A 57,671-nucleotide genomic window follows, 5' to 3' on the forward strand; every position below is an offset into this window, starting at 1 on the left:
TCATATTGCGCAGATGCGCGAGGTTGAAGGGCGTTTCCCGCACCATCAGCACGAGGCGGCGGCGCTCCTTCAGGGTGACGTCGGCGGCGCGCGCGATCAGGTTGTCCGAGAGCCCGTGAGCGACGCTCGCGAGCGTCTTCATCGAGCAGGGCGCGACGATCATGCCCGCCGTGGCGAAAGAACCGCTGGCGATGTTCGCGCCGATCTCACGCACGCTGTGATACTGATCGGCCAGTGCCTGAACGTCCGAGCGCTCCATGCCGAGTTCGTGACGCAGCGTCAGCCAGCCCGCGCTCGACACCATCAGATGGGTTTCCACGCCGCCCATCGCGCGCAGGCGTTCGAGCAGGCGCACGCCATACACCGCACCGGTCGCGCCCGTAATGGCGACGACCAGACGTGCAGGCGTTCGGGAGGCTCCCGTCGAAACCGTCATCGACCGCGGATCGGCGAAACCGGTGAAATCGGCGAAATGGGAAATCAGGCGAGTTCGGCGAGAACCTGCTTGAGTTCGCCGCTCTGGTACATCTCCATCATGATGTCCGAGCCGCCGATGAATTCGCCGTTGATGTAGAGCTGCGGAATGGTCGGCCAGTTGGCGAATTCCTTCACGCCCTGACGAATTTCGTCGTCTGCCAGCACGTCGACCGTGAACAGGTCGCCCACTTCGCATGCCTTCAGGATCTGCACGGCACGGCCCGAGAAGCCGCACATCGGGAATTGCGCGTTGCCCTTCATGAAAAGGACGACGGGATGTTCGGAGACGATTTGCTGGATACGTTGCTGGGTAGTCATGATCGGAAGCCCGTGGGGATGCCGGAAAGTCGGCGTATCCGGCATTTTAGCGGTTTTCGGGCGGGTCCGTCGGACGCCGCTCGGCCGCCCGCCGGACACCGTCCATCCGACGCTCAGATGCGCCGGCCGCCCGTGGTGCGCTCGATCCCGGCGAGATCGCGCTCGGACACCACATCTGCGAAGCCCACCGCCGTGCAAAGCGCGCGGACGTCCGCCGCCTGGTGGTAGCCGTGCTCGCACAGCAGCCAGCTATCGGGCAGCAGCCGCGACGGCGCGCCAGCGACGATGACGCGCAGCGCGGCCAGACCATCGGCATGATCGGTGAGGGCGTCGACCGGTTCGAAGCGCAGGTCGCCCTGTGAGAGATGTTCGTCGCCCGACACGATGTAGGGCGGGTTGGAGACGATGATGTCGAACGGTGCACACCTGGCGCCATCTGCGGGCAGGGCGGCGTACCAGTCGCTTTCGAGAAACTCGACGCGCGTCTCCAGCCCGAGCTGCCGGGCGTTCTGCCGGGCGACATCGAGGGCATCGGTCGAGCGGTCGACGGCGGTGACTTGTGCGTCCGCACGGCTATGCGCAATGGCCAATGCGATCGCGCCGCTGCCGGTCCCCAGATCGAGCACGCGCGGTGCGCGGCGCGACTCGATGCGCGCGAGCGCCAGTTCCACGAGCAGTTCCGTTTCCGGCCGGGGGATGAGCACGGACGGACTCACCGTCAGCGTCAGCCCGAAGAATTCCCGTGTGCCGGTGAGGTACGCGATGGGTTCGCCTGCCACGCGACGCTTATGCAGCGCCCGGTAGACGGCGACCGTCTCGGGGGCGAGCGGCTCGCGGTCGCGGGTGATCAGTTGGGTGCGGGTCCAGCCGAGCACGTGGGAGAGCAGAATGCGCGACTCCGCCGGAGGAAGCCCCGGCTCACGCAGCAGCGACGCGACCGTGGCAACGCCGGTCTGACCGTTCCCGCCAACGTCTGCGTCGGTCCCTTCAGCCGCGCCCGACGTCATCAGGCCGCCTCACCCAGCGACGCCAGCAATTCCGCCTGATGCTCGGTCACCAGCGCGTTGATCATCTCGTCGAGATCCCCGTCCATGATGTATTCGAGCTTGTAGAGCGTGAGGTTGATACGGTGATCCGTCATCCGCCCTTGCGGGAAGTTGTACGTGCGAATGCGCTCTGAACGGTCGCCCGAGCCGATCAGGCTCTTGCGCGTGGCCGCTTCCTTGGCTTGCTGGGCGCGGAGCTGGGCGTCCTTGATACGCGCCGCCAGCACCTTGAGCGCCTTGTCCTTGTTGCGATGCTGCGAGCGGTCGTCCTGACATTCCACGACGATGCCCGTGGGCAAGTGCGTGATGCGCACGGCCGAGTCCGTCTTGTTGACGTGCTGGCCGCCCGCCCCCGACGCGCGGAACGTGTCGATGCGGATGTCTGCCGGGTTGATTTCGACGTCGGCGACATCGTCGGCTTCCGGCATCACGGCCACGGTACAGGCGGACGTATGGATACGCCCCTGCGTTTCCGTGGCGGGCACGCGCTGCACGCGATGACCACCCGATTCAAACTTCAGGCGGGAATATGCACCCTGACCGATCAGCCGGACGATCACTTCCTTGTAACCGCCCAGATCCGACTCGCTGGCCGACATGATCTCCACCTGCCAGCGCTGGCGCTCCGCGTAGCGCGTGTACATGCGCAGCAGATCGCCCGCGAACAGTGCCGATTCGTCGCCGCCGGTGCCGGCACGGATTTCCAGATAGATGTTGCGATCGTCGTTCGGGTCGCGCGGCAGCAGCATGCGCTGCAATGTGCCTTCCATGTCGTCCATGCGGGCGCGGGCATTCGTGGCCTCGTCTTCGGCGAACTCGCGCATTTCCGGATCGGCCGCCATTTCCTGCGCCGCCGTGACGTCGTTCTGCGCCTGACGATACTGCTGATATTGCGCGACGACCGGCGCCAGCTCGGCGTGTTCGCGCGTGAGCTTGCGGTAGTTGTCCAGGTCGCGGGTAACGTCGCCCTGGCTCAATAGGCCATCAAGCTCGACCAGACGTTGCGTCAATTGGTCGAGCTTGGCTTGCATGCTCGCTTTCATCTATTTGTCGGCGGATCCCGAGGTGCGGAACAGTTCGGGAATGAGGTGAATGATTTGCTCGCGCGAATCGCCGCGCGCCGTATTCAGCGCGTGGGTCGGGCCGTGCAGGAATTTCTTGGTGAGGGACTGGGACAGGGCTTCGAGCACGGCGGCAGGGTCGTCGCCACGCGCGAGCATGCGCTGGGCACGCTCAAGTTCGGCCACGCGCATGGCCTCGGCGGTGCCGTGGATATCGCGAATGACCGGCACGACGCTGCGGGCGTCGAGCCATTGCATGAAGTGCTGCACGCGCGTCTCGATGATCGCCTCGGCCTGTGCGACGGCTGCCTGACGCAGGGCATTGCCCTCGCGCACGACAGCGCCGAGATCGTCGACGGTGTACAGGAAGACGTCGGCCAGACGACCGACTTCCGGTTCGATGTCGCGCGGCACGGCCAGATCGACCATGAACATCGGCTTGTGCTTGCGCGCCTTGATGGCACGCTCGACGGCGCCCAGACCGATCAGCGGCAGCGTACTCGCCGTGCACGACACGACGATGTCGAACTCATGCAGACGTTGCGGCAACTCCGACAGGCGGATCGCCGTGCCGCCCAGACGCTCGGCAAGCTTCTCACCGCGCTCGGCCGTCCGGTTGGCGATGTAGAGGGCTTTCGGATTCTGTGCAGCGAAGTGCGTGGCGCACAGGTCGATCATCTCGCCTGCGCCGATGAACAGCACCTTTTGCGTGCTGATGCTTTCGAAAATGCGTTGTGCCAGACGTACCGCCGCGGCGGCCATCGATACCGAATGCGCGCCGATCTCGGTCTGGCCGCGTACTTCCTTGGCGACCGCGAACGTGCGCTGGAAAAGCTGATTCAGATAGGTGCCCAGGGCGCCGGCCTCGGCGGCGGTGCGCACGGCATCCTTCAACTGTCCGAGGATCTGCGTTTCGCCGAGCACCATCGAGTCCAGACCGCTCGCCACGCGGAAGGCGTGACGCACGGCGTCGGACTGGGGCAGGGCGTACAGATGGGGGGCGAGATCGCTGGCCGGAATGTTGTGGAACTGCGAGAGCCAGTGCACTGCGCGCTCACGCGCAGCGGCATCGTCGGTCACGCAGTAGATCTCGGTGCGATTGCACGTCGACAGAATGGCGGCCTCGGGGGCGCTCAACTTGCCGTTGCCGGTCCACAGACTCTTCAGGCCCGCCAGCGCCGGCTCGATGCGCTCGAACGGAAACGCCACCCGTTCGCGCAGCGAGACGGGCGCCGTATGGTGGTTCAGGCCGAGAGCGAGCAGTTGCATGATGTGGGGGATCTGATAGCCCCTGATTATAGCGCGTCGACGCGATGCCGGTTTCATCGGCGCCGCGTACCCGCGCGTTGGGACAGCTTGCCCAATCATCGCGCAGCCGTCCGCTTTTGACAAATAGTCATCCCTTATACCGGGGATAGCGAGACGCAGTGACCGGCGCGGCGGACGCACATTCTCCCTGGCATCTCAGGGAGACGGCGGCGGCACAGGCCCGGCGCGACAGGGGCTGGGGATTGGGTGTGGACTGCCGGAAATCGGGGCTATACTGCGTTCGGGTTCCCGTCCTTGGAGGTACGTCATGGGCATCATCGGCACCATCGTCGTCGGTCTGATCGTCGGTCTCATCGCGCGCGCCCTGCATCCCGGGCGGGACAGCATGGGCATCATCATGACCATCATCCTCGGCATTGCCGGCGCGCTGCTCGCCAAATATGTCGGCCAGTTCCTCCACCTGTACACCGAAGGCGAGTCGGCCGGCTGGATTGCCTCGATCATCGGCGCGATCGTGCTGCTGGCGATCTACGGGGTCATCAAACGCAATCGCGGTACGGCTTAGCACGTGCCGGCGGCCCATCGTCAGCCGTTGGTTGACGAGCCGTCGGTAAATCCGCCTGCAAGACTGCGACGATCGGCCGCAAGACCGTATCGGATTTCGGGACATTGAACGTCGCGCTGGTGCAACGCCGGCGCGATACATCGTGGTGTCCCCGGTTTTCATCGCCTCAAAACCTTCCAAAACCTGGAAGGCCTCAGGGTTTTGTTCGGCGAAAGTCACGCCCGGCAAGGCTTCGTTGAAGACCGTGATGGCCGACGGTGAGCGTCATACGCGTTTGGCCGCATTCGGCTATGCTTGACGCCATCGCCAGGCCCAAGTCGTCTTGACTACGCGTGCGGTGCCGCCGCCACGTTCGATCCCCGTCTTCCGCCATCTGGTGTGGCTGTTGCACCCGACAGGGTCGCAGCACCCCTCTCTTAAGTTGTTAAGCACCCCCACTTCAGAAAACACATGTCTGCGACACGCAATTCCATGCGGCCATTGATCGTGGCTTCCGTCATGGCGGCAACGTCTATGGTGGCCATCGAAGCGACGATCATCTCGACGGCCATGCCGCAAATCGTCGCCCAACTGGGCGGCCTGAATCTCTACAGCTGGGTCTTTTCCGCGTTTCTGCTCGCGCAGACGGCGATGACCGTAGTGTTCGGCAAGCTTGCCGACATCTATGGCCGCAAGCCCGTCATCCTCGTCGGCATTGCCGTCTTCCTGATCGCCTCGATCGGCGGCGGGCTCGCGTGGTCCATGCCGGCCATGATCGTCTTCCGTCTGTTGCAGGGCGTGGGGGCGGCATGTATCCAGCCGGTCAGTCTGGTGATCATTGCCGATCACTACCCGATCAGCGAGCGTGGCAAGGTGCAGGGCTATCTGGCGAGCGTGTGGGCCATTTCGGCCGTGCTCGGCCCGATGCTCGGCGGTCTCATCATTCGCGATCTGTCTTGGTCGTGGATCTTCTGGATCAATATTCCGATCGGCCTGCTGGCCGCTGCGGGTTTCATCGCCTACTTGCATGAAGAGGCGCCGCGTCAGCGTCCGAGCATCGACGTGATGGGCGCGGTGTACTTCACCATCGCGGTGGCCGGGCTGATGATCGCGCTGACCGATGCGAACTCGCTCACCGACACTCATGTCTGGGGTGGTGTGCTCGCCTGCGCACTCGCGTGCGTGTTGTTCGTCTGGCAGGAGCGCCGTGCCAAGGATCCGATGATCTCGTTTGCGCTGTGGAGCCGCCGTCCCATTGCCGCCGCCAATGCCGCGACGCTACTCTCGGGCATGGTGCTCATGGGGCTGACGACGTTCCTGCCGATGTATGCGCAGGGTGTGCTGCGTCAGACGCCGGTCGTCGCCGGTATGGCGCTCACCATGATCATGGTCGGCTGGCCGATTGGCGCGACGCTCGCCGCCAAGACGTTCACACGATTCGGCCTGCGCCGCATTCTTGTGGGCGGGAGTCTGATCATGCCGGTGGGCGGTATCGTCTTCGCCTTGCTCGGGCCGAGCAGTTCGCCGCTGCTCGCGGGCTTCGGCTCCTTGCTGATGGGCTTCTCGATGGGCACTGGCAGCGTGAGTGCGCTCGTGCTGATTCAGGAAATCGTCGATCCGTCGCAACGCGGCAGCGCCACGGCATCGAACATCTTCTCGCGTAACCTCGGCAGCACGCTGGGGGCGACGCTCTTCGGCGCGGTGCTCAACTTCGGCCTCACGCATTCGAGCGGTCTCGCGCCGGTCACGTCCGACCAACTGCGTCACGTGCTCGAAGATCGCGGCGTGTCGACGATTGCCGATCAGGCGATTCGCGCGGTGCTGCAACATTCGCTGCACCTGACGTTCCTGTCGATCCTGGCAATCTCCATCGGCGTCGTGCTGCTGCTTCTGCTGGTGCCGACCAACGCCGTGGACTCGCGTACGATCAAGCGCGACAAGGCGGAGTTCGTGCCCGGCGGGCATTGATCGATGCGTCGATGAAGTCTCCGCGGCGCGCGCGTTCACGCCGCCGACGGGCAACGTTGCTGTCGAAGCAGCCGGTTGGGTATCCCAACCGGCTGTTTTCATTTCGGTTCGTTCCGGTTCGTTTTGGGGCGCTGCAAAGCGATGCGCGCGTCACGCGCGCACCGCCGTCACACTCAACGCGACGTCGCCGGTACCAGATGCAGCCGGGACTCCGTGGCCGCTTCCACCGCCGCCCGGGAGTAGGGCAGCGTGAAGTATTCGCCGTCGAGCCATTTCTGCGCCAGATCGCGATAGTGCGGACTGTCGGGATTGCCCGATTCGCCCGGGAGGTTCATCGCGCGGGTGTTGTCCCAGTTGCCCACGTCGACCACGATGCGGAACGACGGGCCATTCGTCTGACGGAAATCGCTCACGCGATAGGTCGACTGGTTCGGTGTGAACGGGCTGCCGCCTTTCGGGAGCGGTCCGACATTGAGCTTGGCGCGCATCTCGGCGTCGACAGCATCGGCTAGCGGGTGAGCGTTCAGGTTGGTCTGGAGCTTGCCCCATTGCCATGCGCCGGGGTCGGCCCCCTGCAACTTGACCATCTCGCCCCACGCTTCGCCCAGACTCGACAGCAGCACGGCGTCGCGCTTAGCGTTGGCGTTCTCGCCGAAACGCGCCGCAGGCTGTTCCAGTGCATCGAGCATAGGGGCCGGATCCGGCGCACCGAACGTGTCTGCTGCCGATTTGGGTAGCACGGCGTTCTTGTAGGCGCGTCCGAGATGGCGGCTGAACCAGACTTCCTCCAGCGCGGCTTGCGCCGAGTCGGCCCCCATGTGGGCGTCCCAACCCTTGAGGAGCCTGAGCGCAGCCGACGTCTGCGGATCGTCGCTCGACAGCGGTGCGAGGAGCGCCATCAGACGCCGCGCCGGTATCGACACGATGTCGTTCTGCAAGCGCTCCGAATCCTCCAGCGAGACCTTGTCCTTCGCCTTCAACACCTCGTCGATGCGGGCGTGACGCGAGCCGTTGGTCCACTCGAAGCCGAGCTTGCGTTGGGCGTACGGATAGCCCGCCGGCATGTTCATTTCGTTGGACGTCGTGAAGTAGCCACTCGGCGGGTTGTACGCCGAGGGCAACTGATCGCGACGCCAGAAGCCGGCCCACTCATAGCGTCCGTCGCCCGGTACCGGCATCAGACCGTCCCAGTTCGGACGGATCGGCGCCATGCCGCTCGGCACCCAGCCGATGTTGCCGGAAGCGTCCGCATAGACCTGATTGACGGTCGGGGCGCCCCACGTGTCGAGTGCCGTCTGAAATTGCGCGTAGGTTTTCGCGCGCATGTAGCGCATGGCGTCGAAGTACGGCGACATGCCCGGTTCCAGCCATGCCGTGCGCACTGCATAGGCGCGATGTTTGGCCGCGTCGACGTAGATCACCGGCCCATGCTTCGTAAATTTGAGATCGGTCTGCACCGGCGTGCCGTCGCGCACGTCGATCGTTTCGTGGACGGTTCGCATCGGCACCCATTTGCCCCGGTAGCGATACTGGTCGGGGTTAGCCGGATTCAGGTCGTAGACGTACAGGTCTTCCTGATCGATGTTGAAGATCGTGAGGCCGAAAGCGATGGTGCCGTTATGCCCGATGGCGACGCCCGGAATGGCAGGCTCACCCGCACCGATCAGGTTGAGCGTGGGCGTGCTGACCTGCACGATGTAGCGCAGGCTCGGTGCCGCGTAAGCGCGGTGCGGATCGTTGGCCATGATGGCGCGGCCCGTCGTCGACTTTTGCGGCGAGATGACCCAGTTGTTGCTGCCTTCGGCCGATTCGGTGGAGACATCGTAAGGGCCGTTCTCCGCCAGTTGCACGATGTCCGCGTTGGCGTGTTGCAGGGAGTCTTTTGTGATCTTCACGCCTTGCGTCGCGAGATCGAAGACCTTGAGCAGATCGTCCGGCAGGCAGGGATCGAGCCCGTCGGGCACCTGCGTCTTCCACGTCGGTTGCAGGCCTACGCGCACGCTATCCGCATCGAGCGACGCACGGCATACGACCTTGGCACGCGCCACCTCGCTTTTCAGGTTGCGGGTCAGGCCGTGGCTGCGAATGCGCACGATGTCTTCGGCCGACCACTTCGCGGGCCAGTAACCGACTTTGCGGAACTCGTACGGCATCTGATCGGGATGCCTTGCCAGCCAGTCGATGTAGGCGTTCACGCCCGCGGCGAACGCCTCGGCGGCGGGCTTCGCGTCGGGGCCGTACCGCCGCCATTCCGTGGCCATGTCGCCCCGGTAGACGAAGCGGCGCGCGGCATCGTCTTGCGCGACATACGCGCGTCCGAACACTTCGGATAACTGGCCGAGTCCCCGGCGTCGCCAGAGATCGATCTGGAACAGACGATCGCGCGCGGCGTTGAAGCCTTGCACGAAGAAGCCGTCGCGCTCGTTGGCGGCGAAAATGTGCGGCACGCCGTTGTGGTCGATGAGAATGTCGGCCGGTTGCGACAATCCTTCGACGGAGAGCGTTTGCGCGGCAGAGGCGGGCGCGGCGGACGAGGTTGAGGTGTTAGTCTCGGCAGCATGCAGTGAAGCACTCCACGTCGTAACGGCAAAAACCAGAACGCTGGCGGCGTGGATGGCATTGGGGCGGTGCATCGGCTTCCTCCTGTGGATTTCGGACGTCGTCTCTTGTCTTGCGCTTGTCTTGGGTCTGGTGCTCTCATCGCAAAGTACCTCGCAATCCTAGACGTCTTGCTCAGGCATGCAACCCATGCGCCGCGAAAATGGCATAAATTCTTATTCGTCCAGCGCTGACGGGGAGAGGCAACGATGCTGCACCGCACACGTTTTCCGGATATCGTTGCCGGTGCCCGTATCGTCAGGCGAACCCGTGAACTTGGGCCGATAGCCTCGATTTCTTAACCGATCCAATAACCGATCCCACAACCGACCCAATAACCTGCCTCGACTTCATTCGTCGCGGCCACCGAACCGATGCCGGATCTGCGTCAGACGTCCTCCTCCGATTCCACCACGCGCGCCCAACGCTGGCGCGCGTCGCCATATGTGCGCACGTTCGTCGTGCCGCTCATGCGTTTCGGGGTTTCCGGGGTGATCTCGACGGCGGTGCACGTGATCGTGGCGATCACGCTCATCGAGGCGTTCGGTGCGGGGTCGGTGCTGGCGAACGCGGTCGCCTTCTGCGTGGCGACACCGTGCTCTTACTTGCTCAACACGCTATGGAGTTTCTCGGCGCGCGTGCATCGCACGAGTCTCGCAAGGTTTCTGCCGGTGTCGATCTTCGGGCTGCTGCTCACGACGTTCGTCGCACGAACGGTCGAGCATCTGGGTGGCAACCATTGGATCGGGATCGCTGCGGTCGTGTTGATCGTGCCGCCGACGACTTTCCTGCTCCATCGCTACTGGACATATCGAGGCGTGTAAGCACACGCATGCCGGCCCGCGACGGAAGATGACTCACCTTGACGCTCGACTGGTAGCGGCGTCGCACCAGATAGAGCGGACGGCCCTTCGATTCGTAATAGATGCGACCGACGTATTCCCCGATCACCCCGATGCCCACGAGCTGAATCCCACCGAGGAAGAGAATGCCGACGAGCAGCGAGGCATAACCGGGCACGTCCACACCGTGAATGATGGTGCGTAGCGCAATGTAGCTGCCATAGGCGAGTGAGAGCAGCGCCAGCGAACCCCCGATGTAGGTCCAGCAGCGCAACGGCACCGTACTGAAGCTGGTAATGCCTTCGAGCGCGAAATTCCACAGCCGCCAGCCGGAGAACTTCGATTCCCCCGCGCTGCGCGGATCGCGCACGTACTCCACGATCTCCGTGTGGAATCCGACCCACGCAAACAGCCCTTTCATGAAGCGGCGGCGCTCGGGCAGTCGTTTGATCGCTGTCACGACGCGGCGGTCCATCAGCCGGAAATCGCCGACGTTCTCCGGCAGTTTCACCTCCGACAACCGGTTGTGAACGCGGTAGTACAGGCCTGCCGCCACCCGCTTGGCAACGCTGTCGCTCGCGCGATTGGTGCGTTTGGCGAGCACGACTTCCGCGCCGTCGCGCCAGCGTTCGATCATCACCGGGATGAGGGCGGGCGGATCCTGCAAGTCGGCGTCGATGGGAATGACGGCGTCGCCCTGCGCTTCGTCGATGCCTGCGCTCAAGGCGGCTTCCTTGCCGAAGTTGCGGGTGAAATCGATGATGCGGATGCGAGTGTCCTTGCGTCGCAACGCGAGCAGGACGTTCAGGGTGTCGTCCGTACTGCCGTCGTTCACGCAGACGATCTCGAAGCGCACGTTCGCCACGCTGTCGAGCACAGGCGCGATGGCGCGGTAGAACTTGTCGAGCGCCGGGGCTTCGTTGTGACATGGCACGACGAGCGAGATCAGCGGCGCGCGGTAAGCCGCAGGCGAGTCTGACGTATGTGACGAATGGGATGTGTCGGTACGAGCGGCGGCGCGGGGCATGGCGATTACCTCGTGAACGCAGGCGTGGTGACGGATTTGCGCGGTGTTGCGGCGAGGTCGCTGCGGTGCGCCTCGTTCGGTGTGTCGAAGACATCGGCCTCGGGCACATGTGCCAGTCGACGTCGGCGACGCCACAGCATGGCGAGCGTGCCCAGCGTGATGAACGGCAGAAACTGGAAGCCGATCTGCAACGAGCCGAGCAGGCCGAGCGCGGGGGTAATCCAGAGCAGCACGAGCCATTCGCGTTCACCGCGCAACCAGCCGCGCGCTGCGCCGTCGCGTACGTACCAGGCGATCACGAGCGCGAGGAGCGCGAGGTCGTAGTCGTAGAGGTATGGGCTGATGAGGGTCGTCGCGCAGACCAGCGTGGCCGCGCGTAACGCGAACACCCCCGGACGTCGCCAGAAGTCGATCAGCACGGCCAGTGCCCCTAACGCCACGATGCCGTGGACGACGGCAGAGACCTCCACGGAAGCACCAAGCATGCGGGCGGTGACGAAAAACGTCGGCACGCGGGCGATTTGTGCCGTGCCGTTGACGATGCTCTGCCGCGCGAATTCTGAGGCGTGCAGGAAGGTGACGTAGACGTCGATGCCAAAGACCACGGCGGCGAGTGCCGTCGTGCCGATGACCGTCACGATGCACGCGGCCAGCGCACGCCACTCGCGGGCGCAGAGAAACGCGAGCGGAAAGAGCAGGGCGACGTGCGGTTTGACGAAGAGCAGTCCGGCAAGCACGCCGGCCCAGACCGGCCGCTTGCGCAGCAGCACGAGCGAGAAGCCCGCGAGCGCCGTGGTATAGAGCGCGATCTGCCCCGCGATGACGACGAGCAGCACGCCGGGAAAACCGAGTATGGGCAGACGGGCATTGCGCCAGGGCGCGGTGCGTCGCAGTGCGGTGTAGTACAGGCCCAGCCCGATCAGTGCGTACAGCGTGTACGCATAGGTGAAGGAGAGCAGGGCAACGGGGGCGAGAAACACCATCATCACCGGCGGATACAACCACGGCAACACGCCGCCGATCTTGTCGGCCCACGGTTGCTCCGCGATTTGCACTTTCGACATCAGGTCGACGTTATAGGCGTCGAGCGGATGCCCTTGCAGTACGAAATGCGAGGCGCCCCAGAACGGCAGGAAGTCGAGCCCGATGGGGCTGATGGTCGGCGTGCCGGACAGCGCGTACCGGTAGCCCCAGATGAGCAGTACGGCGAAAGCCAGAACCAGGCCGACGCCGCTATAGAGACGAATGCGCGCCGGATCGTCGGACCAGTGGCGCCGCGTGGGCAGTGTGTCCGGAGTGATTTTGGTGACAGCCGACGACTTCGATGTCATGCAAGAACCTCCCCTTGGCTGCATGAAACGGCGTTGCCCGACTACGGTGACTGCATTTGGCGTGTGGTGTGTCGCGTCTGATGTCTTGTCTTGCTAACGATTGTCGCGTTACGCGGGCGATGGCCTCAAGCAGGGCATTCCCGATACGGTTTCATATTAGACGAGACGGTCCGCCAAAAGGTCAGGGATCGAACGCTGAAAGGTACGCCCGATGGTATCCCGCCCGGGATATCGCAAACCAGCGTTTGAAATGATGTCTCGGAACGCGGGGCAACCGTCGGGCGCCGAAAGCTTAGAAAAGCCGAAGCATTCCGGTGACATGCCACCAGAGCGCCGTGAGCGGCACGACGGTGAGCAGTGCCACGCATGCCGTGGCGAGGCAGTAGCGGGTGGCGTCCCGAATGCCGATGCCAGCGAGCGCCATGGCCAGCACGAGTGGCGGCGCCTGATATGGCAATGCGATGGTGGAGATGCCGATCGCCTGCGTCAACAAGACAGCCTTTACGCCGAGCGGCGCCCCGGCGGCGAGCGCGGGCACGAGCGGGGTGTAGAGCGCGGGTGCAGCGTTCGAGGTGACGAGGAACGTCAACGCCATCGACAGCGCGACGAGCACCAGATAGGCGGGCATCGTCGACATTTGCGCCAGATCGAGACGCGCGAGCAGCGGGCGCAGGGCGTTGGCCAATCCCGCATGATCGACGGCGGCTGTCAGTCCGATGATGGCCGCGACGAACCACAGCGGCGCGAGCTTGACCTGCTTGAGGAAGGCGTCCGGATTCACCAGGCGCAGTGGTCCGAGGCACAGCAACGCGATGCCCAGACCGACCCAGCCGGCCGCGACGTGGTGCCAGGGTTCCGTGAGCCAGAGCACGAGCATGAGCGAGAGGGCGGCGAGCAAGCGTTTTTCGTCCGCGCGCACCGGTGTCGCGGACATGGCGATGTCGGCTTTGTGAGCGATGTCGCGTGCTGCCAGCCGATCCGGGAAGAGCCACTTGGCGACGACGACGAGCACGATGCCGCGGACCACGGCGAGCGTGGGGACAAGTGCGACGGCGTATTCCCCGTAGCCGAGCCGCAGACCGAGCACGGTCTCGGCGGTGCCTGCCATCACGAGGTTCGGCAGGTTCGCCGGCAGGATGGCCGTCGACAGTTCGCAACTGGCCAGTGCGGTGGCGAGGATCAGGCCGTGACGGCCCGGACGTCCCTGCGTGAGACCGACGCGTTCGCAGAAGCTCAGGACGATGGGGGTGAGGATGGCGATCCGGCCGAGCGTGGAGGGCATCACGATGCCGAGGGCGAAAGCGATGGCGACGAAGCCGGCGAGGGCGAGGCCATAAGCGTGGCCGCAGTGATCGGCCAGCCGCGACGCCACGCGCTCGCCCAGTCCGGTGACGTTCAACGCCATGCCGATCACGGCCCCGCTGAAGACGAGCCAGAACGCGCTTGACGTGAAGCCGGAAAAGACGACATCGGCGCCGAGCGAGGTGCAGGTCGCGAGCAGGAACATCAGCAGCAAGGACACGAGGAAGTCCGGCAGCCAGCCCGTGGCCCAGTAACTCAGGCAAAGCAGAACGGCGACAGCGACGCTCAACGTGTCGCCTCGCAGCCCCGCCGTGTATAGGCCGAGGCCGGCGGTAGCGCTCAATCCCGCCAGCAACCCGTGTTGCCACAGGCAATCAACTCGGAATGCCTCTGCGCCAGACACCGGGGCGGGCGGCGCGATGGGTGACTCGGATGGCGATGCGGCGGGTGAGGGTGAGGCAGATGAAGGCGTGGAGTGGATTGGGGGCACTGGCGTCACCTCTCGTCAAATAATATATAATTTGACGAGATTATATATAGTTAACTCGAAGAGGTGGCCGATGCGTCAGGAATCCGGGACCGGAACGGCGGTGGAGCGGACATACGAAGCGCTGCGCGAGCAGATCGGGCGTGGCGAACTGAAGCCGGGCGAGGCCTTGCGTCAGGACCATCTCGCGGCAGCGTTGGGCGTGAGTCATGTGCCGGTGCGCGAGGCGTTGACGATGCTGGCGGCGGATGGGTTGGCTGTGAGCCGAACGAATCGCGGCACCGTGGTGACGGCGCTCACCGAGGACGACGCCATCGAGCTGGCGGATTACCGGGCGTTGCTGGAGGGGCGTTTGATGGCGCTGGCGTTGCCGAATCTGTCGCGCGCGGATCTTGCGCGTGCGCGGGCGGCGCTCGAAGCGCTGGAGGCGGCGACCGACCTGACGGACATCGTGACGCGCAACGCCGCTTTCCACGCCATGTTGTACGCGAAGGCGGAGCGTCCGTACTTCCAGCGTGCGGTCGCGACGGCGCGTCTGAACCTCGGGCGCTATCTGTTCCTGACGTGGCAAAAAGCGGACAACGCGACGCGCTCACACGACGAGCACCGTGAACTGCTGCGTCTGTGCGAAGCGGGCGACGACGCGGGCGCGGTCGCGCTGGTGGAGGCGCACAACCGGGCGACGGGTGAGCAGATCGCGCGGATCATTCGTGAGGGATGGGCGGGGTGAAGTGAAACCATTGGCCGACGTCGTTGCACGCCTGCGCAAGAAGCAAAAAGGCGGGGAGTAACTAAAGTTATCTACCGAGTCGTTGGGTCGCAGGTCATCGTCTACCTGATTGCCGATGGTCGGCGCGATATGCAAACCGTCCTCGAGAATCGGCTGCTGGCACGATGACTTGCTGCCTTGCCTAGCCCCAAAACAAAACACCCCGGCGCAGTGGCCGGGGTGTTTTGTTTACGGAGACCGTGTCAGACGTTGAACAGGAAGTTCATCACGTCGCCGTCGTGCACCACGTATTCCTTGCCTTCGGCGCGCATCTTGCCGGCTTCCTTCGCGCCCTGTTCACCCTTGTACTGGATGTAGTCGTCGAACGCGATGGTCTGCGCGCGGATGAAGCCGCGCTCGAAGTCCGTGTGGATCACGCCGGCCGCTTGCGGGGCGGTGTCGCCCACGTGGATCGTCCATGCGCGCACTTCCTTCACGCCTGCCGTGAAGTACGTCTGCAAGCCCAGCAGCTTGAAGCCCGCGCGAATCACGCGGTCCAGGCCCGGTTCGTCCATGCCCATGTCGGCCAGGAATTCCGCCTTGTCGGCATCTTCCATATCCGCAATTTCCGCCTCGATAGCCGCGCACACGGCCACGACCGGCGCATTCTCGGCTTCGGCGTACTTGCGAACGGCGTCCAGATGCGGGTTGTTCTCGAAACCGTCGTCCTTCACGTTCGCGACATACATCGTCGGCTTGGCCGTGATCAGGCAGAACGGCTTGATCAGTGCGAGTTCGTCTTCCGTCAGCTTGAGCGAGCGCACCGGACGCGCTTCGTTCAGCACCGGCACCACCTTCTCCAGCACCGCCACCAGCTTCGCCGCTTCCTTGTCGTTACCCGACTTGGCCGCCTTCGTGTAGCGTTGCAGCGCCTTCTCGACAGTGCCGAGGTCAGCCAGCGCCAGTTCGGTGTTGATCACCTCGATGTCCGAAATCGGATTCACCTTGCCGGCCACGTGGATGACGTTCTCATCTTCGAAGCAACGCACCACGTGCGTGATGGCGTCCGTTTCGCGGATGTTGGCGAGGAACTGGTTGCCGAGCCCTTCACCCTTCGAGGCACCGGCCACCAGACCGGCGATGTCCACGAATTCGACCGTTGCCGGCATGATGCGCTCAGGCTTGACGATCTCGGCCAGCTTGCCCAGACGCGGGTCCGGCACTTCCACCACGCCGACGTTCGGCTCGATGGTGCAGAACGGATAGTTCTCGGCAGCAATGCCCGCTTTGGTCAGCGCGTTGAAAAGGGTCGACTTGCCGACGTTGGGCAAACCGACGATGCCGCATTTGAGGCTCATGCTAAATCCTGTCTGGCTTGAAAAGTGCGCGCCGACAAATGCACCGTGGGCGCCCTCGAACGGGCCAGTGTTTGCGTCGCGGAAAGTCCGCTATTGTACCCGTTCTGCCCCCAACAGCGCCGTTATCGGTCTGTGGCGGGGCTGCCGTCGGCCAGTGAGCGGTCGGTGCATCGCCCGTCGGCCGGCACGGCTTCGAAGACCGGCATCGGCGCCACCGCCCGCGCGCCCGGTGCGTCTTAGCTCAACTGCTTCGCCGAAAAGGTGTCGCACTTGCGCATGTCGCCCGTTTGCAACCCCTGACGCAGCCAGTACACCCGCTGGGCGCTCGTGCCGTGCGTGAACGACTCCGGCACCACGCGGCCCTGCGACTGCTGCTGCAAGCGGTCGTCGCCAATGGCCGCCGCTGCCCGCAAGCCTTGCTCGATGTCCCCCGGCTCCAGCAACTGGTCGTTGGCCTTGGCCGCATTGTTCGCCCAGACCCCCGCGAAACAGTCGGCCTGCAACTCCAGCCGTACCGACAACGCATTGGCCTGCGCTTCGCTCACGCGGCGTCGCGTTTCGTCGAACTTCTGGGAAATGCCGAGCAGATTCTGGATGTGATGGCCCACTTCGTGTGCGATGACGTACGCCTGCGCGAAGTCGCCGCCTGCGCCGAAGCGTTGACGCAGTTCGTCGTAGAACTGGAGGTCGATGTACACCTTGCTGTCGCCCGGGCAGTAGAACGGGCCCATCGCGGTCTGTCCGGTGCCGCATGCCGTGGGCGTCGCGCCCGAGAACAGCACGAGTTTCGGCGCGACATACTGACGGTTGATTTGCTGCGGGAACACCGTCGTCCAGGTGCGCTCGATGTTGCCGAGCACCTTACGGGTAAAGACCGCGTTCGGATCGTTGGCGGGGGCGGCATTCGGGTTGGCTCGGGGCTGTTGCTGCGTCTGCCCCTGAATCATTTGCGAGCCCTGGATGATGACGCGCGGGTCGATCCCGAAGAAATACGAGGCGGCGAGCGCCACGACGATCGTGCCGATGCCGATGGTCGTACGTCCGCCAAATCCGCTGCCCCGGCGGTCTTCGACGTTCTGGCTGTCTTGTTCGTTATCGAGGCGCATGGCGGGCTCCCTGTCTGATGGTGCGTGATGTTGCGTGGTGGTGCTAGATGTTGCGACGACCGATATGCGCCGAAGTATAGCGCTCGCAAACGAAGTGCGACGCTGTGTCCCATGGGCACTCGTGGGGCAGGGCATCGCTCGTGCGGCCGCCGTGCGACAATACGCCATCTCGTTTTCTGAACCAGTCGGCTCGCGCGATTCAGGCGCTGGCGCTGCATTCGCCGCATGTCTCTAACGCATACCTCCAGCCAAACGCACGATGTCGTCGTCGTCGGTGGCGGTCTGGTCGGCAAGGCCGCCGCCTTGCTGCTCTCGCAGGCACGTCTGTCCGTCGCCTTGCTCGCTCAGCCCGCGGCATCGTCGCTGGCGTCGGGCGACCTGTGGGACGCCCGCATCTACTCCCTGTCTTCGAGCTCGCAGGCGCTTTTCGAACGCATGCGTGTGTGGCAGGCGGTCGATCCCGCGCGGGTGAATCCGTTCTACGACATGGAAGTGTTCGGCGACGAGCGCGGCAGTCTGCATTTCTCTGCGTATCAGGCGTCGGTGCCGCAACTGGCCTGGATCGCGGAATCGTCGAATCTCGAGCGCGCGCTCGACGCCGCGCTGCGCTTCTCCCCGCAAGTCCAATGGCTCGACGCCCGCGCCGAAGCGCTCGAAGTCGATGCCGCAGCCGCGTCGGTCCGTTTGTCGGACGGCAAGACGCTGCGCGCCTCGCTCGTCGTGGGCGCGGACGGCGCGAACTCCTGGGTGCGCAGCACCGCCGGGCTGGACGGCTCGGTGCGTCCGTACGAACAACTCGGCGTGGTGTGCAACTTCCGTGCGGAGCGTCCCCATCGCGACACGGCGTTCCAATGGTTCCATGACGGCGAGATCATCGCGCTCCTGCCGCTGCCCGATCAGCATGTCTCGCTCGTCTGGTCCGCCGCCAACGATCACGCGCAGCATCTGCTTGCGCTCGATCCCAAAGATCTCGCCGAACGCATCGGCACGTTCTCGCACGGTGAACTCGGACGCCTGACGCCGGTCTCAGCCCGTGCCCAGGGATTCCCGCTCGTGCTCGCGCAGGCCAAGCGCCTGATCGCGCAGCGCGTGGCGCTGGTCGGCGATGCGGCGCACGTGGTGCATCCGCTCGCCGGGCAAGGCATGAATCTCGGTCTTCGCGATGTGGCATCGCTCGGCGACGCGCTCGCCGGTCGCGAATCGTTCCGCGATTGCGGCGACGCTGCGGTACTGCGTCGCTACGAGCGTGCTCGCAAGGAAGATATCGGCAGCATGGCGTTCACGACGGACGGCCTGCACAAGCTGTTCGCCACGAGCAGCCCGCTCGCGAAGTTCGCTCGCAATGCGGGCCTCGACAGCGTGAACATGCTGCCCTTCGTCAAGAAATTCCTGATCGGCCGCGCCCTGGGCTGACCCCTTCGGGCGCAAACGCCGGCACCTCCGGTCCTGACCGGAACTGCCGGCCGCGCCTCTCGATCGACACACTTCTGGAGATTTTCGATGTTGCAACGTTTTCGCGCCGCGGCGCTCGCCGGACTGGCCCTCGCCACCGTTTGTGCAGCGACTTTCTCGACGTCTGCCCTCGCGCAAAGCAAGTCCGACGCCACGCTCGACCGCGTGAAGAGCGCTGTACAGACCACGCTAGGCAAGGACGCCCCGGTCAAGTCGGTCGCGCGCACGCCGATCCCGGGCCTGTTCGAAGTGTCGGTCGGCGGCGAGATCATGTATGCCGACGAGAAGGCGCAGTACGTGATTCTCGGCGGTAACCTGATCGATACGAAAACGCGTCAGAACCTGACCGAAGCGCGTCAGTCGGAACTCAACAAGATCGACTTCGCCAAGTTGCCGTTCGATCGCGCGTTCAAGTATGTGAAGGGCAACGGTAGCCGCAAGATCGCCGTCTTCTCGGACCCGAACTGCCCGTATTGCAAGCACTTCGAAGAAACGCTGAAGAAATCGGTCGATAACGTCACCGTCTACACCTTCCTCTATCCGGTGCTCGGCCCGGATTCGGACGCCAAGGCGAAAGCGATCTGGTGCGCGCCGGATCGCCTCAAGGCATGGCATGACTGGATGCTCGACACGAAGGCGCCGCCGATCCCGACGGCCAAGTGTGACGACAAGCCGGTCAAGGACAACTTCGCGCTGGGCCACCAGCTCAACATCACGGGCACGCCGACCATCATCCTGTCGGACGGCCGTCGTCTGCCGGGCGCCGTGCCTGCCGAAGAACTCGAAAAGGCGCTCGCCACCGTCAAGTAATCGCTGGACCGGGTCGGGCCGACGCCTGACCCGGCCCACGACAAGACGAACGCAAGACGAACACCAGACGAACACCAGACGAACACAAGACGCCGTCATCTCATGAAAGCCACGTCCGCCCAATCCGCCGTCCGATACGCGATCGTTCCGAAGTCGCCCGCCGCCCACCTGTTTGAAGTGACCGTCACGGTCTCGAATCCCGCGCCGGAAGGCCAGCGTTTCACGCTGCCGGCCTGGATCCCGGGCAGCTACATGGTGCGCGAGTTCGCCCGCAACATCGTGACGATCGGTGCGACGTGCCGTGGCCGCAAGATCGCACTCGACAAGCTCGACAAGCACACGTGGCAGGCCGCGCCGTGCAAGGGCACGCTGATCGTGACCTATGAGGTCTACGCGTGGGATCTGTCAGTGCGCGCCGCTCATCTCGACGACACGCACGGCTTCTTCAACGGCACCAGCGTGTTTCTGCGCGTGGAAGGGCAGGAGCACGCGCCGTGTGAAGTGGACGTGCTGCGTCCGCGTGGCGCTGCATTCAAGGCGTGGCGCGTGGCCACGGCGCTGGCACCGGCAGAAGGCACGGCGGCGCTCGATTTCGGACGCTATCTGGCCGTCGATTACGACGAGCTGATCGATTCGCCGGTCGAGATGGGAACGTTCGTGCATGGCACGTTCAAAGCGTGCGGCGTGACGCATGAAGTCGCCATCACGGGGCCGGTGCCGAATCTCGATCTGGATCGTCTGCTGCGGGACATGAAGAAGATCTGCGAAGCGCAGATCCGTCTGTTCGAGCCGGGCGCCAGCTCGCGCTCGCGGGTGCCGATGTCGCGCTACGTCTTCCTGCTCATGACGGTCGGCGATGGTTACGGCGGTCTGGAGCACCGCGCTTCGACCGCGCTGCTCGCCAGCCGCAATGACCTGCCGGTGCAGGGGCAGGCGCGCATGAGCGACGCCTATCGTGGCTTCCTCGGTCTGGTGAGCCACGAGTACTTCCACACGTGGAACGTCAAGCGGATCAAGCCGGCGGTGTTCGCGCCGTACACGCTCGATCAGGAGAATTACACGCGTCTGCTGTGGTTGTTCGAAGGCTTCACGTCCTATTACGACGATCTGATGCTCGTGCGCAGTGGCGTGATCGCGCCGGCGGCCTATTACGACCTCGTCGCCAAGACGGTCGCGAACGTGTTGCGCGGTAGCGGACGTCTCAAGCAGACGGTGGCCGAAAGCTCGTTCGACGCGTGGACGAAGTATTACCGTCAGGACGAAAACGCGCCCAACGCCATCGTCAGCTATTACACGAAGGGCTCGCTCGTCGCGCTCGCGCTGGACCTGACGATTCGCTCGCAAACGCGCGGTCAGAAGTCGCTCGACGATGTCATGCGCGCGCTGTGGCAACGCTACGGTCGCGACTTCTATCGCGGCACGCCGGTGGGCATTGCGGAAGATGCGGTCCAGCCGCTCTTCGAAGAAGTCTCCGGGCTCGATCTGTCGGAATTCTTCGCCTCGGCCATTCACGGCACGCGCGATCTGCCACTCGCTGCGTTGCTCGAACGTGTCGGACTGACGCTCGCACCGGTCACGCCCGAGAACGGACGTCCGGCGCTGGGCGCCAAGACGGGCAAGCGCGGTGACGAAGTCACGCTCGCGCAGGTACTCGATGGTGGCGCGGCGCAAGCGGCGGGGTTGTCGGCGGGTGACTCGCTGGTCGCCATCGACGGGTTGCGTGTGACGTCGGGCAATCTCGACAAGTTGCTCGAACGCTATCGGCCGGGAGATCGGGTGACGGTGCATGCCTTCCGTCGCGACGAGTTGCGCGAGACGTCGCTCACGCTCGACACGCCGGAGATCTCGCAGTACCGCATCGCCGAGACGCGTGATCGGGCCGCCGCGCAACGTCGCGAGAAATGGCTGACGGCCTGAGGCCGTCCGTGTGAATGCATCGCTTCGCGCTCGCCCCGGGCGCGAGGCTTCAACCCTCCGCCGGACCCGGCACCGACGGGTCGCGGTTCTCTTCCGGGCAAGTCCGGGCCACGGCGAGCATGTGCTCGATAAACGCCTGCGTCTTGCGAGGGAGAAAGCGCCGGGACGGCGTGACCAGATGCACCGAACTCTCCGGCAGCGACCAGTCGGGCAGCACCTTGACCAGGCGTCCGGCGCGCAGCGCGTCTTCGGCCAGAATATCCGTGAGCGCCGCGATGCCACTGCCCGCCAGCGCCATCTCCTTGACCATCCCCATGCTGTTGACCTGAATCGCGCCGTGCATGGTGATGTCCATGCGCTGACGTCCCTTGTGCAGCGTGTCGGAGTTGAACAGCCGTCGCGCGCCTTGCAGGATGATGAAGCGGTGCCCTGCCAGTTCGTCGGGCGTGGCGGGCAAGCCCGTTGCGCTCAGGTAGAGCGGACTCGCGTACAGGCTGCGTGTGAGCTTCAGAAGCGGACGCGCGACGAGCGTGGAGTCGGAGAGCTGGCCGGCACGAATGGCAACGTCCACCCGCTCGGCAATGAGGTCGACGTGGCGTGAACTCAGATCCACATCCACGGTGATTTCGGGAAAGGCGGCGCAGAAAGTGGCGAGCGGCACGGCCAGCCACTGCGCGGCAAAGTCGGCGGGGGCGGTGATGCGCAGGCGTCCGCGCGGCTTGCTCGACATTTGCGACGCGAAGTCGCGCGTTTCTTCCACCTCTTCGAGAATCGGCAGGCAGCGCTCGTAATACGCTTCGCCGACTTCGGTCAGTTCGAGCCGCCGCGTCGTCTTGTGCAACAGCTTCGTGCCGAGGCGCGACTCCAGCCGCGACAGACGACGGCTGACCGTCGCCTTGGGCAGGTCGAGGCGCTCGCCCGCCCGCGTAATGCTGCCCGAGCGCACGACTTCCGCGAAGATCAGCATGTCATTCAGATCGTCAATCATCGCGCGCGCTCCTTGGTGACGCGGTCATTCATCAAAACTACAGTCGACGGGCATTGTTCCAAAAAGGGAACAAACAATTCGATTTTACCGGCTTGTTTCATTTTTGGGGGTAACTAGAATTCATCCCAAGCCGACGCGTAATTCACGGCAACCCCGAATCGGGGGCCTGGCGCGGACGCATTTTCGAACTTTCGGGACCCACCCCCGGCTCTGGAGCCAGTGAAATGACCACGATTCTGCAAATCAATTCCGCCGCCCGCTCGCAAGGCGCCAATTCGACCACGCTCGCCAACGAATCGGTTGCGCAACTGGTCGCCAAGAACCCCGGCGCAAAGGTTGTCGTGCGCGACTTGCTGGCCGATGGCGTGCCGCACCTCGACGAAGCCGTGATCGGCGCGTTCTTCACGCCGGAAGAGCAACGCTCGGACGCGCAGAAGGCCATCATCGCCCGTAGCGACGAACTGATCGCCGAAATTCAGGCGGCCGACTACATCGTGTTCGGCGTGCCGCTCTACAACTTCCAGGTGCCGACGCAACTGAAGTCGTACTTCGACTGGATCGCCCGTGCCCGCGTGACCTTCCGTTATCGCGAAGACGGCAGCGTGGAAGGCCTGATCCAGGGCAAGAAGGTGATCGTCGCTTTCGCCCGCGGCGGCAACTACAAGGACACGCCGGCTGACAGCCAGACGCCGTACATCAAGACGATTCTTGGCTTCCTCGGCATGACGGACGTGACGTTCATCTTCGCCGAAGGCCTGTCGCGTGGTCCGGAATCGGCTGCGGCCGCTTTCGCCGGCGCTCGCGAAGCCATCGCTGCGCTGTAATCGTTCAAGTCGTCTCCCGCACGCGCAGGCCCCCCATGGCACATCCGACGCCGCTGCATCCGCGTCCGACGAAGCGTCCGGCGATGTCTGCCGACGCGAGTGCCATCCCGCGCGTGCTTCCCGTCTCCCGTCCCGGCCGATGTGCGGCCGCCGCGGGAGCGGGTGTTTTCGATCAGGTCGAGCACACGGATCCGTTCCTCTCGCTCGACATCTTCCGTCGTCACGGCGCGTGTATTCCTGCGCATCCGCATGCCGGGTGTGTGGTGGCGACGTATCTGTTTCCCGATTCGACAACCTCGCTGCGTTGCCGTCACGCCCACGGTGGCGATGACACGGTGCGCCCCGGCGATCTGCTCTGGCTCGAAACCAACTGCGGCACGGTGCATGAAGAGGTGCCCGGAAGTGCTCGGGCATCGGTGCGCGGTGTGCGGATGGTCGTCAACCGTGCGGGACGTCATCCGCATGGGGCGCCGGTGCAGACGTCAGTGCGTGCCGAAGCGATGCCGCACTGGCGCGAGGGCGACGTCGAGCTGACGCTGATTTGCGGGCAATGGGGTGAGCATCGGGTAGCGCGCGAGGAGCGCGACGCTGACGGACGCATCACGTTGCTGCAACTCGACTGGCAGGCCGATGCGTTGCGCACGCTTGAGATTCCCTGCGACGGTCGTCGCTGGGTGGCACTGATTGCGCAAGGTGAAGCGGCAGTCGCCGGCCACGCGATGCGCGCGGAAGGCGGCGGTACCGAAGCGTTGTCGCTGCCCCCGGGCGTCTGGCAACTGGCCGGACGCAGCGGTGCCCGGCTGGTGCTCGCCGGCGGTGAGCCGCTAGGCGAACCGGTGGTGTATCGCGGCAACTTCGCCGCGCGCGACGAGGCGGACCTCGTCGCCCTGACGCGTCGCTATCAGCAAGGCTCGATGGGCGCGTTGGCCCCGCTGTGCGACGGGGAAGCCTAAATCACTGCGTGACACCGGCGTCGGCAAGTGCCTTGCGGATGCGGTCGATCTTGATGGCGTTGTTGTACGTCGCTTTTTCCGTATCGCCGCCCACACCGCCGTAATGCAGCCCGACGATCATGCCGTCCGACAGACGTACGATGGGCGAGCCTGAATTGCCTCCCCAAGTCGATGAGTCATACGAGAATTGCTGCGGATCGAGGCTGGGATTGACGAGCAGCATGCCCGGCGCGATGCGCTCTGCCGGAAAGGGCACCTGGCTGTCCGGGAGCTTAAACATCGTGTCGATCTGCTTATCCGACAGGTAAGTACAATCCTCGCCCGCTTCAGCGCCAGCACAACTCACGGGACGTGCCGGATAGCCGATCACGGCCACGCGGGAGCCTTCGGTCAGATTGAAGTTCGGCGCCATCGGAGCTGCGGGCGGGAGCGCATTGTCTTCGGTGCGCAGGATCGCGTAATCGTTGTTTTCCCCGTCTTCACCCACTGCTTCGATGGCCACGATGCGCACATCGTGCGGCGGCGTGCGCACAGTACAGCTCGAATACTCCAGCGGAAACGAGACGCGAAGCAACTGCTTGTCATACAGCCGCCACTTCCCCTGATTGTCGATGTACGCATACTTTTGCAGTACGTGCCGATTCGTCAGAATGTGCGACTTGCCCACGACGAACGCGGTCGCTCCGACGCTCATGTATTGCGGTTTGGCGTCAGACGTCGGCTGGTAATACTGGAAGATCACGCCGACACTGCGTGCGACCGTGACGAGTGGAGATGCCACGTCGGTGATGTAGTCGCGCCAGCTGTTCCAGGCCGTCATCTTGTCGTCTGCCCACGGCCTGCCCGAGCACAAACCGTAGACGGGACGTGTCACGGCACGAATGGTTTCTGCCGTTGTCTTCAGCGCCTGAAGCGATATGGGCGTGTCGCCATTCAATGCGCGCGTGGCGGCGGCAATGTTGTCCCGCGCCTGTCCGATGTCCTGCACTTTCGCCGAGACGGCCGTCGACTGGGCATTCCTCATCCACGCGGCCTGCTCCTTTTGCAGCGCCAGATCCTGCTGCTTCAACTGCGCTCTGACGTTAAGCGACTCGGCTTCCTGCAACGCCTGCGTGACGACGGGCGTGGCGGTGTTGATCGCCTGCGACTGCGCCGTGACCGATACGGCATAGCTCGCCAGTAGCGTGCTCGCGACGACCAAAAATGCGGTTCGTTTCATTGTTTCCAAGCCTCCGGAACGGCGCGCACCGCCGCGTCGGCTGCGGCGTATTGCGTCTTGGCCTTGTCGAAGTCTTCCTTGAGTTCCTTGAAGAATTCCACGAGATCCGAAATCGACACATGCTTGTCTTTCACGAGCGTGACCAACTGCGCTTCGGCGTCGACGAGTTTGGTGCGCAATTCCACGGGCGACGGGCTGGCATGCAGAGCGTCGTATTCCGCAAGTTGCTCGTTCGCGAGCATGCCAAGTTCGCGGATGCGAATGTCGTCGTCCGCTGCCTTGATGCCCGCGGGCGTGAGCAGCAGCTTACGGAAGGTCGCAAGCGGGCGTTGCAGCGAGGCGATCTGACGTCGATTCCAGGCGCTGGCGATGGTCGACTCCTTGAAGTCGTTGTTCATCACCTCCTCGAACTTGGGGTGGAACTCCTGCACATACTTGCCGAAGCGCTCCTTCGCCGCCATGTCGTTGTAGGCGGTCAGTCCCGTCTGGAACAGCGCAGCGAGCGCCTTGTATGCCGCGACTGCCGCCGGGATCGCCGCGGCAATCGCTTCGGACGACACTTCCGTCGACGGACGCCCTTTATCCCAGGCGATCAATCGCTGTTTGAGATCGTCGGCGCACGCCTTCACGGCATTCTTGGGAATCGTGCCGTCGGGCAGGCCGGGCACCTTGATGGGTTTGCGAAGTGCCTGGAATCTCGACCATTGGCCGCCAATGGAGTCATCGCCCTCTGCGAGCACCTGCTTGAGGCCGCCGGAGTATGCGGTGTCGAATGCTATGGCGGCGCGCTCGCGGACGAAGTCGTCGGTGCCGGCACAGACGAAGCGGGAGAAGGAGCCGAGCGGGTCGTCGGCGTCGATGTCGAAGATGCGAATTTCGCCCGGCTTGATCCGATGCGTCTGCACGTAGTACTCGACAGCTTCGATGCGCCGCACGCGCGGACGGGCTTTCAGTTCGGTGTCGAAAGCGCCCGCGGACGCCTTGACCGCCGCGTCGAATCCGTCGGCGGCGCTTTGCAGCGTGTCTTTACTGCGGAACTGGATGGCCGAACATCCCGCAAGCGCGGCGATGGCCAGGACGACAACAAAAGACCGCGTGGCGGCAGCACACGCGGTGACAGCGACTCCCCGATTTGCCATCTCGAACCCCCGTACGAACAGGCAAACTGCGTTATGACGAACGTCTTCTGATTGTTGTGATGCGCGGTGTGAACACTCGATCGGTGTCCAATCTGTGGCGCGGCGCCATCATGGCACGCGCACAGCGGCCAGACAATGAAGCGGGGGAAATGAAGCGGATGTTTGAAATCAGGATTCGCTACAGCGCGAAGGGCGCCTGCGCCAACCGGGGCTGGCACAGGCATTCCTTACTGATTTCTCAATGCAAGGTCACTGATGGAAGTTCAGCGTCAGCATGGCGGTGCGGCCCGGAGCCCACGAGGCGTAGATCGGGTAAGCGCTCGCGTAGTACTTCTTATCGAAGATGTTCTGCACGTTCAGTTGCAGATCGACGGTGCGCGACACGCGATAGGTCGCCATGGCGTCGAAGCGTGCGTAGCCCGGCGTCCACTTGCGCACCGTGGACGATACCGACGCGTAGGTGAGGCTCGAGAGCGTCATGCCTGCGCCGAGCGTGAGCTTCGGCATCACTTCGTAGTCGGTCCACAGCGTCAGGTTATGCTTGGGCACCATGACCATCGGCAGGCCGCTCGAACCCGGCGCGGCCGCAGGACCGGCGTCGGTCGTGATCGCGTTCAGGTACGAATAACCGCCGAACACGCGCCAGTGGTTCGTCAGGCTGCCGGCCCAGCCGAGTTCGGCACCGCGCACGCGCTGGCTGCCGGCGTTGATCGTGCCGCCCAGGCCGTCCGACACGCGAGCGTTGGTCTTGTCGGTCTGGAACAGTGCGGCGGTGAGCGACAGGCGCTGCTCGATCACGTCCCACTTCGCCCCGACTTCGATGTTGCGGCTGCGTTCGGGCGCGAGGTTCCTGTTCGTCGCGGTGATCTGATCCGTGCCGCCGCCCAGACCGCTATTCGCCCCCGGCGGGTTCGCCGACGTGCCGTACGACGCATACAGACTCAGCGACGGCAGGACCTTGTAGACCACGCCCAACTGGAAGCTGAAGAGGTTCGAGAGGTTGTTCAGATCCGGCGCACCGGCTTGCACGGCGTGCACGTCGAAGCGGTCGAAACGCGCGCCGGCGTTGAGGAGCCAGCGCTCGGAGAGCTTCACGCTGTCGAACAGGTAGGCCGATGCAACGTTCGTGCGGGTGTTGGTCGCGGCGCCGGGGAAGCTCTTGTCGCCGTTGAGCACGAGGCTGCCGGTCCAGGGGTTGTCCGGGTTCCAGTTGCCGATGGTCGTGCAGTTATACGCGACCGAGCACGGGCCGCCCGAACGGATGTTGTTGCCCGCGCTGTCCTGCACGAGGTAGCCCTCGTAGCGGCTTTGCTCGTTGCTGAACTCGACGCCGCCTGTCAGCGTGTGCTCGAAGCCGAACAGTGTCGCCTTGCCCGTCAGTTCGGTCTGGTTCGCGATGCTGTTGGTCGCGTACTTCCCGCTCTTCGCTTGCAGCGAAATGATGTTCGAGCTGGCCGACTGGAACTGCGGGTTGGTGGCCACGTAATCGAGCGTGGAGCGTCCGACCATCGTGGTGTTCTTGATCTTCCACGTGTCGTTGATACGGTGCTCGACCTTGATTTCGCCGGTGTCGGTCTGGCCGCGACGGTAATCGCGATTGTTCAGGCCGTAGAACTGATTGCGCTGGAAGCCGCCGTCCGGCGTACCGCCCGCCGAGCGGAACGGCGCGCTGAAGTCCGGCATGTCGTACGAATTCAGGTGGTAGTAGCTGACCGTGACGGTGGTCGGGCTGTTCAGGCCGAATGCCACCGAGGGCGCGATCCCCCAGCGTTTGCTGTAGACGTTGTTGCGGCCGGCCTGATCGGCATCGTGGCCCATCACGTTCAGGCGCACGGCGGTCTGATCGTTGACCTGACGGTTCACGTCCAACGTCAGGCGTTTGTAGCTGTTGGTACCGAAGCCGAGGCTCGCGTTCGTGAAGTCTTCCAGACGCGGGGTCTTGGTGGTGATGTCGATGCTGCCACCCACGGCGCCACGTCCGGCGTAGACCGAGTCGGGGCCCTTGATGACGCTGATGTTTTCGATGTCGAACGTCTCGCGATTCTGCACGCCGGAGTCACGCATGCCGTCGACGAAGATCGAGTTGCGCGATTCGAAGCCGCGAATGACCGGACGGTCGGCGGACGGGTTGGCGGCGGCGTCACCCCCGAGGAAGGTGATGCCGGGCACGGTCTTGAGTGCGTCGGCGAAGGTCGTGGCGTTCGTCTGCTTGATCAGCTCTTCGGGAATGACGGTGATCGAGCGCGGCGTATCGCGCAGGGGCGCGACGAACTTGTACGACGGCAGCGTTTTCGTCTGCATCGGCGACGGCACGGCGCTGTCGTTCACCTGCGTGGTCGGCAGGGCGACGGCGGGTGCGGCATTGCCGTTGGTCGCGGGCGTACCCGCGGCGTCAGAGGCGCTCGGCGATGCGCCGGGCGTTGCCTGAGACGATTGTGCGTGAGCGGAAAGGGTGGTGACGCTGCCGGCAACGACAAGCGCGCAGGCGGTGGCGAGCAGACGCTGGCGCGTCTGAATAGCGGTAGACATACGTGTTTCCGGCAATGGCGTCACCATCGGCCACTTCCCCAGCCGGGCAACGCACGGTTTAGTTATTAGTAATGAGAGTGATAGGAATTCTCATTACGGGCCGGAAGTTTACTGTCTGCCGATTTGCATGTAAACGCTTAACACCGTGTACGCGACAATATATTTTGATTGGCGAAACGCTCGTTGCGGCGGCGCGCGAGGTGAAAAATGTCAGTTAAAACATACATTAATTAAAATAATCATAAAAATGTATGTCAAAACATACATTTTGACATGGCGAAATATCGAGTCGTGTCTATCATGAGAAGTGAATTTCCCGAAAATCATCGTGATGACCGACTTTTCCATCGACGTGCTGCCGAGTCAGTTCGGCGCCAGCTTTCAACGGGCTCGCAAGGCTCGAAAGCGCTCGCAGCAATGGGTCGCCGAGCATGCCGGGCTCAGTCGCCTGACGATCGTTCAGTTGGAAAAGGGCGAGAATGTCGGCCTGCATGCGGTCATGAAAGCGCTCGGTGCGCTGGATCTCGGGCTTCGCCTCGACACCGCACGATTGAACTACGACGACATAAGGCGCATGGATGACGACGATGGATGATGCGAAGCTCAAGTCACTGATTGTCGGTACCCCGCAGGGCGATGCGGGACACCTGACGAAAGAGTCTCGTTACGTCTTCAACTACGACACGTCCGAGCGGGCGTGTGAAGTGTCGCTGGTCATGCCCTACCGTGCAGAAAGCTACGCCGATACGGCGTTGCCGTCGGTCTTCGCGATGAATCGACCGGAGGGCTATCTGCTGGACAAGCTGCGGGAGCGCTTTGGCAAGTTCATGCGACTGGACGACATGCGCTTGCTGGCGATTACCGGGGCCAATCAGATCGGTCGTCTGCGATATTTCGTCCCTGATAAGCCTCGCGAGTCGGTGCGTGCCGAAGTCGGGCTGTCGACGCTGCTGACGTCCGGTGCAAGCGACGAGCTGTTCGATCATCTCGTGAGCCTCTATCTGTCGTCGGGAATTTCGGGGTTCCAGCCGAAAGTCATGATGCCGGATGCCGACGCCCCGACGCCGATCGTCGAAAAGAGTACGGCAGTGACGCCCGATCTGATCGTCAAAGCGGCAGGGGAAGATTACGCCCACCTCGCGCAGAACGAGTTTCTCTGCATGGCCGCCGCACGTGAAGCTGGCATCACCGTGCCCGAGTTCTGGCTGTCGCAAGACGGTTCGCTGTTTGTCATGCGTCGTTTCGATCTCGAAGGTGACGCGCAAAGGCAACTCGGCTTTGAAGATATGGCTGTTCTCCTGGGCCGCTCGGCCGAGCAGAAGTACCTCGGGTCATACGAGAGAATTGCGGAAATGATCGGGTATCTGTGCGCGGAGAACCGGGCCGAAAGTCTGGCGCGATTCTTCGATTACGTTGTCCTGTCGGTGATGGTGCGCAACGGAGATGCCCACCTCAAGAATTTCGGTCTCGTCTACGACCAACCCGGCGGACGAGCGCCATCGCTGGCGCCGTTGTTCGATGTCGTCACGACATCGGTGTATTCCCATGTCGATCCTCAATCCGGGCGCACGCTCACGGACAGGACCCTGGCGCTCAAGCTCGACAAGCGCCGGACTTACCCCGACCGCAAGACATTGATGAACTTCGGACGAACCGTGTGCGGCGTCGCACACCCGGAGCGGGTGATCGATCGCATCGAGGTAGCGATGCGGGCAACGCTCGACGAGCATGGCCCGCGTATCGATCCCGGCTTTCTCGCTGTCATGCGGCACGAGTGGGAAGCCGGTTATACCGCCCTGCGCCCTGACAAGCGTTTCGCGGCAACGCGCTTGTATCCCTGACTACGCCGGCAGTCGCCAGTCGATCGGGGTCTTGCCGTGCGTCGTGAGGAACGCGTTGGCGGCGCTGAAATGGCCGCAGCCGAGGAAGCCGCGATGGGCGGACAGCGGCGACGGGTGCGGCGCTTCGAGCAACAGATGACCGTGGCCCGAGAGCAACGGCGCTTTTGCTTGCGCATGACTGCCCCACAGCAGGAACACCAGCGGCCCCTGTTGTGCAGCCAGCCCTGAGAGCAGCGTGTCGGTACACGCCTGCCATCCGCCTTTCTTGAACGGCTTCGCGTGGCTCGCGGCGTTGCCCGCCTCCACCGTCAGCGTCGTGTTCAGCAGCAGCACCCCTTGCTTCGCCCAGGCGTCGAGATTGCCGTGCGCGGGCGGGGCAATGCCCAGATCCCGCTCGATCTCCTTGTAGATGTTGCGCAGCGAGGGCGGCACACGCACGCCACGCTGCACCGAGAAGGCCATGCCGTGCGCCTGCGCAATGCCGTGATCGTCGCCGTGATACGGGTCCTGTCCGAGGATGACGACCTTGACGTCCTTCGGCGACGTCATGCGCAGCGCGTGAAAGATGTCCGCCGGATAGACCGTCTTGCCGGCGTCGACTTCGGCGTCGACATACCGGCACAGCGGTGCATACGCGTCGCTCTGCACGAACGGCGCCACCAGCGCTTTCCACGCGTCGGGCAACGCTTTGAACTGATCCTCGACGTGCCCCTTCAGTGGCCCTGCGACGTCCGGCTCGCTGAGCGTCATGCCGGTCACGTGCGTGCCATCCCCGGCCATCGCAGGTGTAGCGGGTGCTGCGGGTGCAGTGGGCGCAGTGGGTGCCAGATCGTCGGCAGCGTCGAACAGCGACCGTTGCGGATCGTCGTGAGACGCAGCGGTCGTCGTGGGGTGCGCGGATGCGGAGGGTGATGCCTTGCGTGAGCGTGATGCCATGCGTCGAGTCAGTTGAATGTGCAGGAGTGCGACGTCGGAAAAGTCGAGAGTGCGTCAGAGAAAAGTCGGGCAGGACCGGCGTACTGCTCAGCCGCCCAGCACCTTCTGCCGCAGACGATAGCCGCGCTGCGCCTTGCTCACGTCGTCGGCATGCAGTTCCGGCAGCACCGCGCGCAGATCCTGTGCGAGCGCGTTGAGGATGCGTTCTCCCTGAGCGCTGCGGTCGTCGTCGGGAGCGTCGAGGAGTTCCAGTTCCACTTCGATCAGCGGTTCCTTATGACGCACACCTGCCGCCTCTACCGCGACTTCGCCACGGTCGAACGCGATCTCCACGGTCGTGCCGTCACCCGCGATGTAGCGCCACAGGCGTCGCACGAAATTCGTCTCGAACTGCGCCACGACCCTGGTGCCTTCGTCACGCAATAACGCGGCCGTTGCCGGCATGTCGCACGCTGCGATCAACGGTGCGAGTTCGAGCGCTTCGCCGTGCACGGCCTGCTCCCACTCGTGACGCACGTGCAGTCCGTTGCGCGCCTCACCGACCGACTTGAGCGTTTGCAGCCATTGTCCGGGATGACCGTCGCGAGCGACGAAACGCAGACGCAATGCGGCCTTGGCGCGTGCGAGCGCGAGGTCCGGTGTGTCGAAATAACGATTGACGAGATGACGCTCGCCACGGGCTTCGGCGCCGGGCAGACGGTCGAGATGGGCAATCAGCGCGTTGGCGCGCGGGGCGGGGAGGTCGCCGGGAAGGGCAAGCTTGAGTTCGCGTTCGATGGCCATGGGGCCGCTCCTGTAAGGGGACGCCGGGCGAGCCGGTGTCGCCACCCGTGCAGAAGCGACGCGTCTCGCCAAAGGCCGGGCGGTGTCCAGTGAAGGACACCGCGCCATCGCTCGTCAGAACGCGCCTGCGCGACGCGTTGCGAGACGAATCGGCGATCAGCGGGGCATGTCGAACAGCGTGGCGAGCGCATCGCCCGGCTCGGGCGCGCGCATGAAGGCTTCGCCGACGAGAAAGGCGTTGACGTTGGCTGCGCGCATGCGCACCACGTCGTCACGCGACAGGATACCCGACTCCGTCACGACCAGACGATCCTGCGGAATGTGCTTGAGCAGGCCGAGGGTGGTGTCGAGCGTGACTTCGAAGTTGTGCAGGTTGCGATTGTTGATGCCCAGCAGCGGCGTGCGCAGTTCCAGACCGGCATCCAGTTCCTGACCGTTATGGACTTCGACGAGCACCGCCATGCCGAGCTCGTGCGCGAGCGCTTCGAGATCGCGCATCTGCGACAACTCCAGCGCGGCGGCGATCAGCAAAATGCAATCGGCGCCCATGTCGCGGGCTTCATAGACCTGATACGCGTCGATCATGAAGTCCTTGCGCAGCACCGGCAGATCGCAGGCCGCGCGCGCCGCCTTCAGATACTCGGCCGAGCCCTGAAAGAACTGCACGTCGGTCAACACGGACAGGCAGGCCGCGCCACCTTGCTGATACGACTCGGCGATCTGCGGCGGCACGAAGTTTTCGCGAATCACGCCCTTGGACGGGCTGGCCTTCTTGATTTCGGCGATCACGCCGGACAGGCCGCCATCGATCTTCGTGCGCAGGGCGCCCACGAAGTCGCGCGTGCGAAGTGCGCTGTCGCCAACGGTCGCTTCGGCGTCGCGGCGCAGGCTCGCGAGGTCGCGCACGCGCTTGGCGGCGGCGACTTCTTCGGCCTTCACGGCCAGGATCTTGTCGAGAACGGTAGACATAGGGATATTCCGGTGCCACTGAAAGTGACGGACCTCGCGGGAGAGTGGTCCGTCGTCATCGTGATTCTTGCGCATGAGGCGCGACATCGCCGCGCATCATGCGAAAACTTACGCCTTGAAGCGTTGCGTGAATGTGACGAATTCGTGGAGCTTGTCACGCGCCGCACCGCTCGCGATGGATTCGCGCGCCATCTTGATGCCATCGCCGATCGTCGCTGCGCGATTGGCCGCATACAGCGCGGTACCGGCATTGAGCGTGACGATCTCGCGCGCGACGCCTGGCGTATTGTCGAGCGCCTCGATGAGCATCGTCTTCGATTCTTCCGCGCTACCGACCTTCAGGCTGCGGTTGCTGACCATCTGCAAGCCGAAGTCCTCGGGGTGAATCTCATACTCCGTGACCTTGCCGTCCTTCAGTTCGCCGACGAGCGTGGCGGCGCCGAGCGAGACTTCGTCCATGCCATCCTTGCCATAGACGACGAGCACGTGTTCCGCGCCGAGACGCTCCATCACGCGCACCTGAATCCCGACCAGATCCGGGTGGAACACGCCCATGAGCTGATTCGGCGCGCCCGCCGGGTTCGTGAGCGGCCCGAGAATGTTGAAGATCGTGCGCACGCCCATCTCTTTGCGGATCGCCGCAACGTTCTTCATCGCCGGATGATGATTCGGCGCGAACATGAAGCCGATGCCGACCTCGCCCAGACACTGTGCAACCTGCTCGGGGCTGAGCATGATGTTCACGCCGAGCGCTTCGAGCACGTCTGCGCTGCCGGACTTCGAGCTCACGCCGCGATTGCCGTGCTTGGCGACCTTCGCGCCTGCGCCGGCGGCAACGAACATCGATGCCGTGGAGATGTTGAACGTATGCGACACATCGCCGCCGGTGCCCACGATGTCGACGAAATGCTCGTCCGACGGCGCATCGACATGATTGGCGAACTCGCGCATGACCTGTGCGGCGGCAGCGATCTCGCCGATGGTTTCCTTCTTCACGCGCAGGCCGGTAATGATGGCGGCCGACATGACCGGCGAGATCTCGCCCTTCATGATGAGACGCATCAGATGCAGCATCTCGTCGTGGAAGATTTCGCGGTGTTCGATGGTGCGCTGAAGCGCTTCTTGCGGGGTAATCATTGGTTGTCTTCTCCTCTGTCGGTAGGGATGGATTCCGTCATGACCGCAGACACGACGCTACACACGGCGGCGGGCGACATCAGGCAGCGATGGCGTTGCGCGGCGCAGCTTGCAGGAAGTTGCGCAGCACGGCGTGGCCATGCTCCGACAGAATCGACTCGGGGTGGAATTGCACGCCTTCGACGTCGAGCGTCTTGTGACGCACGCCCATGATCTCGCCGTCGTCCGTCCAGGCGGTGACTTCGAGGCAGTCGGGCAGCGACGCGCGCTCGATGGCGAGCGAGTGGTACCGGGTGACGGTGAAGCGCTTGGGCAGGTTCGCGAACACACCTTGTTGCGTGGTTTCGATCTCGCTCACCTTGCCGTGCATGATCTGCTGCGCCCGGATGACCTTCCCGCCGAAGGCTTCACCGATGGCCTGATGGCCGAGGCAGACGCCAAGAATCGGGACTTCGCCGGCGAAGCGCTTGAGCACGTCGAGGGTGATGCCTGCATTGGCCGGGCAGCTCGGGCCGGGTGAGAGGCAAATGCGTTCAGGGGCAAGCCCGGCGATGTCGTCGAGCGTGATTTCGTCGTTGCGGAAGACCCGTACGTCTTCGCCCAGCTCACCGAAGTACTGGACGATGTTGTAGGTAAACGAGTCGTAGTTGTCGATCATCAGCAGCATGATGGTCCCTGTTCGTCTGGTGACAAAGATTGTCGAACGCGTGGAATTTGCGAGTGTCCCCTGAGCGTGCCCCCACATTGACTTCGCGGTCCGCGGGGGAGGGCGCTATGGGGATGAGATAGACGTGGCGGGTTACCGCCACCAGCGCAGGGCAGCGGTCAGGGGCGACCAGAGGAGGGAGGAAGACTGATGCGACTTCATAGTGAGGCGATTGTAGCAGCATCTGCGCCGGGTCGTGGGCGGGTGTCGCAAAAAGCGGCCATTCGACGTGTTTCATGCGTCATCCGCGCGTTTTCTGCAAGAATTTGCGCCTGACGGCGTTGATCGTTCGATGATTCTGCTACGTCGCCCGGCCAGCGCGAAGCCTCTGGGCGACCCGCGATGGGCCGCCCCGGGACCGTCTCGGTGCGTGCTCAGCGCGCGCCGAGAATGGTGGTGAGCGCGTCGGGCGGCGGCATGCCGTTGGCGCGCTCCACGACCCCCCTGTCGTTGCGATAGACGATACCGGGCGTGCCACGGAAACCGAGTTCGGCCATGAGCATCTGATTGGCCTCCAGCTTCTGTGCGACGGCCTTCGTGACATCGCGAGCCGGTTTGATCCCGCCCTGCTTGAATTTCTGCTCGTTCTGCGTGAGTGCCGCCGACGGATTCGGTGCACCGAAAATGGCCGCCGCCTTTGTCACACTATCCGCCTTGATCACGCCCACGAGCACATGTCGCAACTGCACTTTGCCTGCGTCGACCCACGGACGTGCCGACTCCCAGAAGCGGTTGCAGTAGGGGCAGTTCGGGTCGCTGAACGTGTAGACGATGCGCGGCGCGTCCTTCTTGCCGTCCTGCACCCAGTGAGACGACGAGAGCTTCGACCAGACCGCGTCGCCCAGCGGCTTCTCGATGAGCTTCGTGACCCGTTCGACGTCCAGCGGCTTGGCGTCTGCGCCGATGCGGGTGCCGACGATGCCGTTGCCGTCCGGGAGCAAATAGACGGCCATGGGCTGCTGACCGGCAAGGCCAGCGAAGCCGCTCAGGTCCTTGACCCCCGTATCGAACGGTTGCAGCGCCGTCACGCCTTCGCGCTCCAGCGCCTGCAATATGGCGGGCTTCGGCGTTGCGCCGGGCGTGGCGACTGTCGCAGTGGGGGCGGCAGCGGCGATATCGGCCGACATGCCGGTCATCGGGAAGCCGAGCGCGATGAGTCCGGCAAACGAGGGACCGGCAATGAAAGCGAGAGTCTTGCGAACCGACATGGGTTACTCCTTGGATGGGGACGACGCCGGAGACGCCTGAGATGTTGAAACAGCGGCAGGTGGGGCGGATCGGGATGTTTGCCGGCGCAGGTCGTCCAGCGCGTCGCGCAGACGCGCGGCGGTGAGTTCGCCCAGATGGGCGTCGACCAGACGGCCGTGGGCATCGAAGTACAGCGTGGTGGGAAGCGCGCGCGTCTCGACTGCTCGCATGGCCTGCGACTCGGGATCGAGCAACAGATGATCGAACGTGAGGCCCTGCGACGTCATGAACGCCTCGACCGTGTTCGCCGTCTCGCCCTGATTGATCATCAGGAAGCGCACGTCCGGATAGTCCGCCTGGGCCTGCGCCAGTACCGGCATTTCGCGACGGCAGGGCGGACACCAGCTCGCCCAGAGATTCATCACGATGGGTTTGCCGCGATGCGTGTCCAGCGACACCGGTCGACCCGCGATGTCCGTGAGTGTCAGGGCCGGTAACGGCGGCGCTTCGCGCAGCATGAACGTCAGGCCGACGTGCATGACACCCCAGATCGCCAGCCCGGCCGCCATGCCGGCGAGCATCGGTCGTCGCTGTGTCCGGTGTTGGCGTGTGCGCCAGAGTGCCCACGCCAACGCGGCGCCGACGCCGGCCCAGACATCGAAGCCGCCGTCGCCGAGCGCGATCATCGACGCTGGCGATACCGAGTAATCCGGCCACCAGCGCACCACATATACCGCCCGCGCGGTGAACAGACCGACGGCCAGCGCGTCGAGCAGTACGCTGGCACCCGCGCGCCGCGAAGTGACGTCGCTGGCGCGCAGCGCATATCGCGCAACGATCCACGCGAGCACCGCCGCGGCTATCACGGCTGCGGTCTTCATCGGGAAGGGACCGATGCCGATCATGACGCTTGCGCCGGGTTCGCGCGCTGCGCCGCATCGAGACGGCTCAGGAACGTGTTCACGCTCGTCTCGCCGACCATGCGGTGCTCGCGCACTTCCTGGCCCGTCGCATCGATGAGGATGAGCGTGGGCGGGCCCAACACGCCCCAGCGCTTCATCAACGCCTGATCGATGGCGTCGTTCTTCGTCACGTCCGGGCGGAGCACCTGCATCTGCGCCAGACGCGCTGACACCGTCGGGTTAGCGAAGACGTTTCGTTCGATGACGTGGCAACTCACGCACCAGTCGGCATAGAAGTCGATGAGGGTCCACTGCCCCTGTGCGGCTGCCTGCGCGACGCGGGCATCGACGTCCTGCACGGACTTGACCCCGACGTACTCGACCGCCCCGGTGCGCTGACTGGCAAGGGGGCCGGCACTGACACCGTCGGCAGCGTATCCGGCGGGTCTCACCTGCGCCAGCGGCCGCACGAACGAGTCGCTACCCGACGCGGCTCCCACGAGCACCATCACGGACCAGAGGCCGGTCAGGATGCCAAGGAAGACCAATGCCCAGCACGCCGTCTTGCCACGGATCGCCCACGCCCAGCCCGCGAGACCGACGGCCAGCCCAAGGCCGAGCGCACCCCACAGCGCCAGACCGACGGCCCCCGGCAGAAAGCGGTTCAGCATCATGACGGCCATGCCGACCATGACGTAAGCGAACGCGATGCGCACGCGCACCATCCACGGCCCGGGGCGCGGCAGAATGCGCGCGCCGAACAGCGCGATGGCCAGCAACGGCATGCCCATACCGAGCCCCATCGCGAAGAGTGCACCGCCCCCCATCCACGCGTTGCCGGTCTGGCCGATGTAGAGCAGCGCGCCCGCGAGCGGCGCCGTCATGCAGGGACCGACGAGCAACGCCGAGAGAAAGCCCAGCGCGGCGGCGCTCGCGAGACTGCCGCCCGGGCGGTGGCGTCCGGCGGCGTCGAGCCGGTTCACGATGAACGACGGCAGGCGAATCTCGAACAGACCGAACAACGACGCCGCCAGCACCAGAAACAGCGCCGCGAAGGCCGTGAGCAGCCAGGGCGATTGCAGCGTCGCTTGCAGATTGGCCCCCGCGAGCGCGGCGGCCACGCCAACGCTGGCATACGTCAGTGCCATCGTCACCACGTAAGCCGACGACAACCCCAACGCACGCATCGGCGAGGGGCGATTGCCCACGATCATCGTCGAGACGATGGGGATCATCGGCAGCACGCACGGCGTGAAAGCCAGCATCAATCCGAGACCGAAGAACAGCAGCTTGGCGGCAATGGGGTCGAGTGTTGCGAGCTGACGGGCCGTTTCCTGATCGGCCGCCAGCGACTCGGCGTGGGTGTCGTCGTCCAGCGCAGCGGCGGCCGCCGCTGCGGTCGTGGCCGTGGACGCCGCCACGGCAGCCGCTGTCTTATCGGCATCGGCATCGGCATCGGGGGTGTCGTGTGCCGAGAGCGCACCGGACGACGGGAACGATGCGGCCGACTCGACCGCTGCCTCTGTCGTGACGAGCGCCTGCGAGGCGTCACCTGAACCTGTCGACGGGACGGCTTTGGGCAACGGTATCCGGAAGGTCTGCGGTGGATAGCAGATTCCTGCCTGCGCACAGCCTTGCCAATGAAGTACGACATAGTCCGACGTCTGCGCCGGCAACTTCAGCCGCAGATCGTCGTCATAGTAGATCTCCGATTTGCCGAAGAACTCGTCGGTGTGAGGCTTGCCGTCGGAGAGCGTGAACGCGACGGGCTTGCCATGAGCATCCTCCACGCGCAGCGAATGACGATAAACGTAGTGATCCTTAGCAATGCGGCTGCCAATGGAGATGCCACCATCTTCGTACCTTGGCGCATCGAGACGCAGCACCTGCGACGCTTCTAACACCTGCGAGCCGGACTGCCACGGAAAAGCGGCAGTGGCGGGCGTGACGCGAAGCGCACCGAGCGCGCCGAGCAAAATCACAAAGATGAAAACGATTCGACGAAACAATCTGTCCTCCCTAAACAGTCGAAGCGAGACAGAGCGTGGCGGAGGACGATTAACTGAGAGTTAACGGGCGGCCCGGTGCGAAACGCCGTATCCCCCGAATACACGAAATACGTAACATGTCGCGGTGCTGACAAAAGGTCGCAAAGCGGCCGACGAGAGGCGTGAATCCATGCGAGTACTGTTGGTAGAGGACGATTCTCTGATCGCGAGCGGCATCGTTGCCGGCCTCTCGACTTTGGGAATTCACGTCGAGGCGAGTGTCTGTGGCGAAGCGGCCATCGCGGCGCATGCGGAAAACACGTTCGACGCGCTCGTGCTCGACCTCGGTCTGCCCGATGGCGACGGTCTCGACATCATCGCCAGCGTGCGCGCCGTGGAGCCGGATGTCCCGGTACTCATCCTCACTGCGCGCGACGGCATCGAGCATCGCATCGCCGGTCTCAATGCCGGGGCCGACGACTACATGGTCAAGCCGTTCGATCTGCGCGAACTGGCGGCGCGTCTGCATGCATTGGTGCGCCGTACGCAGGGTCGCGCGGCGCACGTCATCGAAGCCGGTCCCCTGCGTCTTGATCCGGCGAGCGGTCTCGCCTGGCTCGACGGCGCGCCCGTCGAACTCTCCCGCCGCGAAGTCGACCTGCTCGCCTATCTCGCCAGCAGCCGGGGCCGCTGGCTGTCGCCCGACATGCTGCACGTGCGCTTGTACGGCATGACGGAGCGCGTCAACAGCAACGTGCTGAACGTTCACATTCACAATGTGCGCCGCAAGCTCGGCGGCGACGCGATCCAGACCGCCCGCGGCCTCGGATACCGGCTGGGATGGAGCTTGTCATGAGTCTTCGGCTAAGGGCGGTACTGATCGCCGGGGTGGCGCTGATCTTGCTGTGGACGGCGGCAGCGGGCTGGATGATGCGCGGCGTGCGCGCGAGCCTCGACGATACGCTCGACGAACGTCTCGCGATGTCGGCGACGATGGTCTCGGGATTGATGGCACGCGCTGCGTTCTCGCCGCATACCGAGGGCCGGGACTGGGGCGACGTGATCCGTGCGGGAGCGGGCGATGGTATTGCCTGCGAAATCCGTTCCTTGCAGGGCGCGGTGCTGGCGCATACCGACGGCGGCCCGCAATCGTCGTCGCTTTCGCTACCGACCGGCTTCAGCACACGCGAGATCGATGGCCGCCAGTGGCGCATCTACGTGTTGCAGGACGCGGGCGGCTATCAGGTGATGACGGCGGATCTCGTTGACCGGCGCGCCGTGCTCACGCGCGACATGCTGCGTGCTGCGGGCGTGCCGTTCCTGATCGCGGTCGTTGGCGGGCTGCTCGCGTTGTGGATCGGCATCGGACGCGGACTCCAGCCGTTGAACACGTTGCGCGTCGCGCTCAGGCACAAGCGCACCGACGATACGACGCCCGTGGATATCGGGCAGGCGCCGACCGAGCTGAGGCCGGTCGTCACGGCATTGAACGGCTGGCTGGATCGTCTGGCGACGACGCTGGCGGGACAGCGCGCATTCACCGATGGCGCCGCGCACGAACTTCGCACCCCGCTCACAGCCGTCGACACGCACTTGCAGGTGGCGGAGATGACGCAAGGGCATGCTTCGAAGCTGGCGCTGCAACAGGCAAGCACCGGTGTGCGACGGCTGCGGCATACGCTGGATCAGTTGATGACGCTCGCGCAGACCGAAGCGCCGGTGCACGCGCACGACAAGTGCGAGTCGGTCGGTAGCGTGATCGACGACGTGCTCAGCGAGTGGGGGGAGACGGATCGTTTCGTCTTCCGCATGGTGGGCGTGGACAGCGGCTCGGCGTTGCCACGCTCGATGCTAGGCACAGCGCTCAGAAACATCGTGGACAACGCTATGCGCTATTCGCCCGCCGGCAGCGAAATCACGCTGACGGTGCGTGCCGACGAGGCCAACCGTCGTTACTGCATCGAAGTGGGCGACCGGGGGCCGGGGCTCGCCCCCGAACAGACGCTCAGGCTCGGGCAGCGATTCTGGCGCGGAGATCAGGGGCGCAAGCGGGGCGAGGGCGCGGGGTTGGGCATCTCCATCGTGCAAGCCATCGCCAGACGATTCGATGCGACGCTGGAGTTCACGCCGCGTGAGGGCGGTGGTCTGCTGGCACGGTTGCACGTGCCAACGGGCGGATGAGGTGACGTGACGGCGGCGACGGGACGGCCGCCATCACGCCGCATTCAGGCATTCAGGTCGTCGACTTCGCCTTCGCCGCCCGCTTCGGCCCTGCCGTTTTGGTAGCACTCACGGTCTTCGTCGCGGCAGGCGTCGCGGTCGCCGAAGCCTCGCGGCTTGCTGCACCCCGCGTCGAACGCGGTTTCGTGCTCGGTTTCGTGCGCGCCTTCGTGGTTACCCCCGTTTCAGCTTCCCGCTTCTGCGCCGCGTGCTCGAACACACCCAGCACGCGTTCCAGATCGCTTTGCTCGCCGTCCTGCAACGGCACGGCAAAACTCAGATCCCGAACGGCCTTCGCCACCAGACGGATGTGCTCGGGTGACGCCTGCGCGAGCATCCCCGGAATCGCTTCCATCGCGGCGTTGGGCGCCATGCGCAGCAATCCGGCCTGACGGCGGATGATCTCGCGGAAACGCTCGATGGACATCTGCGCGTCGCCCCGCGGCAACGACCGCGCGAGGTTGAACTGACGTTCGTCCGCCTCGCCATGCAGGCGATGCACCCAGATCAGCGCGCGAATACCAGCTTCGAGCACACCGCCCTGACGCAGTTCGTGACGCCGCAGCGCCAGTGTCTCCTTCACGAATGCCACGTGCTCCGGCGATGTACCCGGATGCACGCGCACTGCCGTGCCATCGCTGCCATGCAGGCCCGCCAGCGCCTGCACCCACGGTTGCCCGTAGATCAGCTCGAACGCCTTCTCGTAGCCGTCGTCGCGCACGTCGCGATAGAAGTTCAGCGACTGTTCGATGGCGCTCGACACTGCCGTCTCCAGTGCCAGGAACGGATTGTCGGGAGATACGGGATGACGCGCGTCCCGCACACGCTCGGCCTTGTCCGCAAACGGCACCGCGAACGGATTGCGATCCGACCACAACTCGTAGCTCACGCGCAGCGGATGCAGGACACGCATCCAGTAAGCCGAGGTCGGCGTGACCATGGCGCGCACCCACGGCTGGACGAGGCTGCGGTAAAGCCCGAGGTGGATGTCGGACAGATGCGCTACCGCGGCAAAACGCCGATCGCTCTCCGTATCCGGTTGCACGATGGCGCGGACATCGTCGACGCTGCGCCGCTGGATCGACATCACGTAGTCGCCGTCCGCCAGTTCGCCGTGCAGCGTGTCGTCGGTCTTGTCTGCGATCTGCGCCTGATAGATGCCGGCGGGCAGCACGTCGATCAGATCGATGTTGTTGACGAACTTGCGGTGCTCCTTACGACCCGTGCTACCCGAGACGAAGATGCCGAGGTGCCCGATGCTGTCGTGCGTCGCGTACACGATGGTCTGGTCGTGACTGAGGACTTCCGCGTCGTCGCGATACATGTCGGTGACGAAGCCGAGGGCTTGCGGGGGCGGCGTGATGTTGTCGCCGTAGGAGCAGAACACGACGATGGGCGAGCGAATGTTGCGCAGGTCGAGGCGGATGCCGTCGCTCGTGATCAGCTCCGCGCTCGTGAGCCGGTTGCCGACGAAAAGGTTGTCGACGATGTACTGCATCTCCTGCGCGTTCAGGAAGACATGGCCGCCCCAATACTTTTCGAAGCCGAGATAGCGCGGCGCTTCGGTGTCGACATTGGCGTACAGGTGATACTTCTTGCGCCACAGCGTGTTCGCCGGATCGAGGTTTTCGAAGTTCTCGACGAGCCACGCACCGTCGAAGCGGCCGTCGCCCAGATCGCTCGTGAGCGCAGTGAGCCAACTGCCGCCGAGCAGGCCGCCCGAGTAGCGCATGGGGTTGCGTCCGCGCCAGCCGGCCCAGTAAGACAGCGGCGCGCCCGCCACGATGATCGGGCCGAACAGTTCCGGGCGCATCGCGGCGGTCATCAATATCTGCCACCCCGCCTGACAGTTGCCGATCACCGCCGGTTTGCCCGCGCTCTCCGGGTGCAGCGAAATCACCTTTTCCAGAAACGCCGCTTCCGCTCGCATGACGTCTTCCACCGTTTGCCCCGGCACGGGGTCGGGCAGGAAGCCGACGAAATAGCAGGGATGTCCGGCGCGCAGGGCGGCGCCGATCTCGCTGTCGGGCTTGAAGCCGCCGATGCCCGGGCCGTGCCCGGCGCGCGGATCGACGACCACGAACGGACGTGCGTTGGGCAGCGTGGGCGTGTCCTTGGGCGGCACGATGCGCATCAGGCTGTAGTTGCAGGGACGCGGCAGGTCGTGTCCGTCGAGAATCACTTCCGAGGCGAAGTCGAGCACGTTGGGGGCCGACTCGGCCAGATGTTCCTGATACTGATTGCCGCGCTGGCGCATGACATCCGCGAACAGTACGCTGCGCTGCCAGGCATCGACGGCATATTCGGCGGCAGCGGCCATCCACGGCAGGTGGTTCAGCCACGGACTGGCGGCGAGCCACGGGGCGTTGCCGGTGCTTGAGGCCGTGGCGGCAGTAGTGGCGGTACGGGCGGTGGCACGACGCGAAGCGTTGCGTTCGAGTGCGGCTGACGGGGCTGACAGGGATGACGACTTGGCGGGCATGGCAATGACCTCACAAATCCGGCATGACAGGGTGGGCGAACGCCGCAAAGATCGCGAGCGTTGCAAGCGCCGGGCGGGGAATCGGCGGATGCGCCGGAACCCGGCCAATCCCCTGCGCGCGGCAGACGCAACGCGACGTTACGCCATCGAACTGAGCGTGCGGCGAAAGCGCCGCAGCGAGAAGGTGAAGAACACGGCGCCGATGACGGCGAGCGCCAGGAACTGCACCCACACGACGCCGATCCCGGCGCCACGGAACAGAATCGCCTGACCCAGCTCGACGAAATGCGTCGTGGGCGCAGCGAGCATCACGTCCTGCACCAGCTTCGGCATGCTCTCGCGCGGCGTGTTCCCGCCGGAGAGCATTTGCAGCGGCAGCAGTACCAGAATCAGCAACATGCCGAATTGCGGCATCGAGCGCGCCAGCGTGGCGAGAAAAATCCCCATCGACGTGGTCGCGAACAGATGCAACGTCGCGCCGAGCAGGAACAGGGCCACCGAGCCGCCTATCGGCACGTGCAGCGCGCCGCTCACGATCAGCCACAACGACATCGCCGCAGCGATCAGCACCACCAGTCCCATCGACCAGACTTTCGCCAGCATGATCTCGGTCGGTGTCACCGGCATGACGAGCAAGTGCTCGATGGTGCCGTGCTCGCGCTCGCGAATGAGCGCCGCACCGGTGAGAATGATCGACAACATGGTGATGTTGTTGATGATCTGCATGAGCGAGCCGAACCACGCGCGCTCCAGCGTCGGATTGAAGCGCACGCGCAGCGCCAGATCGACAGGCAACTCGGGCGTCGCCCGGTATCGCTGAAGGAATTCGCGCACCTCCGACGACACGATCTGCTGCACGTAACCGCTGCCGGAGAAGGCCTGACTCATGCGCGTGGCGTCGACGTTGAGCTGCACTTCGGCGGCGCGTCCGGCCAGAATGTCGCGCTGAAAATTCGGCGGAATGTTGAGCGCGAACGTGTATGCGCCCGCGTCCATGCCCCGGTCGACGGCGTCTGCCGTGATCATTTGTGGCGTGGTGAACTGCGGCGGATAGAACGCCGAGACGATGCGTTGCGAGAGCGGCGAGACGTCTTCGTCGACGATCGCGATGGGCGCCAGATGCAGCGTGTCGGGCTGCGCGGTGGCGGCTGAATACACCGACGCCGTGAAGGTGTAGATGATGAGCACGAGCATCATCGGATCGCGCACGAGGCTCCATAACTCCTTCACGCCGAGCCGGTAGATGTTCGCGAGATGCCGCAACCACGGATGCTTGCGGCGCGGTGGCGCGACGCTTGCCGTCGACGGTGGCGGTGGCGGTGGTGGCGAATTAGGCGGGGTGGGCGCTTCCGCTTGCGGTGTGCTCGGGCTGGCCATCACTTGTCCTGTTTCTTGAGCAGCAGGATCGTGGCGCCCAGAATCACGGGCACGGCGATGAGCATCGGCCAGAAGGCGTTACCGAGATCGCCGAAGCCGAGCGCCTTGTTGAAGACGCCCCGACTGATGATCAGCATGTAAGTCGCCGGATAGATCTCGCCGATGAACCGGCCCGAGCCCTCCATCGACGGCACCGGCGTGATCATCCCGGAGAACTGGATCGCCGGAATCATGGTGCCGATCATCGTGAAGAACAGGGCCGCGATCTGGCTGCGGGTAAAGGTGGACGCGAGCAGGCCAATGCCGGTGGCGACCACGTTGAAAATGAAGACGGCGGTGATCAGCGTCAAGAAGCTTCCCTTGATGGGAACGCCGAACAGCGTCACCGCGATCAGCGCCATGAGCAGGAAGTTGAGCATGGCGAGCGCCACATACGGAATCTGCTTGCCGATCAGGAATTCCGTGCGCGTGACGGGCGTGACGTACAGGTTCAGGATCGACCCCAGCTCCTTCTCGCGCACGACGGACAGCGCGGTGAGCATGGCGGGCAGCATGAGCAGGAGCAGCGGGATCACGGCCGGGACCATCGCCGGCAGACTCTTGACGTCGGGGTTGTAGCGATAGCGTGTCTCGATGTCGAGCGACGCCGTGGGCCTCACGCCGAGCCGTCGCAACGACTGATCGGCCAGCCAGTTCTGATGCATCCCCTGCACGTAGCCTTGCACCGTCTCCGCACGCATCGGCATGGCGCCGTCGATCCAGGCGCCGATCTGCACGGCTTTGCCGCGCGAGACGTCACGGGCGAAGCCCGGCGGGATTTCGATCGCGAGCGACAGTTCGCCGTCGCGCAGCCGTCGGTCCATGTCGTCGTAATCGGTGATGGGTGGCTGTTCGATGAAGTAACGCGAGCCCGCGATGTTCAGCGCGTAGTTCTGGCTCAGGGTTGTCTGGTCGCGATCGAGCACGGCGTAACGCAGGTCTTCCACGTCCATGCTGATGCCGTAGCCCATCACCAGCATGAGCACGAGCGAGCCGACGAGCGCGAGCGTGGCGCGCACCGGGTCGCGCTGCAACTCCAGCGTCTCGCGCCAGAGGTAGCTGATCATGCGGCTGAGAGAGAACCCCTTATGTTTCGCGTGTGCCGTTTCGACCGGCGGGGCTTCCGATTTGGGTGTCTCCGGCGCTTCGGGGGTTCCGCCGCCCGCTTCCACGAGGTATTCGATGAACGCCTGTTCGAGGGTGTCGGCGCCCTTGTCTCGCGTGATCTTCGCGGGCGGATCGGAAACGAGTACACGGCCGGCATGCATCAGCGAGATGCGGTCGCAGCGGTCGGCCTCGTTCATGAAGTGGGTGGAGATGAAGATCGTCACACGGTCACGACGTGAGAGCTCGACCAGCAGACGCCAGAAGTTGTCGCGCGCCACCGGATCGACGCCCGAGGTCGGCTCGTCGAGAATCAGCAGTTCGGGCTTGTGCACCATCGCGACCGCGAGCGACAGGCGTTGACGCATGCCAAGCGGAATGCTGTCGGGCAGCGAGTCCACGACCTCCGCGAGATCGAAGCGCTGCACCATCTCCGCAACGCGCGATTCGACCTCCGCTTCCGGCACGTGGAACAGACGCGCATGCAGCACGAGGTTCTGGTGCACCGTCAGTTCGGTGTAGAGCGAGAACGCCTGCGACATATAGCCCACGCGGCGCCGGGTGTCGATGTCCTTTGGGTCGACCTCGTGGCCGAACAGCCACGCTTGCCCCTCGCTGGCCTGAAGCAGGCCGGTGAGCATCTTCATCGTGGTCGACTTGCCGCAGCCGTTCGAGCCGAGAAAGCCGAAGATCTCGCCGCGCCGAATGCGGAAGTCCACGTGATCGACGGCGACGAAATCGCCGAAGCGCATCGTGAGCCCCTTGGCTTCGATGGCGATCTCCGTGTGTTCGTCGATGTGCAGCGGCGGGATCACCACGGGCTCGTAGCCGCGCTTCTTCTCGTCGGGTAGCAGATCGATGAAGGCCGCTTCGAGGTTGTCGCGTCCGGTGCGCTCAAGCAGTTGGGCCGGCGTGCCGGTGGCGAGCACCTTGCCGGCGTCCATGGCGACGAGCCAGTCGAAGCGCTGCGCTTCGTCCATGTACGCCGTGGCGACGATCACGCTCATGCCCGGCCGCTCGCGCCGGATGCGTGCGATCAGGTCCCAGAATTGCGCGCGGGCGAGCGGGTCCACGCCGGTGGTGGGCTCGTCGAGAATCAGCAGGTCGGGGTCGTGGATCAGCGCACAGCACAGGCCGAGCTTTTGCTTCATGCCGCCCGAGAGCTTGCCCGCAGGACGATCGAGGAACGGGTGCAGACCGGTGCTGCGAGTGAGGTCGTCGATGCGACGGCGTCGCTCGGCGGCGTCGTGACCGAACAGGCGCGCGAAGAATTGCAGGTTCTCTTCGACGGAGAGCGTCGGATAGAGGTTCTTGCCCAGTCCCTGCGGCATGTAGGCGATGCGCGGGCACACGAGGTCGCGGTGCGCCTTGCTCGCCATGTCGCCGCCCAGCGCCTCGACGGTACCCGTCTGCACGGCACGCGCGCCGGCGATCAGCGAGAGCAGCGTCGACTTGCCGACACCGTCCGGCCCGATCAGACCGACCATGCAGTTCGCCGGAATGTCGATGGAGACGTTGTCGAGCGCGACGGTCTTGCGGCCATACGTCAGCGTGACGTCGACCACATGCACGACCGGTGGCGCGGTGTTGCGATCGGGAGGAGGAGAGGTCGCCGTCATGATGCGGGACTCACTGCGGCAGCTTCGTCTGCAACTGGGCCGGCCATTCGGCCTTGCTGTCGGTCTTGACCCATGCCACACCGGGCAGGCCGGTCTTCACGAGCTTTAGATGCTGTTGCAGTAATTCAGGGGCGATCTGCGCGCGCACGCGAAACATCAGCTTCTGACGCTCGCTCTCCGTCTCGACCGTCTTCGGCGTGAATTGCGCCGTGCTGGAGACGAACGAGATGCTGGCCGGGATCACGAACTGCGGTGCGGCGTCGAGCACGATGCGGGCCTCGGCGCCCATCGCGAGGCGGCCTGCGACGGCTTCGGGCAGGAAGAACGTCATGTACACGTCCGACAGGTCGACGAGGTTGAGCACTTTGCCGCCAGCGGCAAGCACCTCCCCCGGTTGCGCGACGCGATACTGCACGCGCCCGTCGCGCGGGGCTTTCAGTTCGCTGTCGGTGATGTCGGCCTCGATGCGGTTGATGGTGGCCTGTGCGGCTTCGACCGTCGACTTCGAACCGGTGACCTGTGCGTTGGCCGCTTCGACGGCCGATTGGGCGGCGGCGACTTGCGCGCGTGCGGCCGTTACGGCCGCGCGAGTGCTGCGCACGCGGGCGCGGTCGTCGTCCAGTTCCTGCACCGATGAGGCGCCTTCTTTCGAGAGCGTTTCCGAGCGGGAGAGACGTCGCTGGGCGGCGTCGAGTTCGGCTTCGCGCGCGGCGACGTTGGCCTCGGCGGTAGCTTTGTCCGACAGGCGCGCGGCGGCCTGGGCCTGAATCGCCGCAACGTTGGTCACGGCCTGCTGATACTGGGCGCGGGCTTCGTCGCGTTGCGCGGAGAGCGTGTCGATCTGCATTTTGGCGAGCACCTGACCGGCCTTCACGAAGTCACCCTCGCGCACGTAAATGGCTTCGACGCGTCCGGCCATCTTCGTCGCGATGTCGACTTCGGTCGCTTCGATGCGCCCGTTGCCGCTGGCGAAACCGTCGCCGGGGCCGGTGTTGCTGTACGTCTTCCATCCGTACCATGCCAGCCCGATCACGACGAGCACGATCAGCGCGGGAATCAGTTTTTTGGTATTGGGAAGCGTCATGTTCTGTGACCTCTTGAATTTATTGGACGGTCTGCGTCGGCGCTGTTGCGGGCGACGCTGGCGATGCCGGCGCGACCGGTTCGATCACCCGTGGCGTGCGGGCGAACGCACCGCCAGGGGTGTCGGCCGCGGGCATGAGGCGACTGCCGCCGCCGAGCGCCGTGTACAGCGACACGCGCGCGGACAGCAACGCGCGGCGCGTCTGGACCGTTTGTTGTTCGATGGCGAGGAGATCGCGTTGGGCGTCGAGCACTTCGAGGAAGGCTGCGGCGCCGTGGTCGTAGCGCAGCTTGGCAAGACGTGCGCGTTCGGCCTGCGCGTCCTGCGTGGCTTGCAGAATCGTGACCTGATCGGCCAGCCAACGACGTGCGCTCAGTGCGTCGGCCACATCGCGAAACGCGCCCTGAATCGTCTTCTCGTAGTTCGCGACCGATTCGACCCGGCGCGCTTCGGCCAGATCGAGGTTGTTCACGAGGCGTCCGCCCTGAAAGATCGGGATGTTGATGCTCGGGGTGAATGTCCATGCGGCGCTGCCGGCCTTGAACAAGCCATCGAGCGCGCTGCTCGCGGTGCCGACGGAGCCGGTCAGCGTGATCTGCGGGAAGAACGCCGCGCGCGCGGCGCCGATGTTCGCGTGTGCGGCGCGCAGTTGATACTCGGCCGCGATGATGTCCGGGCGGTCTTCCAGCAACGACGACGGCAGGCCGGGTTCGAGATCGCGCATCAGGCTGGCGTCGTCGGCCATGCGGTCGAGCGCTTGCGGCGAGGTGTCGATCGGCACGCCGACGAGCACCTGCAACGCGTGCGCCTGCGTGGCGCGTTGCTGCTCGAGTTGCGTCACCAGCGCACGCGCCTGTTGCCAGAGCGTGGTGACTTCCGTGAGATCGAGCTTCGACGTGGAGCCGACTTGCTCGCGTCGCGTGAAAATCCGCAGCGACTCGGCGCGGCTGTCCACGGTCTGTTGCGCGAGCGCGATGCGTTCGTCGAATTCGCGCAGACTCAGCCACGTTTGCGCCACTTGTGAGATCAGACTCAGTTCGAGCGCGCGGCGAGAGGCATCGGACGCCAGATAATCGTCGAGCGCCGCATCCTTGAGGTTGCGGATGCGGCCCCAGAAGTCGAGCTCCCATGTCGATAGACCGAGGCCGACCTGATACTGACTGCTGATGTAGGGATTGCCGGTGAGGCTCAGGTCGCCGGGCAGCCGCTGACGTGTTCCGCTGGCGCCGACGCCCAATGCAGGAAAGAGATCGGCGCGCTGAATGCCATATACCGCACGAGATTGTTCGACACGCGCGAGTGCCACGCGCAGATCGCGGTTGTTGGCGAGTGCGGTGTCGATGAGGCTGCGTAGCTGCGGATCGGCGAAATATTCACGCCAGTCGAGCGCAGATGCCGGTTGCGCAGTGGCGGTGGCCGGGGAGGCGCTGACATCCGGTGTCCACACATTGGGGACAGGGGCGGCAGGGCGCTCGTAAGTGGGCGCCATCGATATACAGCCGCTCAGTACCGTGACAGCCAGCACGGCCGCGATGGTCACAGGCCTGATGAGCCTGACGGACCTGATGGACGTTGGGGGCATCGCAAGGATATTCGCGACGCCGGAACGCATACGTGGATTGCATGGTTTCGCCATAGAAGCTTCGACCTCCCGACGGACACCTAACTATATCTTGGGTGACGTCAATCGGCGTATACCGGAGGAGACGAAAAAAGCGAACGGTTGTGCTAAATCAAGAAAGGCCCCGAATCGACTAGAGCATCGACTCGGGGCCTTTCACGATGTGGCATGGTTCGCTGGCAATCCACGTGAGGCGATTGCGTTTTAAACCGCAATGCGCTTCACATTGGTGCAATGGTGCGTCTGTCGTCAAAGGACAACGACGCACCGTGTGGATCAGTACTCGGCGTCGAGTCCGTCCTGCACCTGTTCGGCGGCGCGCAGCACGGCGCGGGCCTTGTTTTCCGTCTCTTGCCATTCGGATTCGGGCACCGAGTCGGCGACGATACCGGCAGCGGCTTGCACATAGAGGTTGCCGTCCTTGACGACGCCAGTGCGAATCGCGATGGCCACGTCCATTTCCCCGCCGAACGACAGATAGCCGACGGCACCGCCGTACAGGCCGCGCTTGACCGGTTCGAGTTCGTCGATCAGCTCCATGGCGCGAACCTTCGGTGCGCCGGTGAGCGTGCCGGCCGGGAAGGTGGCACGCAGCACGTCGATGTTCGACAGACCGGGCTGCAGACGACCTTCGACCGAGCTGACGATGTGCTGCACGTGCGAGTACTTCTCGATGATCATCTTGTCGGTGACTTCGACGGTGCCGGTCTGTGCGATGCGGCCCACGTCGTTACGCGCCAGATCGATCAGCATCACGTGTTCGGCGATTTCCTTCGGATCGCCAAGCAATTCCTTCGCCAGCTCTGCGTCGCGCTCCGGCGTGGCGCCGCGCGGGCGCGTACCGGCCAGCGGACGAATCGTCACGATTTCATGCTCGCCATCCGGCGTCTGACGACGCTCCTGACGCACGAGGATCTCCGGCGACGCGCCCACGACCTGGAAATCGCCGAAATTGTAGAAGTACATGTACGGCGACGGATTGAGCGAGCGCAGCGCGCGGTAGAGCGAGAGCGGGGCGTCGCGATACGGCTTGATGAGACGCTGGCCGACCTGCACCTGCATCAGCTCGCCGGCCTCGATGGCTTCCTTGGCCTTGGCGACGGCGGCCAGATAATCCGGCTTGGCGAATTCGCGGAAGGTCTCGGTGCGCACGCTGCCCGAGGTGACCGGGGCGTCGACCGGTGCTTTCAGGCGGGCGCGCAGTTCGCGCAGACGCAGGCGTGCCTTCGAATAGGCTTCCGGCTGCGTGGGATCGGCGTAGATGATGAGGTAGAGCTTGCCGGTGAGGTTGTCGATCACGGCGAGTTCTTCCGTGAGCAGCAACTGGATGTCCGGCAGGTTCAGATCGTCGCGCGGCGTGGTGTGCGCGAGCTTCTTCTCGATGTAGCGCACGGCGTCGTAGCCGAAGTAGCCGGCGAGGCCACCGCAGAAACGCGGCATGCCCGGGCGCAGTGCGACCTTGAAACGCGCCTGGAACGCGGTGATGAATTCGAGCGGGTCGCCTTCGTGCGTCTCGACGACCGTGCCGTCGCGCACGACTTCGGTCTTCGGGCCGAAGCTGCGCAGCAACGTGTGGGCCGACAGGCCGATGAACGAGTAGCGGCCGAAGCGTTCACCGCCGACGACGGATTCGAGCAGGAAGGTGTTGGCCCCACGGCGGTCGCCGAGCGCGAGCTTCAGATAGAGCGAGAGCGGCGTGTCGAGATCGGCAAAGGCTTCCGCGATCAGCGGAATGCGGTTAAAGCCTTGGTTGGCCAGCGATTTGAATTCGAGTTCGGTCATGTTGCACTCTGCCTGCAAGTTGGTTGCCGGCGGGCGGTCCCGCAGAATCGGCGTGGATTGGCGTTGAGAATACCTGAGTCATGTCGGGGGTGGATGTGCTGACCCACGTCGGGCCGCAGCGAGCGCGCGCACCCGGAGGCGACGGCGACCCTGCGTCTCGACGAATCCGCACGCCGTACGAGGCGACGCGCCGATATATGACTTCTTGGGAACAACAACGATGCAAGAAACGGGTTGCTGAAGACGAACTCCAGCGGTCCCGGCCACCCCTTTGGGAAGGGTTCAGCAGGACCAGCGTCGCCAGGGCCAGGCCCCCCGGTCGATCACGCTAAGACTCCGTTTCTTGTTCAGGAACATTGCGTTTGAATGCAGTGTGGAAGACGGCGAATTCAGTTCGCCAGTGTGGACGCAGCTTTGGGCAGGATCGCCCGGGCAGCGCCCAGAATTGAGGCAACTATACCATCCGTGTCGATCGTCTGTATAGATTCGCCATGGTTGTAGCCATAGGGCACGGTGAGCGAGCGGCAGCCCGCGGCGCGGGCGGCCTGCGCGTCGTTGCCCGAGTCGCCGACGAGCACCGTTTGCGCCGGTGTCACGCCGAACGCTTCGCAGGCTTTGACGAGCGGCATCGGGTCAGGCTTGCGCTTCGGCCACGAATCGCCGCCGTACACCAGATCGAACTGATCGGTGAGACCGTAGTGTTCGAGCAATGCCACGGCGAAGCGATGCTGCTTGTTGGTGATGCACGCGACCGGCAGGCCCGCTTCACGCAAGGCGGCGAGGCCCTCGCGCACTTCCGGGTAGAGCGCCGTGTTCTCGCCGTTGACCGACGTGTAGACGGCTTCGTACTTGTCCTGCGCGCGATCGAACAGCGCGTCGATCTCGCTTTCGGGGAAGCGCTCGGCCAGCGTCTTGCGCACCAGATTGGCGGTGCCCTTGCCCACGAACGTCATCAGGCGCTCGACCGGCACAGGCTCGGCGCCGAGGTCGGCCAGCATGGCGTTCAACGCCACACCGAAGTCGCCTGCCGTATCGACGAGCGTGCCGTCGAGGTCGATCAGCACCGCGCGGATGCCGTCCAGTTGAAGATGCGGGTTCTGGATCATGCGACGCTCGCGAGTTGGGCGCGCATCTGGTCGATTACCGCCTTGTAGTCGGGTTTGCCGAAGATGGCCGAACCGGCCACGAACGTGTCGGCACCGGCGGCAGCGATCTCCGCGATGTTGTCGACCTTCACGCCGCCGTCGATTTCCAGACGGATCTCACGGCCGGTCTCGGCGGTATAAGCGTCGATACGGGCGCGCACGGCGCGCAGCTTGTTGAGCGCTTCCGGAATGAACGACTGGCCGCCGAAACCCGGGTTGACGGACATGATCAGCACCATGTCCAGACGGTCCATCACGTGATCGAGGTAGTGCAGCGGGGTGCCCGGGTTGAAAACGAGACCGGCCTTGCAGCCGTTGTCGCGAATCAGGCCGAGCGTGCGGTCCACGTGCTCCGAGGCTTCCGGGTGGAACGTAATGAGGTTTGCGCCGGCCTTGGCGAAGTCGGGCACGATGCGGTCGACCGGGCGCACCATCAGGTGCACGTCGATGGGCACGTCCACGTGCGGGCGGATCGCCTCGCAGACCATCGGGCCGATCGTCAGGTTGGGAACGTAATGGTTGTCCATCACGTCGAAGTGAATCCAGTCGGCGCCTGCCGCCACGACGTTACGGACTTCTTCGCCCAGCCGGGCAAAGTCGGCGGACAGGATGCTGGGGGCGATACAGAATTGCGTCATGGCAGGGGCAGGGGGAAAGCGTCAAAAGCGTTATTTTAAAGCTTTCACATGACGCCTGCCCGCAGTCTGTCGGATTGACCTGGTGGCAAGCCTTTCCGTCTTCCTGCGCGCGTACCTGACGGCGCTGTGTCGCTGATGTCGTCCGGGCGTCGGAATACCGCATGCCGCCAGCGATTCGGGGGCCGTTTGCCGGTTGCGACCTGGGGCGACTTGCCGCAGAATGCCTTGCAAAACGGGACAACGCTTGTGTTTTACGCCTGTCACCATGCCGGAGCGCGCCGTGATCCCGCCAGTCTCGGGCCGGGCGCCGACCATCAACAGACCAGAAAGACATCAGAGAGCCAGCATGCGCTACAGGAACATCCAATGAGCCAGTACGAATTTACCGTGACCGTGCGCCCGCAATACCTCCCGGAACAATCGGAACCGGACCGGCGGCAGTTTGCTTTCGCCTACACGATCACGATCCGCAACAGCGGCGAGGTGCCGGCGCAACTTATTTCGCGCCATTGGGTGATTACTGACGGCGACAACAAAGTGCAGGAAGTGAACGGGCTGGGTGTCGTCGGTCATCAACCGTTCCTTCAGCCCGGCGAGCAGTTCGAGTACACGAGCTGGGCGATGGTTGCCACGCCGGTGGGCACCATGCGTGGCGAATACTTCTGTGTGGCCGAAGACGGCACGCGCTTCGAAGCGCCCATCGCTGAATTTGCGCTCACCATGCCGCGCACGCTGCATTGAGCCCGGGCATGCGTGTCACGCCGGAAGGTCAGCGCCGGTCGTCCGACCAGTCTTCCCGTTTGAGCGGATCGTCGGCGACCTCTGGCTGCCGTTCGCCAGGGGCATCGGCCGGATGGATTGGATCGACGGTATCGCTCGGCATCGGGCGGATCGCGCGCATCTGGCGGACACGGCGCGTGGGCGACGGCTTGCGTCGCATGATGACGATAGCGGCGACGATCACGATCGCCAGCAACACCTCCGGCAAGACCAGCAACGCCGGATATTCATCGAACAGATTACTCATGACGCTCTTCCTGAATGTGTTCGGGCGGTGGCGCGCCGGCCGGGGCCTGGCGCTCGCCGCGTTTGCCGCATTGCTCTATGGTTGTTCGAGTGTGCCTCCGTCGACCCCGTCGCGTCCAGGGGTTCCGCCGTCGAACGTGGCAACGCCGCCGTCGGGGGCGGGACGCATGCAGGCCGTCGCTTGGGCGGACGTCGACGGCTGGCAGGACGACTCCCTGATCGGCGCCCGTCTGGCGCTCGCACAGACCTGCGTGAAACTCGGTCGCCAAACCAAGTGGCAACCGGCCTGCCGCGCGTCGGAACAGCTTGACGACCTCGATGCCGCGTCGGTGCGTCAGTTCTTCGAACAGTACTTTACGCCGTTCCGTATCGCGAACTCCGACGGCACGCAGACGGGCCTGATCACCGGCTACTACGAGCCGTTGCTGCACGGCTCGCGCGTGCGTGGCGGCATCTACCAGACGCCGCTCTACAAATGGCCCGCCGGGCGCAAGGCCGGCTCGTTGCCCGCGCGCTCGGAACTGATGCGCAGCGGCATGTTGCGCGGGTATGAGCTGGTTTATGTGGATGACCCCATCGAGGCGTTCTTCCTGCAAGTACAGGGCTCTGGGCAGGTGTTGCTCGACGATGGCACCGTCATGCGCGTGGGCTACGGCGGCAACAACGATCAGCCGTACAAGTCGATTGGCCGCTGGCTGATCGATCGCGGCGAGATCACGGCTGCGCAGGCGACGATGCAGGGCATTCGCGCGTGGGCGCGCGCCAATCCGTCGCGTGTCGACGCGCTGCTCGACGTGAATCCGCGCTTCGTCTTCTTCCGCGAGATGCCGAACCACGGTGTCGGCGGTATCGAGGGGCCGATCGGCGCGTTGGGCGTGCCGCTCACGGCGGAACGCTCGATTGCCGTTGATCCGGCGTCGATTCCGCTGGGCAGCCCGGTGTTTCTGTCGACGACCCGCCCGCCGTTCGGGCCGCAAGCCAATTCGCCGATCAACCGTCTGATGTTCGCGCAGGACACCGGCAGCGCCATCAAGGGTGGCGTGCGCGCCGACTTCTTCTGGGGGCTGGGCGACGACGCTGGCGATCTGGCCGGACGCATGCGTCAGAGCGGCAAGATGTGGGTGTTTTTGCCGAACCAGTAAGCCCCGGCGAAACGTCATCACCTGATGAAAAGCGCGATCGCAGTGTCTTCCTGCGGTCGCGCTTTTTTGTTCGTGTCGCGCGCCGCGAATTGCCTCAACGTCGTATTGCGCGCGACTTCACACGAGATTTTCGGTTTTGTCTGGTGACGCTGGCGACCGGGCCGTCACCGATCAGTTGAGGTTCCGTGACGCGTTCATGCGCCGCAGCGACGGTGCGCCCTCGTGCGGGGTGGCGCCGAACGCCGGTCATTCGCGATGCTTCCCGTCCGACCGCTGTTCTTTTCAGGCAACACGGGCTCGCATCGAGGCTTTCGGGCCATGGAGAAAGCATCAACAATTCGACGTCGGCAGCGGTGAGCCCGGCGTTGCGGGCGTGAATCCCGGCAGGCCCGGTCCGCATGGCCGATCCCCCTTGCTCGTATTGAATCCGTCATCCGCTCTCCCGCTCCCCGAAATGTCTGCGCAAAATCCCCCAGAAGTTTCCCGTCACGATGTTGACGCCCCTTCCGTATCGCTGCCCTCGCTGTCGGGGAAAGTGGCGTTCATCACAGGAGGCGGCCGAGGTATCGGGGCGGCTATCGCCCGTCGCTTCGCGCGTGAGGGCGCCGCCGTGTGCATTACCTATGTGACGTCGGCACAGGAGGCGGCGTCGCTTGTCGCCGACATCG

General features: G+C 64.4%; 47 protein-coding genes and 2 pseudogenes (1 of these 49 running past the window's edge). 17 read left to right on the top strand and 32 right to left on the bottom strand.

Annotated features, from left to right (window positions below; all coding sequences use genetic code 11):
- The 5 genes from A9762_RS18410 to hemA form a co-directional block, all read right to left on the bottom strand.
- Positions 1-436, bottom strand: a 436-nt coding sequence (locus tag A9762_RS18410) for a UbiX family flavin prenyltransferase (RefSeq protein ID WP_069343470.1), incomplete at its 3' end; no start/stop codon positions are given.
- Positions 437-480: 44 nt separating this feature from the next.
- A complete protein-coding gene (grxD, locus tag A9762_RS18415) occupies positions 481-795 on the bottom strand; it encodes a Grx4 family monothiol glutaredoxin (RefSeq protein WP_069343510.1) in 315 nt (104 codons plus the stop codon).
- A gap of 113 nt (positions 796-908) precedes the next feature.
- A complete protein-coding gene (gene prmC / locus A9762_RS18420) occupies positions 909-1,802 on the bottom strand; it encodes a peptide chain release factor N(5)-glutamine methyltransferase (protein WP_083254067.1) in 894 nt (297 codons plus the stop codon).
- Positions 1,802-2,884, bottom strand: a complete 1,083-nt coding sequence (gene prfA, locus A9762_RS18425; protein WP_069343471.1) for a peptide chain release factor 1 — start codon at positions 2,882-2,884, stop codon at positions 1,802-1,804. The genes prmC and prfA overlap by 1 nt, the downstream gene beginning before the upstream one ends.
- On the bottom strand, positions 2,885-4,171 hold the full coding sequence (gene hemA, locus A9762_RS18430; RefSeq protein ID WP_069343472.1) for a glutamyl-tRNA reductase: 1,287 nt from the start codon (positions 4,169-4,171) through the stop codon (positions 2,885-2,887).
- Between the two features lie 307 nt (positions 4,172-4,478).
- Here hemA and A9762_RS18435 point away from each other — a divergent pair, with 307 nt between their 5' ends.
- Positions 4,479-4,736 carry a GlsB/YeaQ/YmgE family stress response membrane protein gene (locus tag A9762_RS18435; RefSeq protein ID WP_069343473.1) on the top strand — a complete coding sequence of 86 codons (258 nt, stop codon included), beginning with the start codon at positions 4,479-4,481 and terminating at the stop codon, positions 4,734-4,736.
- Between the two features lie 450 nt (positions 4,737-5,186).
- The gene (locus tag A9762_RS18440) at positions 5,187-6,683 is read left to right on the top strand and encodes an MDR family MFS transporter (RefSeq protein WP_069343474.1); all 1,497 of its coding nucleotides are present in this window, start codon (positions 5,187-5,189) and stop codon (positions 6,681-6,683) included.
- Between the two features lie 173 nt (positions 6,684-6,856).
- On the opposite strand, the gene A9762_RS18445 is transcribed toward A9762_RS18440, so the two are convergent.
- Positions 6,857-9,316 carry a penicillin acylase family protein gene (locus A9762_RS18445; protein ID WP_083254068.1) on the bottom strand — a complete coding sequence of 820 codons (2,460 nt, stop codon included), beginning with the start codon at positions 9,314-9,316 and terminating at the stop codon, positions 6,857-6,859.
- A gap of 435 nt (positions 9,317-9,751) precedes the next feature.
- Between A9762_RS18445 and A9762_RS29230 the strand changes: the two are divergent.
- Positions 9,752-10,030, top strand: a pseudogene (locus A9762_RS29230) (GtrA family protein); the annotation flags it as partial.
- Here the strand turns inward: A9762_RS29230 and A9762_RS18450 are convergent.
- The 3 genes from A9762_RS18450 to A9762_RS18460 all read right to left on the bottom strand — a co-directional run bounded on the left by A9762_RS18450 (position 9,975) and on the right by A9762_RS18460 (position 14,072).
- Complete coding sequence (locus A9762_RS18450) at positions 9,975-11,150, bottom strand: glycosyltransferase family 2 protein (protein WP_083254070.1); 1,176 nt, start codon at positions 11,148-11,150, stop codon at positions 9,975-9,977. The pseudogene A9762_RS29230 and the gene A9762_RS18450 overlap by 56 nt on opposite strands.
- Before the next feature lie 5 nt (positions 11,151-11,155).
- On the bottom strand, positions 11,156-12,481 hold the full coding sequence (locus A9762_RS18455; RefSeq protein WP_069343475.1) for a glycosyltransferase family 87 protein: 1,326 nt from the start codon (positions 12,479-12,481) through the stop codon (positions 11,156-11,158).
- A gap of 292 nt (positions 12,482-12,773) precedes the next feature.
- The gene (locus tag A9762_RS18460) at positions 12,774-14,072 is read right to left on the bottom strand and encodes an SLC13 family permease (RefSeq protein WP_170836276.1); all 1,299 of its coding nucleotides are present in this window, start codon (positions 14,070-14,072) and stop codon (positions 12,774-12,776) included.
- A 271-nt stretch (positions 14,073-14,343) separates the two neighbouring features.
- On the opposite strand from A9762_RS18460, the gene A9762_RS18465 reads away from it, so the two are divergent.
- Positions 14,344-15,000 (top strand): GntR family transcriptional regulator, encoded by a 657-nt coding sequence (locus A9762_RS18465; RefSeq protein ID WP_069343476.1) that lies wholly within the window; start codon positions 14,344-14,346, stop codon positions 14,998-15,000.
- 63 nt (positions 15,001-15,063) lie between these two features.
- Positions 15,064-15,168: pseudogene (locus tag A9762_RS29460) on the top strand (type II toxin-antitoxin system RelE/ParE family toxin); the annotation flags it as partial.
- Between the two features lie 74 nt (positions 15,169-15,242).
- Here A9762_RS29460 and ychF read toward each other — a convergent pair.
- Together ychF and A9762_RS18475 are read right to left on the bottom strand one after the other, a co-directional pair.
- Positions 15,243-16,337 (bottom strand): redox-regulated ATPase YchF, encoded by a 1,095-nt coding sequence (ychF, locus tag A9762_RS18470; RefSeq protein WP_069343477.1) that lies wholly within the window; start codon positions 16,335-16,337, stop codon positions 15,243-15,245.
- Positions 16,338-16,573: 236 nt separating this feature from the next.
- Positions 16,574-17,443 carry a neutral zinc metallopeptidase gene (locus tag A9762_RS18475; RefSeq protein ID WP_069343478.1) on the bottom strand — a complete coding sequence of 290 codons (870 nt, stop codon included), beginning with the start codon at positions 17,441-17,443 and terminating at the stop codon, positions 16,574-16,576.
- A 225-nt stretch (positions 17,444-17,668) separates the two neighbouring features.
- Between A9762_RS18475 and A9762_RS18480 the strand changes: the two genes are divergently transcribed.
- From A9762_RS18480 to A9762_RS18490, 3 genes are all read left to right on the top strand, one after another.
- On the top strand, positions 17,669-18,856 hold the full coding sequence (locus A9762_RS18480; RefSeq protein WP_069343479.1) for a UbiH/UbiF family hydroxylase: 1,188 nt from the start codon (positions 17,669-17,671) through the stop codon (positions 18,854-18,856).
- Positions 18,857-18,943: 87 nt separating this feature from the next.
- Positions 18,944-19,705: a DsbC family protein gene (locus A9762_RS18485; protein ID WP_069343480.1), complete on the top strand. Its 762-nt coding sequence runs from the start codon at positions 18,944-18,946 to the stop codon at positions 19,703-19,705.
- A gap of 102 nt (positions 19,706-19,807) precedes the next feature.
- Positions 19,808-21,622 carry a M61 family metallopeptidase gene (locus tag A9762_RS18490; RefSeq protein ID WP_069343481.1) on the top strand — a complete coding sequence of 605 codons (1,815 nt, stop codon included), beginning with the start codon at positions 19,808-19,810 and terminating at the stop codon, positions 21,620-21,622.
- Between the two features lie 49 nt (positions 21,623-21,671).
- Here the strand turns inward: A9762_RS18490 and A9762_RS18495 are convergent, their stop codons facing one another.
- Positions 21,672-22,610 (bottom strand): LysR family transcriptional regulator, encoded by a 939-nt coding sequence (locus A9762_RS18495; protein WP_069343482.1) that lies wholly within the window; start codon positions 22,608-22,610, stop codon positions 21,672-21,674.
- A 224-nt stretch (positions 22,611-22,834) separates the two neighbouring features.
- Here A9762_RS18495 and A9762_RS18500 point away from each other — a divergent pair, with 224 nt between their 5' ends.
- Both A9762_RS18500 and A9762_RS18505 read left to right on the top strand, forming a co-directional pair.
- The gene (locus A9762_RS18500) at positions 22,835-23,434 is read left to right on the top strand and encodes an FMN-dependent NADH-azoreductase (protein ID WP_069343483.1); all 600 of its coding nucleotides are present in this window, start codon (positions 22,835-22,837) and stop codon (positions 23,432-23,434) included.
- A 35-nt stretch (positions 23,435-23,469) separates the two neighbouring features.
- Positions 23,470-24,387 carry a pirin-like C-terminal cupin domain-containing protein gene (locus tag A9762_RS18505; protein WP_069343484.1) on the top strand — a complete coding sequence of 306 codons (918 nt, stop codon included), beginning with the start codon at positions 23,470-23,472 and terminating at the stop codon, positions 24,385-24,387.
- A gap of 1 nt (position 24,388) precedes the next feature.
- On the opposite strand, the gene A9762_RS18510 is transcribed toward A9762_RS18505, so the two are convergent.
- The 3 genes from A9762_RS18510 to A9762_RS18520 form a co-directional block, all read right to left on the bottom strand.
- On the bottom strand, positions 24,389-25,606 hold the full coding sequence (locus A9762_RS18510) for a serine protease (RefSeq protein WP_083254073.1): 1,218 nt from the start codon (positions 25,604-25,606) through the stop codon (positions 24,389-24,391).
- On the bottom strand, positions 25,603-26,745 hold the full coding sequence (locus A9762_RS18515; RefSeq protein WP_069343486.1) for a hypothetical protein: 1,143 nt from the start codon (positions 26,743-26,745) through the stop codon (positions 25,603-25,605). Before A9762_RS18515 ends, A9762_RS18510 begins: the two co-directional genes overlap by 4 nt.
- 249 nt (positions 26,746-26,994) lie before the next feature.
- Positions 26,995-29,274, bottom strand: a complete 2,280-nt coding sequence (locus tag A9762_RS18520; RefSeq protein ID WP_069343487.1) for a TonB-dependent siderophore receptor — start codon at positions 29,272-29,274, stop codon at positions 26,995-26,997.
- Between the two features lie 307 nt (positions 29,275-29,581).
- Between A9762_RS18520 and A9762_RS18525 the strand changes: the two genes are divergently transcribed.
- Complete coding sequence (locus tag A9762_RS18525) at positions 29,582-29,869, top strand: helix-turn-helix domain-containing protein (RefSeq protein ID WP_069343488.1); 288 nt, start codon at positions 29,582-29,584, stop codon at positions 29,867-29,869.
- Positions 29,853-31,115 (top strand): type II toxin-antitoxin system HipA family toxin, encoded by a 1,263-nt coding sequence (locus tag A9762_RS18530; protein ID WP_240493623.1) that lies wholly within the window; start codon positions 29,853-29,855, stop codon positions 31,113-31,115. The genes A9762_RS18525 and A9762_RS18530 overlap by 17 nt, the downstream gene beginning before the upstream one ends.
- Here A9762_RS18530 and A9762_RS18535 read toward each other — a convergent pair whose 3' ends face one another.
- The 8 genes from A9762_RS18535 to dsbD form a co-directional block, all read right to left on the bottom strand.
- Positions 31,116-32,051 carry a uracil-DNA glycosylase gene (locus tag A9762_RS18535; RefSeq protein ID WP_083254074.1) on the bottom strand — a complete coding sequence of 312 codons (936 nt, stop codon included), beginning with the start codon at positions 32,049-32,051 and terminating at the stop codon, positions 31,116-31,118.
- Between the two features lie 87 nt (positions 32,052-32,138).
- Positions 32,139-32,834, bottom strand: coding sequence for a CYTH domain-containing protein (locus A9762_RS18540; protein WP_069343490.1), 696 nt, complete (start codon positions 32,832-32,834; stop codon positions 32,139-32,141).
- Positions 32,835-32,990: 156 nt separating this feature from the next.
- Positions 32,991-33,803: an indole-3-glycerol phosphate synthase TrpC gene (gene trpC / locus A9762_RS18545; protein WP_069343491.1), complete on the bottom strand. Its 813-nt coding sequence runs from the start codon at positions 33,801-33,803 to the stop codon at positions 32,991-32,993.
- A 108-nt stretch (positions 33,804-33,911) separates the two neighbouring features.
- On the bottom strand, positions 33,912-34,940 hold the full coding sequence (gene trpD / locus A9762_RS18550) for an anthranilate phosphoribosyltransferase (RefSeq protein ID WP_069343492.1): 1,029 nt from the start codon (positions 34,938-34,940) through the stop codon (positions 33,912-33,914).
- 79 nt (positions 34,941-35,019) lie between these two features.
- Positions 35,020-35,607: an aminodeoxychorismate/anthranilate synthase component II gene (locus A9762_RS18555; protein ID WP_069343493.1), complete on the bottom strand. Its 588-nt coding sequence runs from the start codon at positions 35,605-35,607 to the stop codon at positions 35,020-35,022.
- Positions 35,608-36,020: 413 nt separating this feature from the next.
- Positions 36,021-36,854, bottom strand: coding sequence for a thiol:disulfide interchange protein DsbG (gene dsbG, locus A9762_RS18560; RefSeq protein ID WP_240493624.1), 834 nt, complete (start codon positions 36,852-36,854; stop codon positions 36,021-36,023).
- Positions 36,855-36,857: 3 nt separating this feature from the next.
- The gene (locus A9762_RS18565) at positions 36,858-37,739 is read right to left on the bottom strand and encodes a TlpA disulfide reductase family protein (protein WP_069343494.1); all 882 of its coding nucleotides are present in this window, start codon (positions 37,737-37,739) and stop codon (positions 36,858-36,860) included.
- Entirely contained in the window at positions 37,736-39,745 is a 2,010-nt protein-coding gene (gene dsbD / locus A9762_RS18570) for a protein-disulfide reductase DsbD (RefSeq protein ID WP_069343495.1), read from the bottom strand. The genes A9762_RS18565 and dsbD overlap by 4 nt, the downstream gene beginning before the upstream one ends.
- A 169-nt stretch (positions 39,746-39,914) precedes the next feature.
- Here dsbD and A9762_RS18575 point away from each other — a divergent pair, with 169 nt between their 5' ends.
- Both A9762_RS18575 and A9762_RS18580 read left to right on the top strand, forming a co-directional pair.
- The gene (locus A9762_RS18575; RefSeq protein ID WP_069343496.1) at positions 39,915-40,580 is read left to right on the top strand and encodes a response regulator transcription factor; all 666 of its coding nucleotides are present in this window, start codon (positions 39,915-39,917) and stop codon (positions 40,578-40,580) included.
- Positions 40,577-41,905, top strand: coding sequence for an ATP-binding protein (locus tag A9762_RS18580; protein WP_069343497.1), 1,329 nt, complete (start codon positions 40,577-40,579; stop codon positions 41,903-41,905). Before A9762_RS18575 ends, A9762_RS18580 begins: the two co-directional genes overlap by 4 nt.
- Before the next feature lie 52 nt (positions 41,906-41,957).
- Here the strand turns inward: A9762_RS18580 and A9762_RS18585 are convergent, their stop codons facing one another.
- The 8 genes from A9762_RS18585 to rpe form a co-directional block, all read right to left on the bottom strand.
- Positions 41,958-44,264 (bottom strand): DUF3141 domain-containing protein, encoded by a 2,307-nt coding sequence (locus tag A9762_RS18585; RefSeq protein WP_069343517.1) that lies wholly within the window; start codon positions 44,262-44,264, stop codon positions 41,958-41,960.
- Between the two features lie 300 nt (positions 44,265-44,564).
- A complete protein-coding gene (locus A9762_RS18590; RefSeq protein WP_069343498.1) occupies positions 44,565-45,689 on the bottom strand; it encodes an ABC transporter permease in 1,125 nt (374 codons plus the stop codon).
- 113 nt (positions 45,690-45,802) lie between these two features.
- Positions 45,803-48,565 carry a ribosome-associated ATPase/putative transporter RbbA gene (rbbA, locus tag A9762_RS18595; RefSeq protein ID WP_083254076.1) on the bottom strand — a complete coding sequence of 921 codons (2,763 nt, stop codon included), beginning with the start codon at positions 48,563-48,565 and terminating at the stop codon, positions 45,803-45,805.
- Positions 48,566-48,575: 10 nt separating this feature from the next.
- Positions 48,576-49,649, bottom strand: coding sequence for an HlyD family secretion protein (locus tag A9762_RS18600; protein WP_069343499.1), 1,074 nt, complete (start codon positions 49,647-49,649; stop codon positions 48,576-48,578).
- 19 nt (positions 49,650-49,668) lie between these two features.
- Complete coding sequence (locus A9762_RS18605) at positions 49,669-51,231, bottom strand: efflux transporter outer membrane subunit (RefSeq protein WP_083254081.1); 1,563 nt, start codon at positions 51,229-51,231, stop codon at positions 49,669-49,671.
- A 315-nt stretch (positions 51,232-51,546) separates the two neighbouring features.
- Positions 51,547-53,052, bottom strand: coding sequence for an anthranilate synthase component I (gene trpE, locus A9762_RS18610; protein ID WP_069343500.1), 1,506 nt, complete (start codon positions 53,050-53,052; stop codon positions 51,547-51,549).
- Between the two features lie 389 nt (positions 53,053-53,441).
- Positions 53,442-54,158, bottom strand: coding sequence for a phosphoglycolate phosphatase (locus A9762_RS18615; protein WP_069343501.1), 717 nt, complete (start codon positions 54,156-54,158; stop codon positions 53,442-53,444).
- A complete protein-coding gene (rpe, locus tag A9762_RS18620; RefSeq protein ID WP_039406078.1) occupies positions 54,155-54,835 on the bottom strand; it encodes a ribulose-phosphate 3-epimerase in 681 nt (226 codons plus the stop codon). The genes A9762_RS18615 and rpe overlap by 4 nt, the downstream gene beginning before the upstream one ends.
- Before the next feature lie 366 nt (positions 54,836-55,201).
- On the opposite strand from rpe, the gene apaG reads away from it, so the two are divergent.
- Positions 55,202-55,576: a Co2+/Mg2+ efflux protein ApaG gene (gene apaG / locus A9762_RS18625; protein ID WP_039393382.1), complete on the top strand. Its 375-nt coding sequence runs from the start codon at positions 55,202-55,204 to the stop codon at positions 55,574-55,576.
- A gap of 28 nt (positions 55,577-55,604) precedes the next feature.
- Here apaG and A9762_RS18630 read toward each other — a convergent pair whose 3' ends face one another.
- Positions 55,605-55,862, bottom strand: coding sequence for a hypothetical protein (locus tag A9762_RS18630; RefSeq protein ID WP_069343502.1), 258 nt, complete (start codon positions 55,860-55,862; stop codon positions 55,605-55,607).
- Between A9762_RS18630 and A9762_RS18635 the strand changes: the two genes are divergently transcribed.
- Positions 55,861-57,003 carry a murein transglycosylase A gene (locus tag A9762_RS18635; protein ID WP_069343503.1) on the top strand — a complete coding sequence of 381 codons (1,143 nt, stop codon included), beginning with the start codon at positions 55,861-55,863 and terminating at the stop codon, positions 57,001-57,003. The two genes, A9762_RS18630 and A9762_RS18635, sit on opposite strands and share 2 nt — an antisense overlap.
- A 535-nt stretch (positions 57,004-57,538) precedes the next feature.
- A protein-coding gene (locus tag A9762_RS18640) for an SDR family NAD(P)-dependent oxidoreductase (protein WP_240493625.1) crosses the window boundary here: on the top strand, positions 57,539-57,671 show its 5' end (the start). It continues 587 nt past the right edge of the window; the window shows 133 of its 720 coding nt (coding positions 1-133); its start codon is at positions 57,539-57,541; its stop codon lies beyond the right edge, outside the window.

Source organism: Pandoraea sp. ISTKB, assembly GCF_001721285.1.
In the GTDB taxonomy this organism is placed as follows: Bacteria; Pseudomonadota; Gammaproteobacteria; order Burkholderiales; family Burkholderiaceae; genus Pandoraea; species Pandoraea capi.

What these genes read in the sequence shown, in the direction of transcription:
- grxD (WP_069343510.1), bottom strand. Translation starts at nt 795, where the DNA reads ATGACTACCCAGCAACGTATCCAGCAAATCGTCTCCGAACATCCCGTC.
- prmC (WP_083254067.1), bottom strand. Translation starts at nt 1,802, where the DNA reads ATGACGTCGGGCGCGGCTGAAGGGACCGACGCAGACGTTGGCGGGAAC.
- prfA (WP_069343471.1), bottom strand. Translation starts at nt 2,884, where the DNA reads ATGAAAGCGAGCATGCAAGCCAAGCTCGACCAATTGACGCAACGTCTG.
- hemA (WP_069343472.1), bottom strand. Translation starts at nt 4,171, where the DNA reads ATGCAACTGCTCGCTCTCGGCCTGAACCACCATACGGCGCCCGTCTCG.
- A9762_RS18435 (WP_069343473.1), top strand. Translation starts at nt 4,479, where the DNA reads ATGGGCATCATCGGCACCATCGTCGTCGGTCTGATCGTCGGTCTCATC.
- A9762_RS18440 (WP_069343474.1), top strand. Translation starts at nt 5,187, where the DNA reads ATGTCTGCGACACGCAATTCCATGCGGCCATTGATCGTGGCTTCCGTC.
- A9762_RS18445 (WP_083254068.1), bottom strand. Translation starts at nt 9,316, where the DNA reads ATGCACCGCCCCAATGCCATCCACGCCGCCAGCGTTCTGGTTTTTGCC.
- A9762_RS18450 (WP_083254070.1), bottom strand. Translation starts at nt 11,150, where the DNA reads ATGCCCCGCGCCGCCGCTCGTACCGACACATCCCATTCGTCACATACG.
- A9762_RS18455 (WP_069343475.1), bottom strand. Translation starts at nt 12,481, where the DNA reads ATGACATCGAAGTCGTCGGCTGTCACCAAAATCACTCCGGACACACTG.
- A9762_RS18465 (WP_069343476.1), top strand. Translation starts at nt 14,344, where the DNA reads ATGCGTCAGGAATCCGGGACCGGAACGGCGGTGGAGCGGACATACGAA.
- ychF (WP_069343477.1), bottom strand. Translation starts at nt 16,337, where the DNA reads ATGAGCCTCAAATGCGGCATCGTCGGTTTGCCCAACGTCGGCAAGTCG.
- A9762_RS18475 (WP_069343478.1), bottom strand. Translation starts at nt 17,443, where the DNA reads ATGCGCCTCGATAACGAACAAGACAGCCAGAACGTCGAAGACCGCCGG.
- A9762_RS18480 (WP_069343479.1), top strand. Translation starts at nt 17,669, where the DNA reads ATGTCTCTAACGCATACCTCCAGCCAAACGCACGATGTCGTCGTCGTC.
- A9762_RS18485 (WP_069343480.1), top strand. Translation starts at nt 18,944, where the DNA reads ATGTTGCAACGTTTTCGCGCCGCGGCGCTCGCCGGACTGGCCCTCGCC.
- A9762_RS18490 (WP_069343481.1), top strand. Translation starts at nt 19,808, where the DNA reads ATGAAAGCCACGTCCGCCCAATCCGCCGTCCGATACGCGATCGTTCCG.
- A9762_RS18495 (WP_069343482.1), bottom strand. Translation starts at nt 22,610, where the DNA reads ATGATTGACGATCTGAATGACATGCTGATCTTCGCGGAAGTCGTGCGC.
- A9762_RS18500 (WP_069343483.1), top strand. Translation starts at nt 22,835, where the DNA reads ATGACCACGATTCTGCAAATCAATTCCGCCGCCCGCTCGCAAGGCGCC.
- A9762_RS18505 (WP_069343484.1), top strand. Translation starts at nt 23,470, where the DNA reads ATGGCACATCCGACGCCGCTGCATCCGCGTCCGACGAAGCGTCCGGCG.
- A9762_RS18510 (WP_083254073.1), bottom strand. Translation starts at nt 25,606, where the DNA reads ATGAAACGAACCGCATTTTTGGTCGTCGCGAGCACGCTACTGGCGAGC.
- A9762_RS18515 (WP_069343486.1), bottom strand. Translation starts at nt 26,745, where the DNA reads ATGGCAAATCGGGGAGTCGCTGTCACCGCGTGTGCTGCCGCCACGCGG.
- A9762_RS18520 (WP_069343487.1), bottom strand. Translation starts at nt 29,274, where the DNA reads ATGTCTACCGCTATTCAGACGCGCCAGCGTCTGCTCGCCACCGCCTGC.
- A9762_RS18530 (WP_240493623.1), top strand. Translation starts at nt 29,853, where the DNA reads ATGACGACGATGGATGATGCGAAGCTCAAGTCACTGATTGTCGGTACC.
- A9762_RS18535 (WP_083254074.1), bottom strand. Translation starts at nt 32,051, where the DNA reads ATGGCATCACGCTCACGCAAGGCATCACCCTCCGCATCCGCGCACCCC.
- A9762_RS18540 (WP_069343490.1), bottom strand. Translation starts at nt 32,834, where the DNA reads ATGGCCATCGAACGCGAACTCAAGCTTGCCCTTCCCGGCGACCTCCCC.
- trpC (WP_069343491.1), bottom strand. Translation starts at nt 33,803, where the DNA reads ATGTCTACCGTTCTCGACAAGATCCTGGCCGTGAAGGCCGAAGAAGTC.
- trpD (WP_069343492.1), bottom strand. Translation starts at nt 34,940, where the DNA reads ATGATTACCCCGCAAGAAGCGCTTCAGCGCACCATCGAACACCGCGAA.
- A9762_RS18555 (WP_069343493.1), bottom strand. Translation starts at nt 35,607, where the DNA reads ATGCTGCTGATGATCGACAACTACGACTCGTTTACCTACAACATCGTC.
- dsbG (WP_240493624.1), bottom strand. Translation starts at nt 36,854, where the DNA reads ATGTCGGTTCGCAAGACTCTCGCTTTCATTGCCGGTCCCTCGTTTGCC.
- A9762_RS18565 (WP_069343494.1), bottom strand. Translation starts at nt 37,739, where the DNA reads ATGATCGGCATCGGTCCCTTCCCGATGAAGACCGCAGCCGTGATAGCC.
- A9762_RS18575 (WP_069343496.1), top strand. Translation starts at nt 39,915, where the DNA reads ATGCGAGTACTGTTGGTAGAGGACGATTCTCTGATCGCGAGCGGCATC.
- A9762_RS18580 (WP_069343497.1), top strand. Translation starts at nt 40,577, where the DNA reads ATGAGTCTTCGGCTAAGGGCGGTACTGATCGCCGGGGTGGCGCTGATC.
- A9762_RS18585 (WP_069343517.1), bottom strand. Translation starts at nt 44,264, where the DNA reads ATGGCCGCTGCCGCCGAATATGCCGTCGATGCCTGGCAGCGCAGCGTA.
- rbbA (WP_083254076.1), bottom strand. Translation starts at nt 48,565, where the DNA reads ATGACGGCGACCTCTCCTCCTCCCGATCGCAACACCGCGCCACCGGTC.
- A9762_RS18600 (WP_069343499.1), bottom strand. Translation starts at nt 49,649, where the DNA reads ATGACGCTTCCCAATACCAAAAAACTGATTCCCGCGCTGATCGTGCTC.
- A9762_RS18605 (WP_083254081.1), bottom strand. Translation starts at nt 51,231, where the DNA reads ATGCCCCCAACGTCCATCAGGTCCGTCAGGCTCATCAGGCCTGTGACC.
- trpE (WP_069343500.1), bottom strand. Translation starts at nt 53,052, where the DNA reads ATGACCGAACTCGAATTCAAATCGCTGGCCAACCAAGGCTTTAACCGC.
- A9762_RS18615 (WP_069343501.1), bottom strand. Translation starts at nt 54,158, where the DNA reads ATGATCCAGAACCCGCATCTTCAACTGGACGGCATCCGCGCGGTGCTG.
- rpe (WP_039406078.1), bottom strand. Translation starts at nt 54,835, where the DNA reads ATGACGCAATTCTGTATCGCCCCCAGCATCCTGTCCGCCGACTTTGCC.
- apaG (WP_039393382.1), top strand. Translation starts at nt 55,202, where the DNA reads ATGAGCCAGTACGAATTTACCGTGACCGTGCGCCCGCAATACCTCCCG.
- A9762_RS18635 (WP_069343503.1), top strand. Translation starts at nt 55,861, where the DNA reads ATGACGCTCTTCCTGAATGTGTTCGGGCGGTGGCGCGCCGGCCGGGGC.
- A9762_RS18630 (WP_069343502.1), bottom strand. Translation starts at nt 55,862, where the DNA reads ATGAGTAATCTGTTCGATGAATATCCGGCGTTGCTGGTCTTGCCGGAG.